40 protein-coding genes and 3 pseudogenes (2 of these 43 cut by a window edge) are annotated in these 57,671 nt (G+C 63.9%); 13 read left to right on the top strand and 30 right to left on the bottom strand.

What is annotated here, in order from left to right:
* The 13 genes from PTE30175_RS14505 to PTE30175_RS14445 all read right to left on the bottom strand — a co-directional run.
* On the bottom strand, window positions 1-555 hold the 5' portion of the coding sequence (locus PTE30175_RS14505; protein ID WP_150697767.1) for an ABC transporter ATP-binding protein. It extends 204 nt beyond the left edge of the window; only the first 555 of its 759 coding nucleotides appear in the window; the start codon lies at window positions 553-555; its stop codon lies beyond the left edge, outside the window.
* The gene (locus PTE30175_RS14500; RefSeq protein WP_150697766.1) at window positions 555-2,351 is read right to left on the bottom strand and encodes a branched-chain amino acid ABC transporter ATP-binding protein/permease; all 1,797 of its coding nucleotides are present in this window, start codon (window positions 2,349-2,351) and stop codon (window positions 555-557) included. The genes PTE30175_RS14505 and PTE30175_RS14500 overlap by 1 nt, the downstream gene beginning before the upstream one ends.
* A gap of 19 nt (window positions 2,352-2,370) precedes the next feature.
* Window positions 2,371-3,426 (bottom strand): branched-chain amino acid ABC transporter permease, encoded by a 1,056-nt coding sequence (locus PTE30175_RS14495; RefSeq protein ID WP_150697765.1) that lies wholly within the window; start codon window positions 3,424-3,426, stop codon window positions 2,371-2,373.
* A 205-nt stretch (window positions 3,427-3,631) separates the two neighbouring features.
* Window positions 3,632-4,132 (bottom strand): homoprotocatechuate degradation operon regulator HpaR, encoded by a 501-nt coding sequence (gene hpaR / locus PTE30175_RS14490; RefSeq protein ID WP_150697764.1) that lies wholly within the window; start codon window positions 4,130-4,132, stop codon window positions 3,632-3,634.
* Between the two features lie 227 nt (window positions 4,133-4,359).
* Window positions 4,360-5,505 carry an ABC transporter substrate-binding protein gene (locus PTE30175_RS14485; RefSeq protein WP_150697763.1) on the bottom strand — a complete coding sequence of 382 codons (1,146 nt, stop codon included), beginning with the start codon at window positions 5,503-5,505 and terminating at the stop codon, window positions 4,360-4,362.
* A 160-nt stretch (window positions 5,506-5,665) separates the two neighbouring features.
* Complete coding sequence (locus PTE30175_RS14480) at window positions 5,666-6,427, bottom strand: sulfite exporter TauE/SafE family protein (RefSeq protein WP_150697762.1); 762 nt, start codon at window positions 6,425-6,427, stop codon at window positions 5,666-5,668.
* A 402-nt stretch (window positions 6,428-6,829) separates the two neighbouring features.
* A complete protein-coding gene (locus PTE30175_RS14475; protein WP_150697761.1) occupies window positions 6,830-7,813 on the bottom strand; it encodes a branched-chain amino acid ABC transporter permease in 984 nt (327 codons plus the stop codon).
* Window positions 7,814-7,822: 9 nt separating this feature from the next.
* Window positions 7,823-8,707, bottom strand: coding sequence for a branched-chain amino acid ABC transporter permease (locus tag PTE30175_RS14470; RefSeq protein ID WP_150697760.1), 885 nt, complete (start codon window positions 8,705-8,707; stop codon window positions 7,823-7,825).
* 119 nt (window positions 8,708-8,826) lie between these two features.
* Window positions 8,827-10,032, bottom strand: coding sequence for an ABC transporter substrate-binding protein (locus tag PTE30175_RS14465; protein WP_460939583.1), 1,206 nt, complete (start codon window positions 10,030-10,032; stop codon window positions 8,827-8,829).
* A gap of 82 nt (window positions 10,033-10,114) precedes the next feature.
* Window positions 10,115-10,864, bottom strand: a complete 750-nt coding sequence (locus PTE30175_RS14460; protein WP_150697759.1) for an ABC transporter ATP-binding protein — start codon at window positions 10,862-10,864, stop codon at window positions 10,115-10,117.
* Window positions 10,865-10,872: 8 nt separating this feature from the next.
* Window positions 10,873-11,652, bottom strand: coding sequence for an ABC transporter ATP-binding protein (locus tag PTE30175_RS14455; protein WP_150697758.1), 780 nt, complete (start codon window positions 11,650-11,652; stop codon window positions 10,873-10,875).
* A gap of 499 nt (window positions 11,653-12,151) precedes the next feature.
* The gene (locus PTE30175_RS14450; RefSeq protein ID WP_150697757.1) at window positions 12,152-13,786 is read right to left on the bottom strand and encodes a GMC family oxidoreductase; all 1,635 of its coding nucleotides are present in this window, start codon (window positions 13,784-13,786) and stop codon (window positions 12,152-12,154) included.
* 76 nt (window positions 13,787-13,862) lie between these two features.
* Window positions 13,863-15,371: a CoA-acylating methylmalonate-semialdehyde dehydrogenase gene (locus PTE30175_RS14445; RefSeq protein WP_150697756.1), complete on the bottom strand. Its 1,509-nt coding sequence runs from the start codon at window positions 15,369-15,371 to the stop codon at window positions 13,863-13,865.
* A gap of 215 nt (window positions 15,372-15,586) precedes the next feature.
* Between PTE30175_RS14445 and fumC the strand changes: the two genes are divergently transcribed.
* Window positions 15,587-16,975: a class II fumarate hydratase gene (gene fumC, locus PTE30175_RS14440; RefSeq protein WP_150697755.1), complete on the top strand. Its 1,389-nt coding sequence runs from the start codon at window positions 15,587-15,589 to the stop codon at window positions 16,973-16,975.
* Between the two features lie 46 nt (window positions 16,976-17,021).
* Window positions 17,022-17,410: pseudogene (locus PTE30175_RS29045) on the top strand (LysR family transcriptional regulator); the annotation flags it as partial.
* A gap of 40 nt (window positions 17,411-17,450) precedes the next feature.
* Here the strand turns inward: PTE30175_RS29045 and PTE30175_RS14430 are convergent.
* Window positions 17,451-18,698: an RNA-guided endonuclease InsQ/TnpB family protein gene (locus PTE30175_RS14430; RefSeq protein ID WP_150697754.1), complete on the bottom strand. Its 1,248-nt coding sequence runs from the start codon at window positions 18,696-18,698 to the stop codon at window positions 17,451-17,453.
* Between the two features lie 38 nt (window positions 18,699-18,736).
* Here PTE30175_RS14430 and PTE30175_RS14425 point away from each other — a divergent pair.
* A pseudogene (locus tag PTE30175_RS14425) lies at window positions 18,737-19,338 on the top strand (amidohydrolase family protein); the annotation flags it as partial.
* 66 nt (window positions 19,339-19,404) lie between these two features.
* On the opposite strand, the gene PTE30175_RS14420 reads toward PTE30175_RS14425, so the two are convergent.
* The 3 genes from PTE30175_RS14420 to PTE30175_RS14410 all read right to left on the bottom strand — a co-directional run bounded on the left by PTE30175_RS14420 (window position 19,405) and on the right by PTE30175_RS14410 (window position 24,914).
* On the bottom strand, window positions 19,405-19,863 hold the full coding sequence (locus PTE30175_RS14420) for a protein kinase (RefSeq protein WP_150697753.1): 459 nt from the start codon (window positions 19,861-19,863) through the stop codon (window positions 19,405-19,407).
* Window positions 19,864-20,011: 148 nt separating this feature from the next.
* Window positions 20,012-21,040, bottom strand: a complete 1,029-nt coding sequence (gene trpS, locus PTE30175_RS14415) for a tryptophan--tRNA ligase (protein ID WP_150697752.1) — start codon at window positions 21,038-21,040, stop codon at window positions 20,012-20,014.
* Between the two features lie 259 nt (window positions 21,041-21,299).
* Window positions 21,300-24,914 (bottom strand): indolepyruvate ferredoxin oxidoreductase family protein, encoded by a 3,615-nt coding sequence (locus tag PTE30175_RS14410; protein ID WP_150697751.1) that lies wholly within the window; start codon window positions 24,912-24,914, stop codon window positions 21,300-21,302.
* Window positions 24,915-25,114: 200 nt separating this feature from the next.
* Here PTE30175_RS14410 and PTE30175_RS14405 point away from each other — a divergent pair, with 200 nt between their 5' ends.
* The 6 genes from PTE30175_RS14405 (at window position 25,115) to PTE30175_RS14380 (ending at window position 32,246) form a co-directional block, all read left to right on the top strand.
* Window positions 25,115-25,576 (top strand): Lrp/AsnC family transcriptional regulator, encoded by a 462-nt coding sequence (locus PTE30175_RS14405; protein WP_150697750.1) that lies wholly within the window; start codon window positions 25,115-25,117, stop codon window positions 25,574-25,576.
* A 323-nt stretch (window positions 25,577-25,899) separates the two neighbouring features.
* Window positions 25,900-28,200, top strand: a complete 2,301-nt coding sequence (locus tag PTE30175_RS14400; protein ID WP_420819641.1) for a TonB-dependent hemoglobin/transferrin/lactoferrin family receptor — start codon at window positions 25,900-25,902, stop codon at window positions 28,198-28,200.
* 82 nt (window positions 28,201-28,282) lie between these two features.
* A complete protein-coding gene (locus PTE30175_RS14395; RefSeq protein ID WP_150697749.1) occupies window positions 28,283-29,383 on the top strand; it encodes a hemin-degrading factor in 1,101 nt (366 codons plus the stop codon).
* 53 nt (window positions 29,384-29,436) lie between these two features.
* On the top strand, window positions 29,437-30,324 hold the full coding sequence (locus PTE30175_RS14390; protein WP_150697836.1) for a heme/hemin ABC transporter substrate-binding protein: 888 nt from the start codon (window positions 29,437-29,439) through the stop codon (window positions 30,322-30,324).
* On the top strand, window positions 30,321-31,379 hold the full coding sequence (locus PTE30175_RS14385) for a FecCD family ABC transporter permease (RefSeq protein ID WP_150697748.1): 1,059 nt from the start codon (window positions 30,321-30,323) through the stop codon (window positions 31,377-31,379). The genes PTE30175_RS14390 and PTE30175_RS14385 overlap by 4 nt, the downstream gene beginning before the upstream one ends.
* A gap of 54 nt (window positions 31,380-31,433) precedes the next feature.
* On the top strand, window positions 31,434-32,246 hold the full coding sequence (locus PTE30175_RS14380; protein WP_420819640.1) for a heme ABC transporter ATP-binding protein: 813 nt from the start codon (window positions 31,434-31,436) through the stop codon (window positions 32,244-32,246).
* On the opposite strand, the gene PTE30175_RS14375 is transcribed toward PTE30175_RS14380, so the two are convergent.
* The 6 genes from PTE30175_RS14375 to PTE30175_RS14350 form a co-directional block, all read right to left on the bottom strand.
* Window positions 32,228-33,208: a delta(1)-pyrroline-2-carboxylate reductase family protein gene (locus PTE30175_RS14375; protein ID WP_150697746.1), complete on the bottom strand. Its 981-nt coding sequence runs from the start codon at window positions 33,206-33,208 to the stop codon at window positions 32,228-32,230. The genes PTE30175_RS14380 and PTE30175_RS14375 overlap by 19 nt on opposite strands.
* 109 nt (window positions 33,209-33,317) lie before the next feature.
* Window positions 33,318-35,546 carry a penicillin-binding protein 1C gene (gene pbpC, locus PTE30175_RS14370; RefSeq protein WP_150697745.1) on the bottom strand — a complete coding sequence of 743 codons (2,229 nt, stop codon included), beginning with the start codon at window positions 35,544-35,546 and terminating at the stop codon, window positions 33,318-33,320.
* 82 nt (window positions 35,547-35,628) lie between these two features.
* A complete protein-coding gene (locus tag PTE30175_RS14365; protein WP_150697744.1) occupies window positions 35,629-36,549 on the bottom strand; it encodes a c-type cytochrome in 921 nt (306 codons plus the stop codon).
* Window positions 36,546-37,280, bottom strand: a complete 735-nt coding sequence (locus tag PTE30175_RS14360; protein WP_150697743.1) for a lysoplasmalogenase — start codon at window positions 37,278-37,280, stop codon at window positions 36,546-36,548. Before PTE30175_RS14360 ends, PTE30175_RS14365 begins: the two co-directional genes overlap by 4 nt.
* Window positions 37,281-37,351: 71 nt before the next feature.
* Entirely contained in the window at window positions 37,352-43,405 is a 6,054-nt protein-coding gene (locus tag PTE30175_RS14355; RefSeq protein ID WP_150697742.1) for an alpha-2-macroglobulin family protein, read from the bottom strand.
* A gap of 95 nt (window positions 43,406-43,500) precedes the next feature.
* The gene (locus PTE30175_RS14350) at window positions 43,501-43,992 is read right to left on the bottom strand and encodes an Lrp/AsnC family transcriptional regulator (RefSeq protein ID WP_150697741.1); all 492 of its coding nucleotides are present in this window, start codon (window positions 43,990-43,992) and stop codon (window positions 43,501-43,503) included.
* Between the two features lie 142 nt (window positions 43,993-44,134).
* Between PTE30175_RS14350 and phhA the strand changes: the two genes are divergently transcribed.
* Entirely contained in the window at window positions 44,135-44,986 is an 852-nt protein-coding gene (gene phhA, locus PTE30175_RS14345; protein WP_150697740.1) for a phenylalanine 4-monooxygenase, read from the top strand.
* Between the two features lie 150 nt (window positions 44,987-45,136).
* Window positions 45,137-45,472: pseudogene (locus PTE30175_RS14340) on the top strand (4a-hydroxytetrahydrobiopterin dehydratase); the annotation flags it as partial.
* Between the two features lie 71 nt (window positions 45,473-45,543).
* Here PTE30175_RS14340 and PTE30175_RS14335 read toward each other — a convergent pair.
* From PTE30175_RS14335 to PTE30175_RS14310, 6 genes are all read right to left on the bottom strand, one after another.
* Window positions 45,544-45,996, bottom strand: a complete 453-nt coding sequence (locus tag PTE30175_RS14335) for an SET domain-containing protein (protein ID WP_150697738.1) — start codon at window positions 45,994-45,996, stop codon at window positions 45,544-45,546.
* A gap of 168 nt (window positions 45,997-46,164) precedes the next feature.
* Entirely contained in the window at window positions 46,165-46,815 is a 651-nt protein-coding gene (locus PTE30175_RS14330) for a MarR family winged helix-turn-helix transcriptional regulator (RefSeq protein WP_150697737.1), read from the bottom strand.
* Between the two features lie 1,511 nt (window positions 46,816-48,326).
* On the bottom strand, window positions 48,327-49,442 hold the full coding sequence (locus tag PTE30175_RS14325) for a YbdK family carboxylate-amine ligase (protein ID WP_150697736.1): 1,116 nt from the start codon (window positions 49,440-49,442) through the stop codon (window positions 48,327-48,329).
* 2 nt (window positions 49,443-49,444) lie between these two features.
* Window positions 49,445-50,650, bottom strand: coding sequence for a cation:proton antiporter (locus PTE30175_RS14320; RefSeq protein WP_150697735.1), 1,206 nt, complete (start codon window positions 50,648-50,650; stop codon window positions 49,445-49,447).
* A 361-nt stretch (window positions 50,651-51,011) separates the two neighbouring features.
* A complete protein-coding gene (mnmC, locus tag PTE30175_RS14315; protein ID WP_150697734.1) occupies window positions 51,012-53,015 on the bottom strand; it encodes a bifunctional tRNA (5-methylaminomethyl-2-thiouridine)(34)-methyltransferase MnmC2/FAD-dependent 5-carboxymethylaminomethyl-2-thiouridine(34) oxidoreductase MnmC1 in 2,004 nt (667 codons plus the stop codon).
* The gene (locus PTE30175_RS14310; protein WP_150697733.1) at window positions 53,012-54,766 is read right to left on the bottom strand and encodes a ClcB-like voltage-gated chloride channel protein; all 1,755 of its coding nucleotides are present in this window, start codon (window positions 54,764-54,766) and stop codon (window positions 53,012-53,014) included. The genes mnmC and PTE30175_RS14310 overlap by 4 nt, the downstream gene beginning before the upstream one ends.
* 567 nt (window positions 54,767-55,333) lie before the next feature.
* Here PTE30175_RS14310 and PTE30175_RS14305 point away from each other — a divergent pair.
* Window positions 55,334-55,789 carry a MarR family winged helix-turn-helix transcriptional regulator gene (locus tag PTE30175_RS14305; protein WP_150697732.1) on the top strand — a complete coding sequence of 152 codons (456 nt, stop codon included), beginning with the start codon at window positions 55,334-55,336 and terminating at the stop codon, window positions 55,787-55,789.
* A gap of 47 nt (window positions 55,790-55,836) precedes the next feature.
* Here the strand turns inward: PTE30175_RS14305 and PTE30175_RS14300 are convergent, their stop codons facing one another.
* Window positions 55,837-56,784, bottom strand: coding sequence for a DedA family protein/thiosulfate sulfurtransferase GlpE (locus PTE30175_RS14300; protein WP_150697731.1), 948 nt, complete (start codon window positions 56,782-56,784; stop codon window positions 55,837-55,839).
* Between the two features lie 608 nt (window positions 56,785-57,392).
* Between PTE30175_RS14300 and PTE30175_RS14295 the strand changes: the two genes are divergently transcribed.
* Window positions 57,393-57,671, top strand: the start of a protein-coding gene (locus PTE30175_RS14295) for an MHYT domain-containing protein (RefSeq protein WP_150697730.1). Its footprint extends 522 nt past the window's final position; the window shows 279 of its 801 coding nt (coding positions 1-279); the start codon lies at window positions 57,393-57,395; its stop codon lies beyond the right edge, outside the window.

Below are 57,671 nucleotides of genomic sequence, written 5' to 3'. Positions count from 1 at the left end.
TTCTTTCACAATCAGCGGAGCAAGACCCAAACTCGGCTCATCCAGCATCAACAACTGCGGCTTCGCCATCAACGCCCGGCCCACCGCCAACATCTGGCGCTCGCCCCCCGACAACGTGCCCGCCTGTTGCACCCGGCGCTCCTTCAACCGCGGGAAAAGGCCGTACACCACCTCCATCTGATCCAGGAAATTCTTCTCCCCCGCCCGCTTGCGCCGGTACGCCCCCAACAGCAGGTTGTCCTCAACCGTCATCGTCGAGAACAGTTCCCGCTTCTCCGGCACCAGGCACATCCCGCGCGATACCCGCGCCTCGATCGTCAGCGCCGACATCTCCTGATTCAGATAGGCCACCTGCCCATGGCTCGAACCATTTTGCGGCAATGCCCCCATGATCGCGTTAAGCATGCTCGACTTGCCCGCGCCGTTCGGGCCGATCACCGTCACGATCTCACCGGCACGCACCCGCAAGTGCGCGCCATGAAGCGCCTCCACCTTGCCATAGGCGACCGACAGGTTCTTGACGTCGAGGATCGTCTCTTTCGTTGCTTCGCTCATCACTCCACTCCCCCGAGGTAGGCTTCCAGAACCGCCGGATTCTTCTGCACATCCTCCGGCAAGCCTTCCGCAATCTTGGTCCCGAATTCCATCACGACAAGGTGATCGGTCAGGTTCATCACGAAGTCCATGTCGTGCTCCACCAGCAACACGCTCATGCCCTCGTCCTTCAACTTGTTCAGCAACTCCGCCAGCGCCTGTTTTTCCTTGTAGCGCAAACCGGCCGCCGGCTCGTCCAGCAACAGCAAGGTCGGATCGCACGCCAGCGCACGTGCAATTTCCAGGATCCGCTGTTGGCCCAGCGCCAAGCTGCCCGCCTCGTCATACATGTGCGCGCCCAGACCCACCCGCTCGATCTGCTTGGCCGCTTCATGCAGCAGCATCGCTTCTTCACGTCGATCCAGACGCAACACGCTCGACCACACGCCCCCCTGCGGACGACGGCGCAAACCTCCCTTGTCACGCAAGTAAGCGCCGATCGCCACGTTCTCCAGCACCGTCATGTGCGGCATCAGTCGCACATGCTGGAAGGTCCGGCCGATGCCGCGCTTGACGATCTCGCGCGACGGCAGCCGGTCAATGCGCTCGCCCAGATACGTGATCTCGCCGCGAGTCGCTTGCAAAACGCCAGTCACCAGGTTGAAGGTCGTCGACTTGCCCGCGCCGTTCGGACCGATCAGGCCGACAATCTCGCCCGCCTTGACCCGAAACGTCACATCGTTGACCGCCACCAGACCACCGAATTCCTTGCGCGCAGCCTTCACGTCCAGCACCACGTCGCCCGCCTTCGGCTTCGGCCGATGCCCCAGCGCATCCGCGTTTTCGGGCGCACGCACCGTGCGGCGCTGAGGGAAAATCTTCTTGAAGAACGGCCACACGCCGTCGCGCGCGTACTGCAACAGCAACACCAGCAAGATGCCGAAGACGATGGTCTCGAAGTTGCCGTTGGCGCCCAGCAACATCGGCAGAATGTTCTGCAGGTAATCCTTCAGGATCGTCAGGATCGCAGCGCCCAACACCGCGCCCCATACGTGCGAAACACCCCCCACCACCGCCATGAACAAGTACTCGATACCATGGTTCAGGTTAAATGGGGTCGGATTCACGGCGCGTTGCAGGTGCGCGTACAGCCAGCCGGAGATCGCCGCCAGCACCGCTGCATAAACGAACACGACGACTTTCATCCATGCCGTGTTCACGCCCATGGCCTCCGCCATGACGCCCCCGCCCTTCAAGGCACGAATCGCACGCCCGGGGCGCGAATCGAGCAGGTTCTGCACCGACACCACCGCCAACACGACCACCACCCAGATCAGGTAGAACATCTCGCGGCCCGTGTTCAAATCCAGGCCAAAGACGTTCAGGACAGGAATGTCGTTCAGGCCGTCGTACTTGCCCAGGAACTCGAGGTTGCCGAACAGGAAGTACAGCGACAGGCCCCACGCAATCGTGCCCAGCGGCAAGAAGTGCCCCGACAGGCGCATGGTGATCGCGCCAATGACGAGGGCTGCCGCCGCGGTGATGGCGATCCCGACGATCAAGCCCACCCACGGTGAAGCACCATAGACAGTTGTCAGGTAGGCCGTTGAATACGCGCCCAAACCCACGAAGGCGGCCTGGCCGAACGAGGTCATGCCCGCGACACCGGTCAAGAGCACGAGCCCGATGGCGACGATGCTGTACAAGCCGATGTAGTTGAGCAACGTGACCCAGTATTCAGGCAGACGGACCGGCGCGGGCAGTACCGGCAACACGGCCAGCAGCACCAGGAAAATCAGGAAGTATTTGTTTTTCATTGTCGTCGTCTCCGCCCGCTCATTCCTCGTCTTCTTCCACATGCTTGCTGGTCAGCGATAGCCACAGCAGCACCGGAAGAATCAAGGTAAAGACGATGACTTCCTTGTAGGCGCTCGCCCAGAAGGACGAATACGACTCAAGCAAACCCACCAGAATGGCGCCCAGGGCCGCCACCGGATAACTCACCAGGCCGCCAATGATGGCGCCCACGAAACCCTTCAAGCCGATCAGGAAGCCGGACTCGTAATAGATGGTCGTGATCGGTGCGATCAGGATGCCGCACAGCACGCCCAGCACCGCCGCCAGCGTAAAGGCAAGGCGGCCGGCCTGTACGGTGCCAATGCCCACCAGCCGGGCGCCCAGACGGTTCACCGCCGTCGCGCGCAACGCCTTGCCGGACAGCGTGCGGTCGAAGTAGAAGTACAAGCCCGCGATCATGATGGCCGATACCGCCACCACCCACAGGCTCTGCCCCGAAACCATCACCGAGCCAAGGCTGAAGCTGGCGTCGGAGAACGGCTGCGTGCGCGAGCCCTCAGCGCCGAACATGACCAGACCCAGCCCCGTCAGCGCAAAGTGCACGCCCACGGATACGATCAGTAGCAGCAGCGTGCTGGCGTTGGCCAGCGGCTCGTAGGCCAGGCGATACAGCATGGGACCCATCGGCACGACGACCAACAGCGCCAGCGCGATCTGCACGATCATCGGCAACGTCAGCGGCACCAAGGCCTGCACGACGAAGAACACGGCCGCCGGGAAGACGAGATACTTGCCCGCCAGGATCGGCACCAGACGCCCGGCCAGCTTACGGCGCTCGGAATGACGCAACACGCCCGCCGTTTCGACGATGAAGGTGCACACGCCCATCGCCAGCAACAACCAGCTCGTCATCGGGAATTTCTGCGTCTGAACGGCCGCGAGCGTCAGCGCGCCATACGACACGAACTCGCCCTGCGGAATGAAAATGACGCGAGTGACGGAAAAGACCAGCACCAGCGCCAATGCCAGCAAGGCATAGATAGCGCCCGTGGTGATGCCGTCCTGCGCCAGAATGGCTGCAATCGAAAGATCCATGCTCCTCTCACTTCGTTTGAATACTTCTTGACCGATGCCGGCAAACGTCGCGAGAAGCCGCCAAACACCGGTTGATGCACGCCCCCACACTGGCCGGTTGGAGCGTTCCCCTTCATCTCGCCGGATCGCGACGAATTATGAATTGTAAAATTGATTACGTATTGTTAAAACTCGGGGTACTACTAGGCCGTGCAGGGCGATGCGATCATTCGACAGCCGTCCGGCGCCGGCGCGGCTTGACCGGCGCGCCGGGTGCATCTGCCACAACCTCCGGCGGCAAAGCCTCGCGCACGACATCGAGCAGGCGATAAATCTCGGCCAACGTTTCCCGGCCGACGCATGTTTCGAGATAGCGATAACGCGCCTCGACCTGCGGGCCGAGTTTCTTGACGAGCTGACGGCTTGCGGGGGTCAACGAGACCATGACCTTGCGTTGATCGGCGGCGACCCGCCGGCGCTTGATGAGGGCGGCGCCGTCCATGCGCTCGAGCATGCCCGACAGACTCGGACTCAGGATGCAGCACTCGCGTGCGATCTGGCCGATTTCCATCTCGCCGGTATCGCTGTCGTTGATGGCGCGGATCACGCGCCATTGCTGCTCGGTCAGGTCGAAGGGCTTGAGCAGCGGCCGGAAAAGGCCCATCACGGCCTCGCGGGACTGCAACAGCACCATCGAAAGATTGCGGTGTTCGAATTCACCTGTCATGAATATGCACTCGAATGGATCGCGGAAAGATCCCCCCGGATCTTTCGGGATCACGTTGAAAAGCCGCGGTCACCAGCTTCGGTTTCCACTGGACCGCCCCCCGGGCGAGCCCCTTCCGCGCTTCCGACGTGCGACGTTTGCTACCCTTCATGAAAAACGGGCGCGAACGCCCGTTCCTTCAATACGAATGGGGCATGCCTGCGTCCTATAGGCAGCCCCGGCGGCCATCAGTTCGCCAATTTCCACTTGCCGCCCACGATTTGCACCATCACGCGCGAGCGTTGATCCAGACCGTTGTGGTCCTTCGTGCTCATGTTGAAGATGCCGGCCGTGCCCGGCAGGTTCTTGATGTCTTCCAACGCCTGACGCAGGGCGGCGCGGAATTCCGGCGTGCCGGGCTGCCCCTTCTTCAAGGCAACCGGGATGGCGGTCTGCAGCAGCAAGCCGGCGTCCCATGCGTGGCCGCCGAAGGTCGAGATCGAACCGGCACCGTAGGCCTTCTCGTAAGTTGCCTTGTACGACGCAGCCGACTTCTTCACCGGGTTGCTGTCGGGCAGCTGCTCGACCACCAGCAGCGGGCCGGCCGGCAGGTACGTGCCCTCGCAGTCCTTGGCGCACACGCGCAGGAAGTCGTTGTTGGCGACGCCGTGGGTCTGATACAGCTTGCCCTTGTAGCCGCGCTCCTTCAACGAACGCTGCGGCAGCGCGGCCGGCGTGCCAGATCCGGCAACCAGCACGGCATCCGGGTTCGCCCCCATGAGCTTGAGGGTCTGGCCCGTGACGGACGTGTCCGAACGATTGAAACGTTCATCCGCCACGATCTTGATCTTCTTCAGATCCGCCGCCTTCACGAATTCGCGATGCCAGCCCTCGCCGTAAGCGTCGGAGAAACCGATGAACCCCACCGTCTTCACGCCGTTGTTGGCCATGTGCTCGGCAATCGCCGTGGCCATCAGGATGTCGTTCTGCGGCGTTTTGAAGGCCCACGTGCGCTTGGCGTCCATCGGCTCGACAATCGCGGCACCGGCAGCCATCGAGATCATCGGCGTCTGCGTTTCGGCCGCGACGTCGACCATCGCCAGCGAGTTCGGCGTCACCGTCGAACCGATCACGGCGTCGACCTTGTCTTCGCTGATCAGCTTGCGGGTGTTCTTGACGGCTGTGGTGGTGTCGGTGGTGTCGTCAAGCACGATGTACTGCACCGTCTTGCCGCCGATTTCCTTCGGCATCAGCGCGATCGTGTTTTTTTCCGGAATACCGAGCGAGGCGGCCGGGCCCGTCGCCGACAGCGACACACCGATCTTCACTTGGGCGTTGGCAGCACCCGCGAGCAGCATCGCAGCCGATGCCATGCACAGCAACTTCAGTTTCATCTGGGTCTCCTCACAAAAATTTCGAATTCTACTTATTAACCGACCGCGCAGTCGGTGAATCGACGCCCATCTTAAGGGCTTGATCCGCCGCCGTAAAGTGCGGTTTCGCCACACATTGAGACAAGCCCGTGCCGAATTTTTGTGCTATCGCAGCACAAACTCAACGCAAAAAGGCATCGTAACCGGTCTTGACGATCAGCACGGCCACGACAAAAAGGAACATGCGGCGCACGAATCCAACGCCGTGCTTCAAGGCAAGCCGACTGCCGACCTGGCTGCCCAACACGTTCATGACGGCCATGCCGATGCCGAGCTGCCACCATACATGTCCGCCCCAGCCGAAGAGCAGGAGCGCAGCAAGATTCGTTGCCACGTTGACGATCTTCGACGACGCCGACGCGTTGAGAAAATCCTGCCCGAAAAGGCGGACAAACAGGAACACCAGGAAGCTGCCGGTACCGGGACCGAAGAAACCGTCGTAGAAGCCGATGGCGGCCCCAACGAGCGTGGCCAGCAGGGTCACCCCGGGGCCGTGACGCACGGGCGCGTGAACGGTCCCGAAATCCTTCTTGTGCAGGGTGTACGCCGCGACGGACAACAAGATAAACGGCAAAAGCTTGCGCAGGGCGTCCGCAGGAAGGTGCGTGACGGCGTAGGCGCCCAACAGGGAGAAGAGGAACGCGGCGGCGGTCGCCGGCAGCAATAGCGGCCAGTGCAACTGGACGCCGCGCGAATACCGCCACGCCGCGGCAGCCGTGCCCCAGATGCCGGACATCTTGTTGGTGCCGAGCAGGAGCGGAGGGGGTGCGGTGGGGAAAACGGCGAAGAGGGCCGGCACGCCGACCAGGCCGCCGCCGCCCACCACCGCATCGACAAGGCCGGCAAGGAATGCCGCGCCTCCGAGTAGCAGCCAGTCGGTCAACGGGCCCCCCGTGGCGACAGGGTTGGCGCCTGCGCAAGCATCGTGGCGCCCTCATCGAATACGATTGCCATGGCGAAAACGGGTTCGAGAGCAAAAGCGCGAGGATAGCGCCATTCGGCGCAATATAAAAAGCGCTGTTGGAGCATTCTCCAACAGCGCTTCTTGGCGGTGCACGTTTCGTGCTTATTGTCTCCTCGTTCCTCGCCCCTATATATGCCGTGACGCGAACTAGGGTGGAGAATAAAGGAGCGCATGGTGCACCACAAGTCAGCATTTACCCCTACGTTTTAGAAAAATTCCGACAAAACCACGCCAGCGTGACGATGCGGCGCACTTTCATGGTGCAATGGACCGCAGCCCTGCGGGACGCCCCCGCGAAGCCGCAGGACCGGCGCACCGCATTTAACCGGCCGTGGAGCCGCGCAACAGCCCGCTGCGGGCCACGAGCTCACCCACGAGACCGCGCCGGAAGGCGAGCACGCAAATGATGAAGATCGCCCCGATGACGATCGTCACGGACTCGCCCAGCGTCTGGAACCACGTCACGCCCGTCATGGCGGCAAGCCAGTTGCCGATGTCGCCCAGCTTGTTTTCCAGCACGATGATCAGCACCGCGCCGACCACCGGTCCGAACAGCGTGCCGAGACCGCCCACGAGCGTCATCAGGATCACCATGCCGGACATCGTCCAGTGCACGTCCGTCAGGGTCTCGAAGCCGAGCACCACCGTCTTGGTCGAGCCCGCCAGCGCGGCCAGCGCCGCAGACAGCACGAAGGCCAGCAGCTTGAACCGGTCGACGTCGTAGCCGAGGGAAATGGCGCGCGGTTCGTTTTCCTTGATGGCCTTCAGCACCTGTCCGAACGGCGAGTGCACGACCCGCATGATGAACAGGAACGCCAGCGAGAAGATCGCCACGACGACGTAGTACAGCACGAGGTCGGCGTCGAGTGGCAAGAGACCGAAGAGACTGCCGCGCGGCACGCCCTGAAGACCGTCTTCCCCGCCGGTGAACGGCGCTTGCAGGCACAGGAAGTACAGCATCTGCGCGAGCGCCAGCGTGATCATCGCGAAGTAGATGCCCTGCCGGCGAATCGCCAGCGTGCCGATGACGAGCCCGAGCACCGCGCCGGACAACGTCCCGAACAGGATGCCGACTTCGGGCGTGAAGCCGAGATTGCGGATCGCGAAGCCGGCGACATAGCCGGCACTGCCGAAAAATGCGGCATGCCCGAAGGACAGCAGGCCGGTGAAGCCGAGCAGCAGATTGAAGGCGCACGCAAACAGCGCAAAGCACAACACCTTCATCACGAACACCGGATAAGCGCCGACAAACGGCGCCACCAGAAGGCCCACCAGCAAGAGAGAATAAAGCACCCGTCGTTGCATCGCCGCCCCTTACTTTTGCTTGCCGAACAGCCCGGCCGGGCGAATCAGCAACACGATCACCATGATCACGAACACCACGGTCGCCGACGCTTCCGGGTAGAACACCTTGGTAAAGCCTTCAATCACGCCGAGCATCAGCCCGGTGATGATGGACCCCATGATCGAGCCCATGCCGCCGATCACGACCACCGCAAAGACCGTGATGATCATCGACTGCCCCATCAGGGGCGAGATCTGGATCACCGGCGCGGCCAGCACGCCCGCGAACGCCGCCAGCGCGACACCAAAGCCGTACGTCAGCGTGATCATCAGCGGCACATTCACGCCAAACGCCTCGACCAGCTTCGGATTTTCCGTGCCGGCCCGCAGGTAGGCGCCGATCTTCGTCTTCTCAATGACGAACCACGTGGCCACGCAGATGATCAACGAGGCCGCCACCACCCACGCGCGGTAGTTCGGCAGGAACATGAAGCCGAGGTTGGTCGCGCCCGACAGGGCCTCAGGCGTATCGAACGGCTGGCCCGACACGCCGTAGACGGAACGGAACACGCCTTCGAGCACAAGCGTGATGCCGAATGTCAACAACAGGCCGTACAGGTGGTCGAGCTTGTAGATCCAGCGCAGCAGGGTGCGCTCGAGGACCACGCCGAAGGCGCCCACAATCAGCGGCGACAGAATCAGCATGACCCAGTAATTGATACCGAAGTAACTGCCGCCCATCCAGGCGAGCATGGCGCCCAACATGAACAACGCGCCGTGCGCGAAGTTGATGACGTTGAGCAAGCCGAAAATCACCGCCAGGCCGAGACTCAGCATGGCGTAGAACGAGCCGTTCACGAGCCCCAGCAGCAGTTGGCTCAACAGCGCCGAGAGGGGGATGCCTAGGAATTCCATCTAACTCGATTCTCGCGAAAGAGAGGGCGGCGAGGCCGAAGCCCCGCCGGTTCCGCCGCAAACGTCATGCGCGCACCGACGCGTGATGCGCACATGCCATGCGTCTGGCTGACTGCCTCCTACTTCTTCAGCAACGAACAGGTCGATTCGGCTACCGTCGTGAACGCCTTCTCGCCCGGAATCGTCGCAACCACGTTGTAGTAGTCCCACGGCTTCTTCGATTCCGACGCCTTTTTCACCTGCATCAGGTACATGTCGTGGATCATCGTGCCGTCGCCGCGGATGTAGCCCTTGCTGAACATGTCGTCGATCTTGATCTTCTTGAGCTCGGCCATCACCTTGTCGGCATCGGTCGTACCGGCAGCCTGAACCGCCTTCAGGTACGTCAGCGTCGCCGAGTAGTCGCCGGCCTGCAGGCTCGACGGCATCTTGCGCATCTTGTCGAAGTAGCGCTTCGCGAAGGCGCGCGATTTCTCGTCTTTGTCCCAGTACCAGCTGTCCGTCAGGTACATGCCTTCCGTGTTGGCCAGGCCCAGCGAGTGGATGTCGTTGATGAACACCAGCAGGCCGGCGATCTGCATCTTGCCCTTGATGCCGAATTCCTTGGCGGCCTTGATGGCATTGATGGTGTCGCCGCCGGCGTTGGCCAGGCCCAGCACCTGGGCGCCAGACGATTGCGCCTGCAGCAGGTACGACGAGAAGTCAGACGCCGACAAGGGGTGGCGGACCTGGCCCTTGACCGTGCCGCCGTTCGCCTTGACGACATCGGCGGTGGCCTTTTCGAGCGCGTGACCGAAGGCATAGTCAGCCGTCAGGAAGAACCACGACTTGCCGCCCGCCTTGACGACAGCCGAACCGGTACCGCGCGCCAGGGCGACCGTGTCGTAGGCGTAGTGGACCCCGTAAGGTTGGCACTGGTCATTGGTCAGCGCGTCGGACCCGGCGCCGATGTTGATGTAGACCTTCTTCTTCTCGGCCGAAACCTTGTTCATGGCCAGCGCGGTACCCGAATTGGTGCCGCCGAGCAGCACGTCGACGCCGCTGCGGTCGAACCATTCGCGCGCCTTCGAGGCGGCGACGTCGGCCTTGTTCTGGTGGTCGGCCGTCACCAGCTCGACCGGCTTGCCGAGCACCTTGCCGCCAAAATCGGCGATGGCCATCTTGATGGCTTCCGCACCGCCCTGCCCGTCGATATCGGTATAGAGACCCGACATATCGGTGATGAAACCGATCTTCACGCTATTGCCGTCGGCGTGCGCCTGACCGGCCATGGCCGCAAATCCCATCGCAGCCACCAAGGCCAGCGCTTTCATCCGCATTTTCATCCGTAGTCTCCTTCGTTGATTTATTGCTTACGACTTGAACGGTCATGCCGAACCGATTGCGAAACCTTCCGAATCGATCGTCTTATACGCCCAACAATTCGTGCAGGACCGGCATCTTGGTCTCCAACTCGGGGGCGCCGAAGCGCTCCACGATCTTGCCGTGTTCCATCACGTAGAACCGGTCGGCCAGCGGCGCGGCGAAACGGAAATTCTGCTCGACCATCACGATCGTGTAACCGCGCGCCTTGAGCGCCAGGATCATGCGCGCGAGTGTCTGCACGATGACTGGCGCGAGGCCTTCCGAGATTTCGTCGAGCAGCAGCAGGTTCGCGCCGGTGCGCAGGATCCGCGCGACGGCCAGCATCTGCTGCTCCCCGCCCGACAGCCGCGTGCCCTGGCTGAAGCGGCGCTCCTTGAGGTTGGGGAACATCGTGTAGATTTCGTCGAGCGACATGCCCGCGACGTTGCCGGTCGCCTTTGCGCCGGGCGTACCGACGTACGGCGGCAGCATCAGGTTCTCCTCGCACGACAGGTTCGCGAAAATGCCGCGCTCCTCCGGGCAGTAGCCGACGCCGTGATGCGCGACTTTGTAGGTCGGCAGATGCATGGTCTCTTCGCCGGCGATGCGGATGGAGCCTTTGCGTTGACCGGTCAGGCCCATGATCGCGCGCAGGGTTGTGGTGCGCCCGGCGCCGTTGCGCCCGAGCAACGTCACGACTTCGCCGCGGCCGACGGTCAGGTCGACCCCGTGCAGGATGTGCGACTCGCCGTACCAGGCCTGCAGACCTTCGATTTCGAGCGCCGGAACGCCGGCTCCGCCATTACCGTACATTGCCGTCCTCACCCGTGTGCCCCTTGCAACTCGCTGTCGGCAGTGCCCATATAGGCTTCCATGACCTGCGGATTCTTCGATACTTCGGCGTACGTGCCTTCTGCCAGCACCTCGCCGCGCTGCAATACCGTGATGGTATCCGAGATGCCGGCGATCACGTTCATATTGTGTTCGACCATCAGGACCGTGCGGCCGACCGACACCTTCTTGATAAGCGCAGTCACGCGATCGACATCTTCGTGGCCCATGCCTTGTGTCGGCTCGTCCAGAAGCATCAATTCGGGCTCCATGGCAAGTGTCGTCGCAATTTCAAGCGCGCGCTTGCGGCCATAGGGAAGCTCGACGGTCAGCGTGTGCGCGAACTCGGTCAACCCGACTTCGGCGAGCAGCGTCATCGCGCGGCCGTTGAGCGTATTGAGCGAGGCGCTGCTTCGCCAGAAGTGGAAGGCGGTGCCAAGATTGCGCTGCAAACCGATACGGACGTTCTCCAGCACTGTGAGGTGTGGAAACACGGCCGAGATCTGAAACGAACGTATGATGCCGCGCCGCGCGATCTGCGCGGGGGCCTCACGCGTGATTTCCTCGCCATTGAAGACGATCGAACCGGCTGTCGGCTCGAGAAATTTCGTTAGCAGATTGAAGCAAGTTGTCTTGCCGGCGCCATTGGGGCCGATGAGGGCGTGGATGGTGCCACGCGTGACTCGCAGGTCGACCTTGTTGACGGCGGTGAAGCCGCGGAACTCCTTCGTGAGGCCGCGGGTTTCCAGAATGATGTCGTTGGCTGCCATGTCTCCTGCCACAATCCTCGTTATCGGGGTCCGCTGACGGCGCTCCCCATGGCGCCGCAAAGACCCCCGTATGTGACAACCGCACGGCCATGATCCAGGGAATGCGTTACCCTGCCATGCGTCCTGCTACGGCGCCGGATTTTTGATTCGGCCGCGGTAGAGCCCGTGGTGAACAGGCCCCAGGGAAGCTCTATTGTGTTCGGATTGCTGCAACGCGATCATTGGGATTTGCACTAGGGACAACACGCAGGAAATGCGCGTCCCGATTGGCTGTGTAAATCGTTTGCTTAAAACGGCAGGGTTTTCCGGGCCCCTTGTGCCATAAGGGATTTGCCGCAGTCGCAAAACGCACCCTCGCCACATTGGCAGGCAAGTCGGATACTTTGGTGTGCCGCACTTTGCCGCCATTAGGTAATACTACGTAAGCTCCGCACAACTTTCCGGAAATCTGGAAAGCCGCGCGGACGCAGTGAAACCGGTAACGTTCCTTACGCGAAGCTTACGCGCGCCCCTTGCGCGACGCCTTGATCAACTCGCTTGCCCGCTCCGCGATCATGATCGTCGGGGAGTTCGTATTGCCGGAAGTGATCATCGGCATGACGGAGGCGTCGATCACGCGCAAGCCTTCGATGCCGCGCACGCGCAACTCGCTGTCGACCACCGTCATGGGGTCGTTCGCCCGCCCCATCTTGCAAGTGCCCACGGGATGGAAGATCGTCGTGCCGATATCGCCCGCCGCGTGCGCCAGGTCTTCATCCGTCTGATACGCCGGACCCGGCAGATACTCGCGCGGCTCGTATCGCGCGAATGCCGGCGCACCGAGGATGCGCCGCGTCAGCCGGATCGAATCGGCCGCCACTTGCCGGTCCTCGTTCGTCGATAAATATCGGGGGGCGATCGCGGGTCCGTCACGCATATCGGGCGCAACCAGATGCACGCTGCCACGCGACGTCGGCCGCAGATTGCAGACCGACGCCGTGAACGCGTTGAACTTGTGCAGCGGCTCGCCGAATTTCTCGAGCGACAACGGCTGCACGTGATACTCCAGGTTCGGCCGCGCCACGTCGTCGCGGCTTCTCGCGAACGCCCCGAGCTGCGACGGCGCCATGCTCATCGGCCCGCGCTGCGTCAACGCATATTGCAAGCCGATCTTGAGCTTGCCGAACAGACTATGCACCGACCGGTTCAAGGTCGGCACGCCGCGCAATTTATACACCGTGCGCAACTGCAAATGATCCTGCAGGTTCTCGCCCACGCCGGGCACATCGGCCACGACATCGATGCCGAACTTCTGCAGCAACGCACCGCTGCCGATACCCGAGACTTCGAGCAGATGCGGCGAACTCACCGCGCCCGCCGACAGCAACACTTCGGCACGCGCATGCGCCTGATAATCCGCACCAGCGCCGCGATAAGCGACACCAACGCAGCGTTTGCCCTCGAACAGCAGCTTCGACACGTTCGCGCCGGTAATGATCGTCAGGTTCGGGCGCTGCGACGCCGGGCGCAGGAAGCCCTTGGCCGCGCTCCAACGTACCCCGCGCCGTTGATTCACTTCGAAATAGCCGACGCCGAAGTTGTCGCCGCGATTGAAGTCTTCGCTCTTCGGAATCCCGACCTGCCCGGCCGCGTCGATGAACGTATCGAGCACGCGCCACGACAACCGCTGCTTCTCCACGCGCCATTCACCGCCGCTGCCATGAAAATCCGTGCCGCCGAGATAGTGATCTTCGCTGCGCTTGAACAATGGGAGCACGCGATCCCAACGCCAACCGTCGTCCCCAGTGGCCTCGGCCCAGCCGTCGTAGTCCTCGCGCTGGCCGCGCATGTAGATCATGCCGTTGATCGATGAACTTCCGCCCAGCACGCGCCCACGCGGATACGCGAGCGAGCGGCCATTCAGCCCCGCCTCGCTTTGCGTGCGATACAGCCAGTCGGTGCGCGGATTGCCGATGCAATACAGATAGCCGACAGGGATATGAATCCAGTGGTAGTCGTCCTTGCCGCCAGCCTCGAGCAACAGCACGTTGACGTCCGGATCCTGCGTCAGCCGGTTGGCGAGCACGCAGCCCGCCGAGCCCGCACCGACGATGATGTAATCGAAAATGTCCTGCTGGGGGTGTGGCTTCGACATGCCCGCCTTTCTCCGTGACGAATGTGCACCAGATGCGCTGTGTGACGTGGACCGCGCCCATGCCCGGCAGGTTCCATTACTTCGCGACCGGCATCGTAAATTCCGCGCCCTTGGCAATACTGTCCGGCCAGCGCTGCATCACACTCTTGTAGCGCGTGTAGAAACGGACGCCCTCTTCTCCATAGGCGTGATGGTCGCCGAACAGCGAATGCTTCCATCCGCCGAACGACTGCCATGCCATCGGCACCGGAATCGGCACGTTGATGCCGACCATGCCGATCTTCACCTGACGCGAGAACGCACGCGCCACGCCGCCGTCGCTGGTAAAGCACGATACGCCGTTGCCGTACTCGTGCGCATTGACCAGTTCGATCGCCGCCGCCAGGTCGCGCACGCGCACGATCGACAGTACCGGCCCGAAGATCTCCTCACGGTAGATTTTCATGTCAGGCGTCACGTCGTCGAACAGTGTGCCGCCGAGGAAAAACCCCTTCGCGTGTCCGTCGACGGTCAAGCCGCGGCCATCGACCAGCAGCTTCGCGCCGGCGGCTTCGCCATCGGCAATATACCCCTCGACCTTCGCCTTGTGCGCCCCCGTCACGAGCGGGCCCATTTCGGACGCATCGTCCGCGCCCGGACCCACGCGCAACGCCTTCACGCGGGGAACCAGCCTCTCGACCAGGGCATCCGCCACATGGCCTACAGCCACCGCAACCGAAATCGCCATGCAACGTTCGCCCGCCGATCCGTATGCTGCGCCAATCAGTGCGTCGACGGCCTGCTCCAGATCCGCATCGGGCATGACCACGAGATGGTTCTTCGCGCCGCCCAGCGCCTGCACGCGCTTGCCGCGCTTCGTGCCCTCGGTATAGATGTATTGCGCAATCGGCGTCGAGCCGACGAACGATAACGCCCCGACATCCGGATGTGCGAGCAGTGCGTCGACGGCTACCTTGTCGCCTTGCACAACGTTGAACACGCCGTCCGGCAACCCGGACTCGCGCAGCAATTCCGCGATCAGCAAACTGGCGGACGGATCCCGCTCCGAGGGCTTCAATATGAAGGTATTGCCGCACGCGAGCGCGACCGGAAACATCCACATCGGCACCATGCACGGAAAGTTGAACGGCGTGATGCCCGCGCAGACGCCGACCGGCTGACGCAGATGCCAATTGTCAATGCCGCCGCCGATGTTGTCGCTGTGTTTGCCCATGAGCAGTTGCGGCGCACCGCACGCGAACTCCACCACTTCGATGCCGCGCGTAACCTCGCCCCGGGCATCGGAGAACACTTTGCCGTGCTCGCGCGTGATGATGCGGGCGAGATCGTCGTGGTGACGGTCCAGCAATTCCTTGAACTTGAACAGGATGCGCGCACGCTTGAGCGGCGCGGTCTCGGCCCACGCCGGCAGCGCATGACGCGCCGCCGCAACGGCCGCATCGACATCAGCCGCGCTGGCCAATGCCACACGGGCGCTGACAACGCCTTCGGCCGGATCGAAAACGTCGCCGAAACGGTCGCTCCGGCCCGCCGCCAGCCGTCCGCCAATGAAATGTTCAACCACCGGAATATCAGCGTTGCTCATGGCATCCTCTCGGCTTGTGTCCTTGAATGATGTGGCCCGTTGGCGGCTCCCCTGCCCCGGCGCGCGCCTCAAGCGTATCTTTTCATTCTATCCACGGATCGGCACGCACGCCGGATTGGCCCGAGACATGCGGGATAACCCTGAATCGACGCACGTATCGGCAAACCTTTGCGGGTGTGCCCACTACAATCGAAGTTCTCTTCCAGGAGTCGATCATGGCCGTCAGAATCGAACGCGATACCTTTGGCGAAATTGCGGTGCCCGCCGACCGTCTTTGGGGTGCGCAAACCCAGCGCTCGCTCGAGAACTTCAAGATTTCCACCGAAAAAATGCCGCACGAGCTCGTGCGCGCGCTTGCACGCGTCAAGCGCGCCTCGGCGGAGGTCAATCGCGCGCTCGGCGCGCTTGACCCGAAGAAGGCGGAAGCCATCATCGCCGCCGCGGACGAGGTCATCGCCGGCCGGCATGATGGCGAGTTCCCGCTGGCCGTCTGGCAAACGGGCTCCGGCACGCAGTCGAACATGAACATGAACGAGGTACTTGCCAACCGCGCGAGCGAAATCCTCGGCGGCCAGCGCGGCGAAGAACGGCTCGTTCACCCCAACGACGACGTCAACAAGGGGCAATCGTCGAACGACGTGTTCCCGACCGCGATGAGCGTGGCGGCGGTCGACGCCCTCGTCAATCATCTGACGCCCGCCATCGGCCAGCTTCGCGACACGCTCGCCGCGAAGTCACGCGCGTTTGACGATATCGTCAAAATCGGCCGCACACATCTGCAGGACGCCACGCCGCTCACCCTCGGCCAGGAAATCTCCGGCTGGGTTGCGCAACTCGAGCACGGCCTCGAGCACGTCGACGCCGCACTGCCGCACCTGGCCGAACTGGCGCTCGGCGGCACCGCCGTCGGCACCGGCCTGAATGCGCATCCCGAATACGCTGTGCGCGTGGCGGAAACGCTCGCGCGCGATACGGGCCTGCCGTTCGTGACCGCGCCGAACAAGTTCGAGGCGCTCGCCGCCAACGACGCACTGGTGCACGCCCACGGCACGCTCAAGACCCTCGCCGCCAGCCTCATGAAGATTGCAAACGACGTGCGCTGGCTCGCCAGCGGCCCGCGCTGCGGCATCGGCGAGCTGTCCATCCCGGAGAACGAACCCGGCAGCTCGATCATGCCCGGCAAGGTCAATCCGACGCAATGCGAGGCCGTCACGATGTTGTGTTGCCAGGTGCTCGGCAACGACGTCGCGATCAATGTCGGCGGCTCGATGGGCAACTTCGAGTTGAACGTCTTCAAACCGCTGCTGATTCACAACTTCCTGCAAAGCGTGCGTGTGCTGGCCGACGGCGCCGTGAGCTTCAACGACCATTGCGCCACCGGCATCGAGCCCAATCGCGCGCGCATTGCGTCGCTGCTCGACGAATCGCTGATGCTCGTGACCGCGCTCAATCCGCATATCGGCTACGACAAGGCCGCGCAGATCGCGAAGAAGGCGCACAAGGAGGGCACAACGCTCAAGGCCGCCGCGCTCGCGCTCGGTCACGTCAGCTCGGAACAGTTCGATGAGTGGGTGCGGCCGGAGCAAATGGTCGGCAAGCGCTGATATGCTGTCGGCATTCGTTCCCGTCCCGCCACACTGACCTGTCCGGATGCCGATCTCTCCCCTGCCGCCGCTGCACTGCCTTGTCGCGTTCGACGCCGCCGTGCGTCACGCGAGCTTCACCCGGGCCGCGGCAGAACTCAATCTCACGCAAAGCGCGGTGAGCCGCCAGATCGCGCAGCTCGAGGAATTTCTCGGGCGCGCGCTGTTTACGCGCGAACACCGTGTGCTGCGGCTGACCGTCCCCGGGCAGCCTACGCCGAGCAAATCCAGAGATTGCTGACGGAATGTTCAGAGGCGACGGCCGACTTGATGAAGCGGCGCACCGAACTGGAGTTGACGGTGGCGTGTTCGTCGGGCGTGGCGGTGTTGTGGATGACACCGCAACTGATGCGCTTTCGCGCCGATCATCCCGAGGTCCGCATCCGCGTCATCTTGACATCCTCGCCGGCCTGAAGGCCGACGATTCCTAAGGCGCTCAAGCGCGGCCTTGAGCCACACTTGAGTCGCTTCGCTGGGTTCCTGCTGCTGGCGGCATTACCGCACCGCTCACTTTGCCCCGAAGGAAATCCCCTTGGGGGACACAGGCTAACCGGGCGTGTCCCGCCCTTAACACATTGATCGCGCCGACCAGATCGGCGTTGTCCTCGAAACCGCACACCACACACGCGAACCTGGCTTGCGTCTGCCGGTTGGCCGCCGACACATGGCCGCAGCACAGGCAGGTGCGGCTTGTGTTCTGCGGCGGTACGGCAACGAGATGCCCGCCTCGCCACTGGAGCTTGTAATCCAGTTGGCGACGGAACTCGAACCAGCCCTGATCGAGGATGGACTTGTTCAGGCCGGACTTGGCGCGAACGTCGCTGCCCGGTACCTCTGTTGTGCCTGCCGCCGACCTGGACAGGTTGCGTACCTGCAAATCCTCAACGAACACGAGCGCGTGGTTTTGGCTGATCGCGGTGGAGGTCTTGTGCAGGTAATCGCGGCGGACGTGGCCGATTCGGGCGTGAAGTCGCTGGACGCGTGCTTTCGCCTTCTTCCAGTTGTTGCTGAACTTGGTCTTGCGGCTCATCGCCCGCTGCGCACGGCGCAAGGCAGTCTCGTGCCGCTTAAAGCAGTTGAGCGGGGCGTAGAACGTGCCGTCCGAGAGCGTGGCGAATCGGACGATTCCCATGTCGATGCCGACCGCCCCGCCTTGCGAGACGGGCTGCTCGACGTCCCGCTCGGTCTGGATAGACACGGACCACACGCCGCAGGACTGGTTGACGGTGACGTTCTTCACCGTCCCCAGCACATCCCGGCTTTGCCGCAAGCGCAGCCAGCCGAGCTTGGGCAGAAAGAGACGGCTGTTGGCCTGATCGAGCTTGATTTGCTTGGGGTCTGGGTAGCGGAAGCTATCGCTCCGGCCCTTCTTCTTGAAGCGCGGGAAGTCGGCCCGCTTGGCGAAGAAGTTGCTGTAGGCCCGCTCCAAGTCCTTGAGCGTTTGTTGCAACGGATGGGCCGGCGCATCGGCCAGCCATGCCGTGTCCGCGCTGTTGCGCCACTCGGTGAGCCGTTTGCACAACCCGGCATAGCCGAGCTTCTTCTCGTCTCGCTCGTAGCGCTCCTTTTGCAGCGCCAACGCCCGGTTGAACACGAAACGGCACGCCCCGGCAAAGCGGCGCATCTGGCGCTGCTGTTCGCCGCTCGGCATCAGTGCGTATTTGAAAGCTTGAAGACGCTGCATGCCTCAATCATACTTGCATCATCCTGTGGTGGCCCACCGATTTCCGTCCGCGCAGCGACATTCTCGAGCCGTGTTCGTGCGCGTTCCGTGCCGGCGCGATCGGCCGCGTGGTCGACGGCGTCGACAATATGCGCCTCGCCATGCGTGAAGAGATCAAGAAGGGGGCGACGCAGATCAAGCTGATGGCATCTGGCGGCGTGACCTCGCCGGTCGATCCGATCGCCAATACGCAGTACTCCGAAGATGAAATCCGCGTGGCCGTGGCCGAAGCGGAGGCCGTCAACACGTATGTGATGGCCCACGCTTACACGCCGCGGGCGATCGCGCGCGGTGCGTTGCGGCGTGCGGACCATCGAGCACGGCAATCTCTGCGATGCCGAGACGGCGAAGCTGATGGCAGAGACAGGGGCGTATGTGGTGCCGACACTGGTGACGTACGACGCGCTGGCCAAGGACGGCGCATCGCTGGGCCTGCCTACTGAATCGCGCCGGCGATCTCGGCGTGATTCGTGCGGGTGCGCTCGCCGACGTTTTGGTCGTCGACGGCAACCCTCTGGAATCGATCGGCGTGCTGACCGGCCAGGGGGAAAACATCGTATGGGTCTTCAAGGACTGCCAGATCGCCAAGGCCCCGCAGTAACCGCCTCATGGCACAACGCCGCGACCGTCACCGGTTCCCGGCGTTGTGCCTCCGCGAACCACGGCGTCAGTCGGATGATTCCGGCTGCGCCGACGAATGATGGCTGGTAATCAGCCATTTTCCGACACTCGGTTCCCACTGGTACGTGAAGGTATAGCGCGCCGCCACTTTGGCGCCATCGTCAAACTTGAAGGTATAGAGACCGGTATCGAGGACGGTGTTGCAGCCGATGAGGATCGAGCGCATATCGATCGTGCCCACGGGCTTTTTCGCCAGGAAGTGCTTGAAGTAGTCGGCCTTGCTCTCCGGCGTGAGGCGCGGCGCATTTGACAACGTGGGAAGCAACATCGATTGATGCGCGTAGTTCGCCACGACGCGTTCCGGGTCGCCAGTCTTGAGCGAGTCGTTCCAGCGGTCGAAGAGCGCTTCGGCTTGCTTCTCTTCAATTTGACGGCACGTCTCGTATTGCGCAAACGCGGGGGCGGCAGCGGTCAGGCCAAGCACTGCGGACAACAGTAGTTTCATCGGAGGTTCCAGACAAGAAAGCACGGGGGCCCGATGGCGACGCGCCATCGGACACACGCATAGGCCACTTGTCGTGCTGCGTAGTTTCCCGATTCCGGAAATTTGGGCCATTTCCCTTAGCGTCTGCCTCGACGCCGCCCAACACCGCTTATCGGCCGCCCCACCCCGGCGTGACGAACACCGAGCGCACGTCATCGAGCGTTTTCGCAACGGTCTCGCGCGCACGCTCCGTGCCTGCACGCAGCATGTCCCATACGAAATCCGGGTTCGCGGCGTACTGTTCGCGGCGCTCGCGCATCGGGCGCAGCAGTTCCTGCAAACGCTCTTCCAGGCGCGCCTTGACCTTCGAGTCGGCGAGACCGCCGCGCACATAGTGGTCCTTCATCTCCTGCAAGCCCGCCCTGTCTTCGTCGAACGCGTCGAGATAGGCGAAGGCGACGTTGCCTTCCAGATGGCCGGGATCGTCCACGCGCAAATGCAGCGGATCGGTGTAGCACTTCTTGACGGCGGCGCGGATCTCATCCGGCGTGGCACACAGATTGATGGCGTTGCCGAGCGACTTGCTCATCTTGGCGCGGCCGTCGATGCCCGGCAGACGGCCGATCGGCGGCACTAGCGCATGGGCCTCGACGAGGATTTCGCGATCGGCCAGGCGATTCAGGCGGCGCACGATTTCGTTCGTCTGTTCGATCATCGGCAACTGGTCGTCGCCGACCGGCACGAGGTTGGCGCGAAACGCGGTGATGTCCGCCGCCTGGCTGACGGGGTACGTCAGGAAACCGGCAGGGATGTCGCGCTCGAAGTTGCGCAGGCGAATCTCTTCCTTGACCGTCGGATTGCGCTCCAGCCGCGCGACCGTCACGAGGTTCAGGTAATAGAACGTGAGTTCGGTCAGCTCCGGCAGCCACGTCTGCACACAGATCGTCGTGACATCCGGATCGATGCCGACGGCCAGATAGTCGAGCGCGACTTCCGAGACGTTGCGATGGACCTTGCCGCGATCGTCGGTGTTGTCGGTGAGCGCCTGCGCGTCGGCCACCAGGATCGTTTGCTGGTACTCGTGCTGATGCGCCACGCGGTTCTTGAGACTGCCCACATAGTGGCCCAGGTGCAACGGGCCCGTCGGGCGGTCGCCCGTGAGGATCACCTTGCGGGCAGGCGCCTTCGAAACACTCATTTTCCTCTCCGTAATCAGGCTTGAATCGACATGCTTGCGGCCGGATTCCATCCCGTTCCCGAGTCCTTCGGGCGGGCGGCCGGCCGCAGTAACCCCCGAATGGTAGCGCGATCGATGGGGGTTCGTCTGAAAATGGCCGTCCGCGCCCACCGTCCGGCCAAAGAAAAGCCGCTCAGGCGCGAACGCCTGGAGCGGCTCGTTGTGACGGCCGGCGTGCCCGACGAGGCCTGCAGCGCCCCTTGACGCCGCCTGGACGGCCTTACCGCGACGTCACCACCGGAATGCCCTTCAACGTCTTGCCGGCGTGCTGTGCGTGCGCCAGGGCTTGCGCCACGGCGTCGCCGGTGGCCGGCGTGATGCCCAGACGCTTGGCTATGCCCGCCTCCATGCGCTTGACCATGGCCAGATTCGACAGCTTCACATGACCGTAGCCGCGAATCTTGGCCGATGCTTCGGCCAGCGCCGTGACGTCGGCGAGCGTGTCGGCCGAGAGGCCTTCCAGCGCACGCGTGACGGTCGTCTCGTAGTCGCGCACGAGCTGGCGTTCCATCTTGCGTTCCAGCGAATAACCGAAGATATCGAGCGCACCGCCACGCAAGCCGCGCAGCTTCGCCATGCCGCGCAGCACCGGCCACAGCCACGGGCCGATCGTGACCTTCTTCGGCACGCCGCCATCCTTACCCTTGGCGATCAGCGGCGGGGCCATATGGAACTCGATGCGGAAATCGCGTCCGGCCTTTCCGTCGAATTCCTTGCCGAGCGATTCGGTAAACGCCGCATCGCTGTACAGGCGAGCGACTTCGTATTCGTCCTTGTAGGCCATCAGGCGCGCAAACTGCTTGGCGACGGCAATCGACAGCTTGCCCGGCGCGCCGGCCACGCGGGTTTCTGCATCGGCGACCTTCTGCACGAATGCGCGATAGCTTTCGGAATACGCGGCGCTCTGGTACTGCGTGAGCAACGCGCTGCGATGCGCGACGATCGATTCGAGCGTCTCGTCAATGTCGGCGTGTCCGGCAGCCGTGGCAGCAGACAAGGCGGCAGAATCGCCCGCCGCCAGGCGCCCGATCGCCAGCGCCAGCTGGTTCATCGGCACGGCCACGTTATTGAGTTCGATCGCGCGTTGCAGGGCGGGCAGCGACACCGGCACGAGGCCAAGCTGCCACGCGAAGCCGAGCATCACGATGTTCGCGCCCATCGTGTCGCCCAGGAAGCGTTGCGCGAGTGCCTGGGCGTCGCAGGCGTCGAGCTTTTCATTGCCGGCGGCGTGACGCATCTTCGCCAGGAGTGCATCGGCATGCAGTTGCGCATCCGGATTCTGCACGAACGTCGCATTCGGGATCGCGTGCGTGTTGACGACCACGCGCGTGCGGTCGCGGCGTACCGTTTGCAAGGCGTCGGCGGACGCGCCGACCACCATGTCGCAAGCGAGCAGCACGTCGGCTTGTTGCGTGTCGATGCGGACCTGGTTGAGCAGTTCCGGACGGCTCGCAAAGCGCACGAACGACAGCACCGCCCCGCCCTTCTGCGCAAAGCCCATGAAATCGAGCACGGAGGCGCTCTTGCCTTCAAGGTGCGCGGCCATCGTGATCAGCGCGCCGATCGTGACAACGCCCGTGCCGCCCACGCCCGTCACCATGATGTCGAACGGTGCGTCGTCCATGCGCGCGGCAGGCAACGGCAGCGCCTTGACACGCGCGTCGAGCGCCGCCATGTCGAACGCCACGCCGACGGCCTTCTTCAGCTGCGCGCCCTTGACCGAAACGAAACTCGGGCAAAAGCCGTTCACGCAGGAGAAGTCCTTGTTGCACGACGATTGATCGATATGACGCTTGCGGCCGAGCGGTGTTTCCACCGGTTCGACGGACAGGCAGTTCGACGCCACGCCGCAATCGCCGCAGCCTTCGCAGACGGCTTCATTGATGAACAGACGGCGGTCAGGATTCGGGAATTCGTTCTTTTTGCGGCGGCGGCGTTTCTCCGCGGCGCAGGTCTGATCGTAGATCAGGACCGTGGCGCCCGGAATCTCGCGCAACTCGCGCTGCACGGCATCGAGTTCGCTGCGGTGGTGGAACGTCGTGCCCCTCGGGAACTCGCCTTCGTGGCCCAGGTACTTCTCGGGTTCGTCGCTGACGACCACCAGCTTTGCAATGCCTTCCGCTTCGACCTGACGCGCGATCTGCGGCACCGAGATGCTGCCGTCGACGGGTTGCCCCCCGGTCATGGCGACGGCATCGTTGTAAAGGATCTTGTAAGTGATGTTGGCCTTCGAAGCCACGGCCTGACGGATCGCGAGAATGCCCGAGTGGAAATAGGTGCCGTCGCCGAGGTTCTGGAAGACGTGCGGGCGCTTGGTGAAGTGATAGTGCGCTGCCCAGTCGACACCTTCGCCGCCCATCTGGATCAGGCCGGTGGTGTCGCGTTCCATCCATGACGCCATGAAGTGGCAGCCGATGCCGGCTTGTGCGATCGAGCCTTCCGGCACTTTCGTCGACGTATTGTGCGGGCAGCCCGAGCAGAAGTACGGCACGCGGCGCACGCCGTCGGCTTCGTTCGAGAGGATCTCGTGCGCAACCAGATCGACCACGCGGTCGCAGCGGTTCAGCGCCGGGCGATGCGTCGCGAGCCATTGGGCAAAAACGGGCAGCACGCGCGACGGGCGCAACTCGCCGAGGGACGAGAGCAGCGCGCGGCCTTCCTTGTCGGTCTTGCCGAGGATGCGCGGACGCGGGCTGTCTTCACGGTTGTACAGGTACTGCTTGAGTTGTTGCTCAACGACCGGGCCCTTTTCTTCGATGACGAGCACTTCCCTGAGCCCGCGCACGAAGGTGTCGATGCGCGACATTTCTAGCGGGAAGGACAGGCCAACCTTGTAGATGCGCACACCGGCCGCGGCGAGATCGTCGATGCTCAGGCCCAGGCGGCGCAGCGATTCCATCAGGTCGAGATGGGCCTTGCCGCAGGTGATGATGCCGATGTCGGCGTCGGGGGTCGGCGCGATCCATTTGTCGACGCTGTTCACGCGGGCGAACGCGCGCACGGCGTCGAGCTTGGCGGCCAGGCGCGACTCCAGCGCGAGGCTCGGCAGATCGGGCCAGCGGTTGTGCAGGCCATCGGCCGGTACCTGGAAGTCGAGCGGTTCAGCCCAGTCCGTCTTGATGCGATCGAGATCGACGGTGCCGCGCGATTCGACCGTCTCCGAAATCGCCTTGAGACCGGCCCATGCGCCGGAGAAACGCGACAGGGCATACCCGTACAGACCGAATTCAACGAGCTCCGCGATGTCGGCCGGATTAAGCACCGGCATGCTCCACGACATCATCGTGAAATCGCTCTGATGGGGCATGGACGACGAGACGCAGCCATGGTCATCGCCCGCGACGACGACGACGCCCCCGTGGCGCGAGGCGCCGTAGGCGTTGCCATGCTTGAGCGCATCCCCCGCGCGATCGACGCCGGGGCCCTTGCCGTACCACATGCCGAACACGCCATCGACGGTCTTGTCGGCGTCCGCCTCGACACGCTGCGTGCCCATCACGGCGGTGCCGCCAAGTTCTTCGTTGATGGCCGGCAGGAACTTGACCGGAGCGGCGTCGAGGAGCTTGCCGGCCTTCCAGAGCTGCTGATCGACACCGCCCAGCGGCGAGCCGCGATAGCCGGAAACGAAACCGGCGGTATTGAGGCCGCGTTGCTTGTCGAGCGCGCGCTGCATGAGCAGGATGCGCACGAGCGCCTGCGTGCCGGTCAGGAAGATCTGCCCGTCGGTGGCGGTCAAGGCATCAGACAACTTGTAGTCGGGATGGGCGAGCGAAGCGGCCGGGGTGGCGGCCGAAGGGGTTACATCGGCCGATGCGGCGCGCAGGGGGGCGTTCATGCGGAAATCTCCTCGTCCCGGCGGCCATCGGACGGGCCGCGTCTTGGGGTGTTCTGGTGGCGGAACGGGCACGCGGGGGCGCGCCGGTCCGGCTTTCTCATTCCAGAAGTGTATGGGCGCAGGTGAGAAAGATTTTTACTATTTCACTCCATTTGACGCACAATAAGAAATGAACATTTTCCATATTGGCGATTTTCGAAATGAATGCCCTCGATAATTTTGCACGGCAGATTCTGCGTCTGCTTCAGCTCGATTCCCGCCGTTCGGCGCAGGAATTGTCTGAAAACGTCGGCTTGTCGGCGACGCCGTGTTGGCGGCGCATCAAGGAGATGGAGCAAAGCGGCGTGATCCAGCGCTATACCGTGCTGCTGGACCGGGAAAAGCTGGGGCTGCACGTGTGCGCGCTGGCGCATGTACAGCTCACGCGCCACACGGAAGGCGGCACGGAAGCGTTCGAGCGCGAGATCCGCACCTGCCCGGAAGTCACCGAGTGCTACAGCACAACAGGCGAGGCGGACTACATTCTCAAGATCGTGGCGCCGGACATCAAGGCGTATGACGCATTCCTCCACCAACACATCTTCCGCCTGCCTGCGGTTGCCAACGTGAAAACCAGCGTCGTGCTGCGCGAGATCAAGTTCGATACGAGTTTGCCGGTGTAACTTTCAAGTCTTCGCCTATTGACCTTCCGAAACACACCGCTACAATGCGAATGATTCTCATTAATCGCCATCATTCGCACTGAGTTGCCGGGGTGGCGTGACATTTTCGCCAGCCGCGCCCACTCGCCTTTGCCGTGACCTACGGCTTCCTTCGCGATTGCCTTCAGCGCTGCCAGCCAGCAACGGGGTATTTGCTCTGGGAGCCAGAAGTGAATCAGTCGCACGACGGCGGGGGCCGTCAACATGCATTGAACGGGCCGCCGGCCCAACCAGTTCGTCACACGCCGCGCCGTTGTGATGCCCATCAATCGTCGCCGCGCCGCCTGCCGGCCTTGACACCCATTCGCGCTGCATTCGCCGCCGCGCTTGCCCTCGGCGGATGGCCGGCCGCCCATGCGCAGACCGCACCGGCCACGCAGGAAACGCCGGCCGCACCGCCCATGGAACGCGCACCGGAAGCGCGCACGCACACGTTGGCCTCGCTGCAGGTGCCGGAGGCCAATCTGAAGGAGGTCACGGTGACCGCCACGCGTACGCCAACCGAGGCATCGCGCACGCCGGCATCGATCTCCGTCATCACCGACCAGGATCTCGAGGAACAACAGGCGCAGAACATCAAGGACGCCCTGCGCTACGAGCCCGGCGTCACCGTACGGCGCGGTCCTTATCGTCCTGCGAGCGCCGCAAGCGGCGGCGGCAAGGACGGCAACTCCAGCATCAACATCCGCGGTCTCGAAGGAAACCGCATCCTGCTCGTCGAAGACGGCATCCGCATGCCCTCGGCATTTTCGTTCGGCCCGCTCGAAGCCGGCCGCGGCGATTACGTCAGCATGGACATGCTCAAGCGCATCGAAATCCTGCGCGGTCCCGCGTCATCGCTGTATGGCAGTGATGGCCTGACCGGCGTCGTCAACTTCCTGACAAAAGACCCGCAGGACCTGCTCGACGTCTTCGGCCGCCCAACCTACTTCTCGCTGCGCCCGTACTACAACTCGGCCGACCGCAGCTTCGGCACGACTGCACAGGCAGCCTGGGGTGGCGAGCGTTTCCAGGGCATGCTGACCATCGACGGCAATCGCGGTCACGAGCTCGACGGCAAGGGCTCGAACGACACCGCCGGCATGGCGCGCACGACCGCCAACCCGCAGAACACCAACGGCGACTCGGTGCTCGGCAAGCTCGTGTTCAAGGCCACGCCGACCTCCACGTTCAAGCTGACCGCCGAAACCGTGCGCCGACGCACTGACACGAATGTGTTGTCCGCCGTGAATCCGCCGACCACGATCAGTCTCATCGGCAGCGACCGGCTCGAACGCAACCGCCTCAGCCTCGACTACGATTTCGACGACGCCAGTCAGGCGTATATACAAGACGTTCACGCGTTGATCTATTTCCAGAACGCGACCAACGACCAATACTCGTTCGAGCAGCGGGGACGCGCGGCAGATCGCTGGCGTGACAACAAATACAAGGAGCGCGTGGTCGGCGGTGCGGTGCAAGCCGAGAGCAACTTCGCCACCGGGCCGCTCACGCACAAGCTGGTGTACGGTGCCGACGCCAGCGTCAGTCACACCACGAACTGGCGCGACGGCATCTTCCCGCCCCCCGGCGAATCGTTCCCGAACAAGGCGTTTCCAGATACGGACTACACCCTGTTCGGCGCTTTCCTCCAGGATGAAATCCGCTACGGCGCGCTGTCCGTCACGCCGGGGCTGCGGTATGACGCCTACCGCCTGTCACCGAAGTCGAACGACCCGCTGTTTCGCGGCACACCCACGTCGTCGAACGATTCCGCCCTGTCGCCCCGGTTGGCGGTCATGTACGAAATCGCACCCGCGTTGATTCCGTATGCCCAGTATGCGCGCGGCTTCCGTACGCCGACGCCGGATCAAGTCAATAACGGCTTCGCCAACCCGATTTTCGGTTACAAGAGCATCGGCAATCCGAACCTGAAGCCCGAAACGAGCGACACGGTCGAGCTTGGCCTGCGCGGCAGGCTGGCCACCACGCTGGGTCCGGTCAACTACAGCGCTGCAGTATTCGCCGGCCGCTATCGCAACTTCATTTCGCAGCAGGTCATCGGCGGCACCGGCAGGCCGGCGAACCCGCTGATCTTCCAGTTCGTGAACTTTTCGCGCGCCAATATCCACGGCTTCGAGGGCCGCGCCGCCTGGAACCTGTTGGGCGGCATTACGCTGCGCACCGCGTTCGCGCTCGCGGACGGCACGACCACTGACACAGGCAAGCCGGGGCAGCCGCTGAACACGATCAACCCGTTCTCTGCCGTTGTCGGGGTGCGCTATGAGCCGAATACGACCTGGTTCGCGCAAGCGGACATGCTGTTCCAGGCCGCCAAGTCGCAAAACGATGTCACCGACACGTGTTCATCGGGCAACACGCGAAACGTGAAGTGCTGGGCAGCGCCTTCGTCCGTCGTGCTGGATTTGACGGGCGGCTATCACATCAACAAGTACGCCACGCTCTACGCGGGCGTCTACAACGTGTTCGACCGCAAGTACTGGAACTGGTCGGACGTACGCGGCCTGGCCGACAGTTCCACGATCAAGGACGCCTATTCCGCCCCGGGCCGCAGCGTCGCGGCCAGTTTGAAACTGCAGTACTGAATCGCCAATCAGGCCGTGTGATTTCGCCGCCGCGCCCTTGCGGGCCGGTGGCGCGCCGCCAATCTTTCACCAAGGATCCGTCATGATGAACCCTCAAACCGCCGCGGCCTCCGCCCAGACCGCCGTTCCGGTGCCGCCGCCCGTCGCCAGGCTGCGCGCCGACTTCCTCAAACTGAAGATGGACAAGAACCTGCGCGACCGGGATGCCGCCGCCGCGCTCGGCGTTTCCGAAGCGGAGACGGTCGCAGCGTTCGTGGGCGAAAACGTTGTGCGGCTTCGCGGCGATTTCATCGAACTCGTCGAGGCGCTGCCGGCGCTCGGCGCCGTGATGGCCCTCACGCGCAATGGCGCCGCCGTGCACGAAAAAGACGGCCGATACGAAAAGCTCAGCCATAGCGGCACAATGGGGCTCGGCCTGGGCGCCGATCTCGATCTGCGCATTTTTTATCATCACTGGGCCCACGGCTACGCCGTGACGACGCCGACCGACAAGGGTCCGCGCCGCTCGCTCCAGTTCTTCGACAAGACCGGCCACGCCGTGCACAAGGTCTTTCTGCGCGATCACAGCGACGAGGCCGCCTATCACGCGCTCGTCGAACAATTCCGTGCAGAGGATCAAACGCCCGGACAGTCCGTCGCGGAGGCTGCCCCCATCGCCGCAGAAACGCCTGACTGCGACATTGACGCCGAGGCCTTGCGCCGCGACTGGCTCGCCATGACCGACACGCATCAGTTCTTCGAATTGCTCAAGCGCCACGGCGTGAACCGGGCACAGGCCTTGCGGCTGGCGCCGGCCGATCACGCGACGCCCATGCCAGTCGCCAGCGTGCGCGCCCTGCTCGACGACGTCGCCGCGCGCGGCGTGCCGATCATGGTGTTCGTCGGCAATGCCGGCATGATTCAGATCCACACCGGCGCTGTCAAAAACATCCGCGTGATGGGCCCGTGGCTCAATGTGCTCGATCCCGGCTTCAATCTGCACTTGCGCGAAGACCTTGTCGCGGCCGCATGGCACGTTCGCAAGCCGACGTCGGACGGTCAGGTTTCGTCGCTCGAATTGCTCGACGCGGACGGCATGGTGATCGCCATGTTCTTCGGAAAACGCAAGCCGGGGGTGGCCGAGCGTGAGGACTGGCGCGAAGCGCTCGCGCGTCTGAGTCCTTTGGGCGAGGCTGCAAAGTGAAAGCGCATAGGCCCCTCCTCGCCCGGGCACCGTCGGCCGACAGCGAGGCCCGCCTGAGCCGGCGCGTGTTGCTTGGCGGCGGCGCCGGGCTGGCCTTGGCCGCGTGCCTGCCCACATGGGCTGCGCCTGGCCCATCGACGGGATGTGCCGCGGCCGGCCCGCGCCGCGTGATCGCTGCCGGTGGCGCGCTGACCGAAATCGTCTACGCGCTCGGCGCGCAGGAATGTCTCGTCGCCAACGATTTGACGAGCCAGTATCCGCCGTCCGCCGCGCGACTCCCGAAAATCGGCTACGTGCGCACGTTGTCCGCCGAAGGGGTGCTGTCGCTGCTTCCCGATCTGCTGCTGGCCGGCGCGGAAGCCGGGCCGCCGAACGTCCTGGCACAGATCGCTGCGGCAGGCGTCGCGGTCACGCGGTTCATGCACGGCTACACCACCGATCTCGTGCTGGCGAGTATCCTCCGCGTCGCCCAGGCCTTGCGGATGCCGTCCGAAGGCAAACGGGTTGCTACGCAGTTCGCGCACGACTGGCAAGGGGTCCGCGCCGATGTCTCGCAACGTTATGGCGCTGCGCTGCGCCCGCGTGTGCTGTTCATCCTCGGGCACACGGGCAATCAAATGATGGTCGCCGGACAGGACACCGCCGCCGATGCCATGCTCGGTTTTGCCGGCGCGGACAATGCCTTGCGCGGCTTTACCGGCTACCGGCCATTGACGGCCGAGGGCGCGATCGCGGCGCGCCCGGATGTCGTGCTCACAACGCATACCGGCACGGGCACGACCGACGCCGCCGCCAAACTGCTCGCGCAACCGGGGTTGGCGAACACACCGGCAGGCCGCTATCGTCGCATCGTATTGTTCGACGCCCTGTATCTTCTCGGCTTCGGGCCGCGTCTGCCTCAGGCGGTCGCGGAACTGGCGCGCAAGGTGCACGCCGCATGAACCCGAACCCGCGCCGGCGGCCACTGCACTGGATTGTCCTGTCCGTGCTGTCGGCGCTGCTCGCGATCGCCGTAGCGGGGGCATTGTGCGGGGGCGCGTACCGTATCGCGCCGGCGCAGGCGCTGACCCTCTTGTTCACCGGCCCGGGTAACGATCCCGCGTCGCGGCAGGCATACGACGTCATGGTGCAAATCCGTTTGCCGCGTGTTGTGCTTGGCATGCTCGTTGGCGCTGGCTTCGGCGCCGCCGGCAGCGCGTTGCAGTCTCTGTTCCGCAATCCGCTGGCCGATCCGGGATTGATCGGCGTCGCGAGTGGCGCGGCGCTCGGCGCGGCAGGTGTCATCGTCCTTGGCGCCGCCCTGTTGCCGGCGGCGCTGGCCGCCTCGCTCGGGGTATGGGTGCTTCCTGCCGCTGCGTTCGCCGGGGCATTGGCCGTGACGGCGCTCGTCTACCGGCTCGCGTCAGGGCGTGGCCGCCTCGCGCTGCCGTTGCTGCTGCTTGCCGGCATCGCCATCAATGCGGCCGCTGGCGCGCTGATCGGTTTGCTCACCTATGTCGCAAACGACACACAACTTCGCACCCTCACCTTCTGGACGCTCGGCAGCCTCGGCGGCGCGCAATGGCCAATGTTGGCGGTGATCGTCTGGCCAGTGGTGCTGGGCGTCGGCGTGCTCGGCGGCTACACGCGTTCGCTCAACACGCTGCTGCTCGGCGAGGCTGAAGCGATGCACCTCGGCGTCGCGGTGCAAGCCGTCAAACGCCACGTGATGATCGCCTGCGCGCTGTGTGTCGGCGCGCTGGTGGCGTCGACCGGCATGATCGGCTTCATCGGTCTGGTCGCGCCGCACGTCGTGCGATTGGTAACGGGCCCGAATCCGCGCGTCGTCCTGCCCGCAGCGGCGCTCTTTGGCGCCGTGCTGACGGTGGGCGCAGACCTCGTCGCACGCACCCTCGTCGCCCCCGCCGAATTGCCGCTCGGCATCCTGACCGCGCTGCTTGGCGCGCCGTTCTTCCTGATGCTGCTGTGGCGCAGGCGCGGCCAATTCGGACTTTGAGGCGAACACCGGTGAACCTTCCTCCTTTGTCTTGCCCGCCGCGGATCTCCCATGCTGAGCGCCCATGACCTCACGATCGTGCACGGCGCCAAGCGCGTGCTCAACGGTCTCTCGATCGACATCCGTCCCGGCGAATTGCTGACCCTGCTGGGCCGCAACGGCGCCGGCAAAAGCACGCTGATGAAAGCGCTCGCGGGCGAACTCGCGTCATTGCGTTCGATCGGCCACGGCAGCGTCACGCTCAACGGCGTGCCGTTGCCGGCCATCAAGGCCGCCCCGCTGGCGCTGCTGCGCGCGGTGCTGCCGCAGACGGCGGCGCTGGCATTTCCGTTTACCGCACGGGAGATCGTGATGATGGGACGTCATCCGCATCAACAGGCGCGCCGCCGGGACGCCAGCCACGAAGCGGTCGTCATGGCGGCGCTCTGGCGAGCCGATGCGGCAGCCTTCGCCGATCGCGACGTCACGACGTTGTCAGGCGGCGAATGGGCGCGGGTGCAGTTTGCGCGCGTGCTGGCCCAGCTGTGGCCCGATGAAAACCGCCGTGCGCCGTCGGTCCCCCGTTACCTGCTGCTCGACGAACCCACTGCGGCGCTCGATCTCGCGCATCAGCATCGCCTGCTGGCGCTGACGCGGCAATTGGCGCGCGAATGGGGCATCGGCGTGTTGGCGATCGTGCACGACGTCAACCTCGCAGCGCGTCATGCCGACGCGATGGCGTTGCTGGTGCACGGACGCATCCTGGCGCGCGGCGCACCGGCCGAAATCATGGAGGCATCGCTGATCGAAGCCGCGCTCGGCCTGCCCGTGCGGATTATCCGCCCGGACACGGCCACCGGCGGCGCGCCCTACGCGGTGCCGATCTGAGGATCCCGCGCGAGGCTTGCCCGTGCGCACAGCACGGCCGCAAGGTCCCACAACGCATAACCGACGCTCTTGAACAACACCGGTCCGCTCGACCGGAACCGGTCGGGTGTGAGGATCGCGTCCATGAGCGGCACGGCGCGTCCCCAGTCGATGCCCGCATGCAGCAGGTCGCCGGCTTCATGCTTCACGTCCCACGTATCAACGACGAGCGTGCCGCGCACGGCGGCGTCGCGGCACAGCTGCGGCGGCAATTCGCGCATGTCCGGACGGAACGCGCCGACGCCTGCCACGAAGACATCATCGCGCCAGCGCATCCGGTCGCTGTCGGGCAGCACCGGATCGGTGCTCGTCGTCGCCGTAACGATAATGCTGACGCTGCCGAGCGCCGGTTCGAGCGTCTCGACAACCGACGCCTCGGCGCCGAGCGTGGCGGCATGATCCGCCAACGCCTGTGCGCGGTCATGGCTGCGCGAATAGATCAGGAAATGACGGCTGCCGAGGCCGGCGACGAACGCTTCAAGATGCGAACGCGCTTGTACGCCCGCACCGACGATGAGCACGGTGCCTTGCGGACGCGGCGCGAACTTCTTTGCGGCCAGCAACGTGACCGCAGCGGTGCGGCGTCCCGTGACGGTCGGCCCGTCGAGCAGCATCAGCCGTTCGCCGTTGTGCGGGTCGAACACGAGGACTTCGCCCATGATCGACGGCTTGCACAGGCTCCTGTTTTCGGGATGCACGGTGATGTGTTTCGTCATCGCCACATCGCGATTGGTCGCAGTCATGATGAGCAGGATGCCGGTGCGCTTTCCCTTGCGCTCGCCAACCTCGACGAGCGGGAAATGCAGCCGCTCAGGCGCACGGGCAGTCCCCGAACGCATTTCCATCAGTATCGACTCGATGGCTTCCGACAACTGTGGATACGGTAGCGCTAGCGCGGTCTGCCGCGCATCCAGCGTGATCATTACCTGTCTCCTGTTACCGTGCTTTCATGGCACAGCGTGCAGCACTGCACGTTGATTCCAGTGTAGCGCGTGCGGCAAAACGCCGTCGACTCCATCAAAATATTTCTGCTCAGCGGCCCGCATTGCGCATGCGCGCACCATCACGCAGCGTCGCCCCGCGTACTTCGAAGCGCACGGTGTCTCGCACCGCGCCCTTCGCGTCGACAAGTTCGAGCGTGTGACGGCCCGGCCACGGCAACCAGGCGATGCGCGCGCTCGCGCCGAGCCGCTGACCGTCGAGCCGCCACCAGGCCCCCGCTGGCCATGCGGCGGCCACGCGGAACCAGACCCGTTGGCGCTCCGGCGGAATGTCGGGATCCAGCGCGATGATCGTGCCGTCGGCGGGCCCCGCAATGCGCCACATCGGCCCGGACGGCGCTGCAGTCGACATGGCGGCGAGCGCGAACTCACTTTGCGCCGTGCCGTCCAGGAACCATTCTTCGCGCGCGGGTTCGACATCGCCTGAATAATGAATCGCCTGACGCACGACGCCGGACGGCGCGACAGGCGCGGGACTCTGCGTGTGGCGATGCAGCACTTCCATGATGCGGTGCCAGATCGGCGCTGCACCCGTGACGCCTGAGACGTCCCACATCGGCGCGCCGTCGGCATTGCCCACCCAGACGCCCACGGTGTAACGCCGCGAGAATCCGATCGCCCAGTTGTCGCGCATGTCTTTGCTGGTGCCGGTTTTTACGGCGCTCCAGAAACGCGTGGTCAACGGGCTGTCGAGACCGAAGGTGCGCGTGCGCGCATGACGGTCCGCAAGCATGTCCGCAACGATGAAGCTGACTTGCGGCGTGAAAACCTGCTTGGCGGCGATGTCGTGGGCCTCGGCGGCCTCGGCAGCACTGCTGCCATGCCGCGCGCTGGCGGGGGGCGTCAACCTTTCGCGTATGGGGCTGGCGCGCCCCCCATCGGCCAACGCGCGAAAGGCGTTCGTCAGCGACAGCAAGGTGACATCGGCGCTGCCCAGCGCGAGACTGTAGCCGTAGTAGTCGCCGCTTTCCGTCAGCGGCAGGCCCAGGGCGACGAGCGTCTGCGCAAAGCGTCGCGGGCTGACCATCACGAGCGTGCGCACGGCTGGCACATTCAACGACGACGCCAACGCCGTGCGGGCGCTGATCCATCCCTTGAATTGCCGATCGTAGTTTTGCGGGATGTAGAGACCGCCGCCGGTCGGCAGATCGAGCGGCGCATCGTCGAGCAACGAGCCGGCCGTCAGGCGCTTTTCGGCGATGGCCTGCGCGTACAGGAACGGCTTGAGCGTGGAGCCGGCCTGCCGCAAAGACGTTACGCCATCGACCTGCGCCGCCGCCGACAATTCGCCGGAAGAACCCACCCATGCCAGTACTTCGCCGGTAGCGTTGTCCAGTACGACAACCGCGCCGTCCTGCACATTGCGGCGGCGGCCCGGCACGTTCATTTCGCGCAGCGTTTGCGTGAGCGTCGCCACGGCCATGCGCTGCACACCGGCGTCGAGCGTGCTGACGATCGACGTGCCCGGCGGCGGATGCCCAGCCGAGAACACTCGCCGCGCGTAATGCGGCGCGAGGTTCACCGCGTCACGCATCACGACGTTGGCTGGCCGCGCAAAGACCAGTTGCGCGTAACCGTCGAGACCGTCGCATTCACGCGGCTCGCCCATCTCGCGCAGGATGCCGCACGCGCGCTGGGCGACACGCGACGCAGACGCGTTTGGCGCCCGCAACAACGCCGCGGCCAGCGCCGACTCCCGGGCATCGAGGCCGACGGGCAACTTGCCGAAGAGCGTTTGCGACACGGCCGACAGACCCACGAGCTCCCCGCGAAAGGGCACGAGATTCAGATACGCTTCGAGAATTTCATCCTTGCGCCAACGGCGTTCGAGCCACAGCGCGGTGGCCGCCTGGCCGATCTTTTGTGTGACGGACCGGTTGCGCGTATTCGGCCGGAGATCGTCGTCGAGCAAGCCGGCGAGTTGCATCGTGAGCGTGGACGCGCCGCGCGTTCGCGAATGCCACAGGTTGCCCCAGGCCGCGGCCGCCACGCCACGCCAATCGACGCCGCTGTGCGCGTAGAAGCGTTTGTCCTCGGAGAGCACGAGCGCCTGACGGAACGCCGGGGATACGGCCTCGAGCGTAACCCAGTCGCCGCGCCGCGCGCTCGGGTCGGCACGCAGGCGTTGGAGCGCTGCGCCATGACGATCGAGCAGGATCCAATCCGATGCCCGCCAATCCTCGCGCACCTCGTTGAACGACGGCACGGCGTGCGCCGCGGGCGCGAGGATCATCAGCGAGGCCGCGATGACGAACGCCATGCCGGCACGCCAGCCCGCCGACAACGGGCCGGAACGTGACGATGACGTCGACGAAGACGGCCGAAGTTCCGTCAGTCCGGTGCTACTTCGCATTCGGCGGCGGCGCCTTGCGGCCCGACATGTGGTGCAGATACGCGAGCAGATCGGTCAATTCCGTGTCGGACACTGTCGCCCGGTCAATGGCCGGCATGCGTGAATTCGGCCACCAGCGAAGCGACTGCGGATTCCGGATCAGCGCCGCCAGGCGCCTCTCGCCCAGATACTCCACCGGGCTGCTCGGCGTGTTCAGATCGGGTCCCAAGTGCGCATCGCCCGCGCCGTTAAGCGAATGACACGAAAAGCAGGCGCGTTCGAAGACTGCCGCCCCGCGCATGATCGCACTGCCGGGCGGTGTGTTGGCCGCCGGCCGCAACACAGGGAAACGTTCGCGTGGCGACGGCGTGATCTCGATGCGCCCGATGCTGTACGTCCAATGGCTTTCGTTCACGCCGCCGCGCGCGGGTCCCGGCGGCGTGCGCCAGACAAGTCGGAACGGCCCGATCGCATCGCCCTTGAGCGGCGGCCACGGCGCGTTCTCCGGCGCGACGGCGAGATACGCCTGCGGCTGCCGCGGCAGGTGTCCCAGCAACAATGTGAGCGGGATGTGGGAGACGTAACCGTCGGTGGCGACGACGGTCGCCGTCGCGCCTTGTGCGGCCGCTTTTGCCGCATCGGGCATCATGGCCGTCAGCCAGTCGGCAAACGGTATCGCGTGCATTCGCATCGGGCGCTTGTAGTTGTCGTCATCGACCACGATTTCCTGCATGCGCGTATCGGCAAGCAGCGCAGCGCGCGTTGCCGTGGATGTGCGCTCGCCCACGCGCAGCGACAGCGCATCGGCGACGTTGGATACCGCGTCCGAGGCGGACGCCCCGGACGCTTGTGCGGCGACCGGGAACGGTGTCGCGCCCGTGGCCAATGCAACGGCGAGGCAGAGTGCGCCGCCGGACAGAAGTTGCCTCATGTCGCGTCTCTCCACGGTTGGGCCATGACGCGCGTTTCGCGACGCGCGAGGATGCCGGCGCACAGCAGCAATTGCGCCAGCGCGTACAGGATCCAGATCGCATACGCCTGCCCGGCGACCGTGCCGACGAAGCGCGACGCCCCGATCAGGGCATCCGACACCGTGAACAACAACGCGCCCACGGCCGCCCAGTCACCCGCCAGACGGGCAAGCAAAGCGGACGAAGCCATCATGGCCAGGACAATGACGTAACACGCGACCGGCACCGCCAAATCACCCAGACGCGGCCAATACAGCGCGTAGGCGCCAGCGGCGGCAATCCATACGAGGATGAGCGCAGCGCGCCGCCAGATGGCCAACGCGGGCCACGGCTGCCGTCTGGGCCAGAACACCGCGCAGTACGCAAGATGGGCGAGCAGGAATGCGCCAAGCCCCGCCACGAAGCCGGAAGACAACTGCGGCAATGCGAGCAGCACGTCGCCCGCGCCGGACAGGATCAGCGCCGCGCACAGCCATGGCCGCTCGCGGCCGACGCGATGATAGAGCGCCGCGAACAACAGCAATGCGCACATCAATGCCTTCGCGACCGCTTGATCGGGATACGGCGCTTGCCGCAGCGATATCCCGTAGGCCGCGGCGGCAATCACGGCCAACCACCAGAACCGCTGTGACTCGCGCGGCAATGCGGCGGCCGGCAACAGCGCCGCCAGACGATCCTTCGATGACGTCATGCCTTATTCCCCTTCAGTCGCACACGCGCGCAGCGGACCCGCCGTCATGCGATGTGCGGTCATGATTCGCCTCACCGATTGGCGGCGGGCGCCACGCGTACCGGCGTATTCGGCGACTCGCCGTACATTGCCGGCTCGTACATCGCTTCGACGCGCGTCGGCGGCACCGCGAACGTGCCGACATTGTTCAGACGAACGGTGTACTCGATGCGGTGCTGCCCCTTCGGCAGGTAATCAAAGTATGCGCGATAGGCGTCCGTGGCACGTTCCTCGAAAGCCGGCACGGCCCTGCTGCCGTCCTCACTGTTCTCGCCCCGCGTCGCGATCACCGAGTCGCGTCCGAGCCCGCCGCCGAGCACCGTAGCGCCGCCCGGCAATGGATCGCTGACGACGACCCACCGCATATCGGCCTGCGCGTCGATATCGAGGCGTACCCGCAGTACCGCGCCCCGCATGAACCCCTGGGCCGTGCGTTCGGTGGCGTCCTGCGGCTCGACGGTTTTCGTCACGCGATATCCGGCGGTGATCGGCGCCTTCAGCGGCACTGCTGCCATGCTCTCGATCGTCGCCCATGGCCTGCCGGCGCCAGCCTGCTCCAGACGCACCAGATCGCGTCCCGGCGCGCTTGCGGACTGCGGCGGCCACGGCAACGACACGGGCGGCGGATTTGCGCCGGCCTTGAGCGTGTCCCAGTCGATCGACTGCACGTGGCCGACCGTCTGATTGTCGCGCAGCCACTGCACCGCGGTATGGCCCGCCGGCGATTGCGCCTCAAAGCGAACGGAGAACTTCGACACCGCCAACGAACCCCAGAGGTTTGCCGTAGTTGTCGACCATGCCCCTCTATGCTGCATGCCGAGCAGTCCGATCAGCAATCGCGGCATGTCGTCCTTCCAGGCGGCGTTGTCATTCATCGTCAGCGCCAGCCGTGCGGCATTGACCTCCGGCCCGACCATCAACCACCACAGGGCGTCCTCGCGTTCCGTCGAGAACACGACGCGTGTGCCTTGATACGACAGCCGTGCCCGCAGGATCTGGTCGGCCTGCGCGATGCGCTCGGCGCGTTGCGGAACATCGGGCAGGCGTTGCAGGATGTTGTACCAGTCCAGCACCGCCGAGGTCGGCCACTGATTGGGCGTAACGGTCAGCGCACCGAGCATGCGGGCGTTGGCCCGGCCATAGCGCGACAATGCCTCGATGGCCGACAGCTTGCGCAGCGCCAGATCGTCGCGCGGCGCCCAGAACCGGCGGGACAGACGCCCTTCGACGAACGCAGACAGACCGTCGAGCATGCGCGTTTGCGCGTCGTCCGGAATCACGTAGGCCGGATCGAGGCCGCGTGCCTCGGCGCTGACCGATAGCAGATACGCGGTCAGCGTGTCACTGCCCTGCGCGCCGAAGCCGTCTTGCGGCGGAAAGTACGTGGCGAGGCCGTCGTCGTCCAGATACGACGGCAGCAACCCCATGACGCGCCGCCATTGTGCGATGTCGCGCAATCCCAGCGCCTTGGACGTCAGCTGTTCCAGGCAGGCATACGGATACGCGGCGAACCAGCGCTGCACGCCCGGCATGCCCTGCGCCAGCCTCGGCTGCAGGCTGACGCGCACCCCGCCACGCAACTTGCCGGTACTGTCTGCGACGCTGCCCGCCGGCGGCGCCATCGGCATCGACAGGCTGCCTTCCACCTGGGTCAGCACGGCTTGCTGCACGGTCGCGGGCAAGGCCGGCGCGATCTGCTGGCTGACCTTGAGCGCGTCGCTCGCCGCCGGTGCGCCGGCGGTGGCCGGCGCCTGGGCGTTCACCTCCCAGATGAGGGACTGCGCGCGGGTATCGGCCAACCCCGGCGGGGCGACCACCGGCCACATCACCTCACGCGCTTCGCCCGCCGGCACGTCGACGGTCTGCGGCTGCAGCACAAGAGCTGTCGCCCGGGCCGTCAGCTGCACGCGCATGGCGTGCTTCGTCGTATTGCGCACCGTGAACTGTGCACGATAGTCGTCGCCCTCGCGCACCAGCGGCGGCAGCCCTGAAATCAGCTGCAGGTCTTGCGTCGCCCGAATCGTCGCGCTGCCGGTGCCGAACACGGCGAGGCCTCGTGCGCCGGGCAACGCAGCATCCGCCACGGCAACGATCCGGAAACTGCTCAGGGAATCGTTGAGCGGCACGTCGACCGTGGCTTCGCCCTGTGCGTCGACCGTCACGCGCGGCTGCCACAGCAGCAGCGTATCGAACAGCTCCCGCGTGGGACTCTTGCCGCCGCCCCCGCCTGCCGGCACGGCTTTGCGGCCGTAATGCCGCCGCCCGATGATCTCCATCTGCGCAGTGGACGTCGATACGCCGTAGCTGCGCCGTTGCCACATGGCATCGAGCAGATCCCAACTGGTATTGGGCGCCAGTTCGAGCAAAGCCTCGTCTACGGCAGCAACCGCCACTTCCGTGCCGGCCGGCACCGGCTCGCCGTCGGGTTGCGTCACACGCAGTTTCACCTTGGCGTGCCCGCGCACCGGATACGTCGCGGCGTCAGGCTTGACCTCAATACCCAGCCGATGCGACGCGGTATCGATGCGCAACTCGGTCACTCCAAAGCGATACGCAGGCTTGCCGAGATCGACGAGCGCCGTCGGTGCCTGATATTCCCGTCCTTCGTACCAGAAGGCACGCACCCATTCGAGCGGCTGCTTCCACCCCCATGTGAAGAACGAATACCAGGGCACGTCGTGAATGCGGCCGCGCACGGCCAGTATCGACACATAGATGTTCGGCCCCCATTCCGGCGCGATCTTCAGATCGATGCTCGGGTCCTGACCTGCGATCTCGACCGTCCGCGTCTCGACGATGCCTTCGCGTTCGATCGAGACGAGCGCCGTGGCGCGACGGAACGGCATGCGCACCTGAAGTTTCGCAGTCTCGCCAGGCTGGTAGGTGCGGCGCTCCGGAATGACGTCCATGCGGTCGGTATTGTCGCCGCCGAACCAGACTTCCCCTTGACGCGTCACCCACACCCCGGTGCTCGACGTGGTCAGGTTGCCCTTGTCGTCCAAGGCCCGCGCGATCAGTGTGACATCGCCCGCCTGGGACAGTTTTGCGTCACAGGTGAACAATCCGTGCGAATCGCTGTTGCCGCTGCACACGGTGCCGAGATCCTTCGTCTCGGTATGGTTGTCGTACGCGTAGAAGCCACCGACCATGCGTTTGCGGCTACTCGTCGTGATCCTGGCCACGGCGCGAATCTCCATCGCCACGCCGGACTTCGGACGGCCCTGCAGATCAAGCGCAACCGCCTTGACCGGCAATTTGCCGCGGATCGACACCCACGAATCAGTGCGAATGCCGGTGACAAGCGCCGCCGGCCACAAGGTCGCGCCGCCGCGAAGCGTCTGAATTTCGCCATTGGGGTCGGCAAAACTGGCTTCGAGCACCAGATCGCCCGGTTCGGTCACGCGCGGCAGATTCTTGAGCGTGAGCGTGCCGGCCCCATGCCTGTCGAGTACGAGCCGCTGCTTGTCAGCCACCAGTTTCTGATCGCTGGCCTGGGCCGCCTGATCGCCGTCGTCTTCGTCTGTCGCGCTGCCGGCATTGGCGGCGGCCGGTTTGTACGGCGCGAAGCTGTAGGCGTCGAAATCGGCAAACGAAAGCGCGCGCGGCCGCAGCAGGGCAGACACCTGCACCGGTACGTTGCCCGCCGGCCCGCCCGCTACATAATTGAGCTGCACCGACAACGGCGCTTCGGTCACGCCGACGAGCGGCAAACGCCCTGCCTCGCGCACGGCAATCGTGCCGGCCAATACCGGCAAGCGGAACGCTTCGACGCGAAAACTGCCGGTCGACAACGTCGGCTGATATTCGCGAGGCGAACGGCCGGCGTTATCCGCGTCGTCATACCGCATGGTGACGCTGTACTCGCCCAATTTGGCGCCCGGCGGAATCTGGAAGCTGCTGTCGGCCAGCCGTCCTGCCCGCCATTGCAGCGGCAAGGTATAGGTTTGTCCCGAACCTTCATGCGTAATCGTCAGCACCGCAGGTAACTGTTTGGGCAATGCCAACCCTTGCTGCGTCTGGGTGCGGATGAAATGCTTCATCGATACCGTCTCGCCGGCGCGGAACAGCATTCGATCGAATACGGTCTGCGCCCGCACCGTAGGCGCGGGATTGTCGTCCGTCGGCACATTGAACCGCCACGGTTCGATGCCGCGGTTCCATTCCGAGAAGACGAACGCCATGTCGGGATCGGCGCCGCCCGTGCGCGCCACGACAAAATACCCTGACCTCCGCGTTTTCTCGCAATACCCGGCGCGCGGCAATGCCTGTGCGATCGACGCGACGCCTTGCGCATCGGTCGAGGCTTCCGCCACGAGCCCGCCGTCGCAGTCGAGCACCTTGACCTTCGCGTTCGGGACCGGCTTTCCCTTGTCAAGTGAGGTCACCCAGACAGCGCTGTTCTCGCGGCCTTGCTTGAAATGCACCCCAAGATTGGTCACGAGCGTCGTCGTACGCACATACATCGGCACGGACTTGCCGAGCAATGCGGCCCCGAGCGAGGGCGACGCGATTTCGACAACGTAGAAGCCCGGCTTCTGGAACGGAATGCCCACCACCTCGAACGGACGGGGATCGTTCGTCTTGGGCACCGGCAGCGCCATCGGCTGCACGCCCTGCAGGCCCGCCAGCAGCGGCAGACTGCGGGTGTCGTAACGCTTCTCGCGGCCGACGGTCTGCGTGACGGCGTTGGGGCCGTAAAGGGCATCGCGCGCGGCCGGATTGTTCAGCAGCGACGGCATTTCGCGACCGATGTCGCGCAAGCTCATGGTGGTTTCGTCGAACTGACGGACCTGGCTCAGCCATTTCAGGATATCGGCATCATTGTCGACACGCAGTTGCGCGACCTTGCCGCCCTGGGCCGCCGGCCCTGCGACCGCCAGTCCCTGCACACCCAGCGCTGCCTCGACGTTGCGCAAGGTGACCGGCAGCATCGGCGGCATGCCGGGTTCTGCGAACCGCTCCACGATCCCGAACGGCGCAGCCGCAAATTTCGCGAGCGGCGGCATCGCGGCGGTGTGCGTGGCCAGCGGGAACATCCCGGCATTGGCCAACTTACGGCCGCTGTCATCCGCCAATCCGTCAGGGAGCGTAATGGTCAGCTCGGCCCGCTCCGGAAAGGGCGCGGCAAACGAGACGGCTGACACGGTGGGGTTCTTGTCGCTGTCGTCGAACGTGGGACTGCGCGACGCGGCAGACCCATTCCCCGCCCTCAACCGGATCTTCTCGGCGATGGCCCGGGCCACGGGCGCGCTGAATTCGAGACGCAATGGCCGCAGTGGCGTGCACGGCGCCTTCGCGTTCTCCCGCTCGCAAGTGAAATTGGCGGTAAACGGTTCGCGGACCTGGAATTCGAAGCGCTTGGCCATGCGATTCACGATGCCGGACGGCGTGGCCACGCCAGCCCCCCACACCAGTTGCATCTTTGCGCCCGGCGCCAGGGTCCGGTTGCATTGCACGATCGCGACGCGCGCCGCGTCCTTCTCCAACTGGAACCGCTTGAGCAGTGCGGCGCGGGGTTCGCCTTCGACAGGCGTCACGCCGATGCGCTCGCCGATGCCTTCGGTTTCGCACCAGACATTCTTGCGCAGGCTGTCCGGGTCGGCCGGACCATTGAGCTGCAGGATGAACGCCTGCGCTTCATCGATGGGCCCGTAACTCGGCCGAATGCGCGACACGAACGGCCCGCCGGTGTTAAACGCATAAGCGGTGCGCCCCGTCAGCGTCTTCCCGGACACCGCTGTCAGCGGACGATGCAACTGCACATCGCAGCGCACCCCTGGCGGCAAATCCTGATCGAAATCGTAGGCCCATATCTTCGGTTCGAGCCAGCGCCCCTGGCCGCGCGCGGCGGGATCGGTGCAGCGCACATCGGCCGGCGCCGTGGCGCGCGCATCGCCGGCCGGCACCATCGCCTCGTCGAACTTGACGACGAGCTGACGCACCTGCGCCACTTCGCCCTGCGGGCTAACGCTCACGACGCTCGCCGCCTGAACAGGGACGGCGGCCCACAGAAACGGCATACTCGCCAACAAAGCCGCGCGCACGAGCGGTGCGATCGGAAAGACACGATTCGTGCGACAGGGCATGGACGCCTCCCCGGATGATGGTGAGGCGATTCTAACCGAGGCCATCCGCCATTCAGATCGAATTCCCAAAGATCTGTAATGCGACGTTTCGGAGCTCAGCGGCTACCCGTCCGATTGGCGAGATAGTGCAAGGGCAGCGCACTGCTGCGCTTGAAAGCGCTCAACACGATGTTGGAGCGCACGTTCTCGACGCCCGGCACCTGCATCAATCGCTTCATCACAAAGGCGGACAATGCGTTGAGATCAGGCACGACAATGCGCAGCAGATAGTCTGCCTCGCCGACCACGGCGTAGCATTCGAGAACTTCAGGCAACAGTTCGATTTCCGCCTGGAAGCGCTCGATGATCATGTCGCCGTGATGCTGTAGCCGCAGGCTCGTAAACGCCGTGACCCCGAGCCCGAGGACTTCGGGACGCAACACGACGCGATAGCCTTCGATGACGCCGGCCGCCTCGAGCCGCTGCAAGCGCCGGCCGATCTGCGAGGCCGACAGTGCGACATGTTCGGCGAGCTGATGATGCGTGGCGCGGCCCTCCTTCTGCAGGGCCTCCAAAAGCGCCAGATCAAAGCTGTCCAATTCAAGCATGACGATTCTCCGCAATGAATCGCATTTCCATGCGAAATTTCCGCAAAACAGAAAATTGACAAGCGCATTATGCGCCCATTTCGCAGGTCGTGCGCACTACACTTTCAACCATTGCCACACGATTGATTGAGCGCTTCGCACCATGTCCACTGTCACTACCGCCATGCTCAGGGAGCAGTTCGACGCCGGTCTCACGACCCGCACCGATTTCACCATCGACCAGCCGGTCCATGCCTATGGCGCGGTCGACCACGCGGTGTGGCAACAGCTGTACGAACGCCAGGCCAAGCTGCTGCCGGGCCGCGTGTGTGACGCCTTTCTGGACGGGCTCGACGCTCTGGACATGGACGCACATCGCGTGCCAGAGTTCGCGCGCCTGAACGAAAAACTTGCGGCGACCACCGGTTGGCAGATCGTCGCGGTGCCCGGCCTGGTGCCGGACGACGTTTTCTTCAACCATCTCGCCGAGCGCCGTTTTCCGGCGACGTGGTGGATGCGCAGGCCCGACCAGCTTGACTACCTGCAGGAGCCGGACTGCTTCCACGACGTATTCGGCCACGTGCCGCTGCTGGCCAATCCGGTCTTCGGCGATTTCATGCAGGCGTACGGCATCGCCGGCCAGACGGCGCAAAAACTCGACGCTTTGCCCCTGTTGGCGCGCCTGTACTGGTACACGGTGGAATTCGGCCTGATGCGTCATGGCGACGGATTGCGAATCTACGGCGCCGGCATCGTGTCGAGCCGTGGCGAAACCGAATTTTCGCTGAGCTCGGGCAAGCCGAACCGTCTGGCGTTCGATCTGGCCCGGGTGATGCAGACGCGGTATCGCATCGACACGTTCCAGGAAACGTATTTCGTCATCGACGACTTCACGCAGCTGTTCGACGCGATGCGGGCCGATCTGCCCGCCCTGTTCGCAGAACTGGCCGGCGCACCGGGCTTTGCGGCCAGCGACGTCACTGCCGCCGACCACTGCATCGCCCTGCCGGCCTGACTGCCCTGTCTGCCGGCGGCCTTCGGGCACACGGCATCCGACGGATCCGTTCGTGCACGGAAATTGCGGCGGCGTCCTATCGGCACGCCAGTGCGCGTTGTGAAACAATAGACTCGATGCACCGCCCGTTCAGCCCGTGGCTGACGGCACGCATCGGTTTGCCACGATCAAAGGAAAGCCATGACAACACGACTCTCATCCGAGGAACGCGCCACGCTGGCCGAAGTGCTGCCCGAGTGGCATCAGGTCGTCGGCCGCGACGCGATCCAGCGCACGTTCGTCTTTCACGATTTCAATGCGGCGTTCGGCTTCATGACGCAGGTCGCGCTCAAAGCCGAGAAAATGAACCATCATCCGGAGTGGTTCAACGTATACAACCGCGTCGACATCACGCTGTCGACCCACGACGCCGAAGGCCTCACCCATCGCGACATCGAGCTCGCCACCGCCATCGATCAATTCGCCGGCGACCTCACGAGCGCCTGAAGTCCGCGCGGTTCCGCCCGGCATCCGCCGGCGCGGCGCCGCCGCTTCACTTCCCGAGTGGAGTCCGCTGTTCAGCGCTTCGGCGCGAGCAACGTGCCGCGGCACTTTTTGGCGCCGCAATGACAGGCGTATTCACGTTTGAGCTTGGCGGTATATCGGGCGTCTATGACCAGTCCATAGTCATAGAACAGCTCTTCGCCGACCACGATGTCGCGTTTGGCGTAAATGTACACGTGGTCGTCCTCCTCGCGCGCCTCGCAATTCGGATCGCAGGCGTGGTTGATCCAGCGCGCGTTATTGCCCTTGACCTTGCCGTCGATGCAACGGCCGTCTTCAAGACTGAAGTAAAACGTATGCGTGGGATGATCCGGATCGTGCGGATGACGGCGCAGGGCCTCTTTCCAGGAGATGATCTCTCCCTTGTACTCGATCACTCGCTCACCTTTCTTGAGCGGGTTGACCGCAAAAACGCCTTTGCCGTGCACGCCTGACTGGCGAACTTCGATTCTGCGCTTAGAAGCCATGAATATCGGGTGAATAGGGTTTGCCGCGCCGGCGGATCCGGCAGGCGAAAGCCCGCAGTGTACAGGCCGTTGACGAATTCGTGCAGGACAAGCGCCACAAATAAAAAAAGCGCCACCCTCAGGTGGCGCCCCCCTCTGCGTTTCGCCTGCCGGCGCTGGCGGTCTAGCTCAGCTTTTGTTGAAAATCTTCCAGACCTTGCGCTGTGTCGCCATATCGGCTTCTTCGTGTCCGGCACAGTCGAGCCGCAACCCCGAGTCGTCGTAATTGATCTTGTAATAATTGCAATGATGCTGCGCCGCCGCGCCGCGCGTGCCGCTGGCCGGCTCGAAGTGAGCACAGGACAGGCACATGCGTTGGGGCGGAACGTCGCCACGGCCTTGCATCGAGTAGATGAGCTTGACCATGGTGCGGTACAGCTGAACCCGTTCCTTGTCGCCCAGGGCGTCCGAGGCGACCGTCAGGAAATCAGGCCACTGCGACGCCCGCTTGGCGGCCGTCTTGCCGCGGGCGGTCAGTCGCAACGCGAGCGCGCGGCCGTCGTTGGCGTCGCGCCGCTTTTCGACCAATCCCTTGGTCTCCAGCGTGCTGACCGCCTCGCTGACGGTCGCGGACGTCAATGCCGCATCCGCGGCAATCTCGCCCAACCGCATGGGCACGCTGCGCGACAACAGGAGCGTGAGAATCTCGCCCTGCGTCGGCGTCAAACCAGCCAATGCCGCACCTTCCCAGGCGTGGCTCCGTAACGCGGTGCCTACCCGCAGCAAGCCTGCGGTGATGCGTTTGGGCAGCGTTTCTTCAAGAGGGGTCTGAGTAGCCATGATGTTTTGTTAGGATTTCTAATAACGATATGTCGTAAAAACAGCTTGTCAAAATACCGCTCGTATTCGGGCGTCTACAGCGTTTTCCCTTATTTTTCGACGTATTTTGCCACTCACACATCGGGAATACCCTGCCCCTCGCTGCTACGAGCCGGACACAGTCGTGTGACCGGTGCTTACGCTCGACTACGCTTTCATTGTGTGTTCTGAGTATCGATTTGGCGTATCAGTTCTTGTACTGATCTCCCAAATCCTAGACCGATAGTTTACAAAATGTTGGTGTCCTGCCGACTGCCTCGCTTGGCGGCTTCGCTACGCGAAACTTTCGCACGCCATGAGATGTGCCATGCCACTGGATTACGGCGTGCCTGGCGGACTCCCCGGCATCGGCCGACCCAATGAACGCGCGCCGATCGGCAGCCCGAAACCCCCCGTCGCGCTTGCGTCGCAGCCCAAATACCTCGGCATGCACGACAAGCGATTCCGATGGCTTCGCCGCTTCCGGACGCCCCGCGCTTTGACATTCAGCGACCGGCCGACACCCTTTCCGAAGCCGCGCGCCAATCGCGCCGTGCACGCACGCCAGACGCATTCGCGCACCAATTTCGGGTCACGAAAAACGATTCGAAAACGCGTTTGTGAAATCTTGGGGACATTTGACAACGGCATTGCCGGTGACGGGGGCCTGACTTGTCTCGAATCGCCGCCGCATGCGTTCCATACAATAAAACCAACACAAGGCGAAGCGCGGAGAGCGGCGTCGCTCATGGGTCGAGACCGGTATCGGCGGGAGGATCCGACGCAGCATTTGCCGGAATGTCCTTCGCGGGTTCCCAAAAGAATTCGGCGGTTTCCCAATGGGCTTCATGACGAAAGCGCTGCCCCGACACGCGAGCATGGAAACGGAATCGATATTTTTGAAAACGCACTAACGAGTATCAAGGCGGCAAGACAGCCGAGATTGTATCCGGGATGCCTGTGGAGAACCCGATTTATCCACAAAACCCCTTTTCCGGGGGTCTCTTGCACAAATTTTAAGCGGCTGTGGATAACTTTCTGGATAACTTGGCTGAGTTGATGTGTACGGACTTGGGATAAGTCGGGCCGGTTATCCGCACCCTCAAAATCTGTTCCGAGTTGTACTTCGTAAACCCGCTGTTTTTCCATCCAGTTCTTTTTTCGGCAACCTCCTGTTTTTACTGTGTTTACTGTGGTTATCCACAGGACAGGCGCTCCCTTGTTAACTACTACTATGTATACATACAGTAAACCTTATAAAACCTTAAAAGCTTCCTATCCGCGACGCGAAAACACGAAAAACCGCTTCGTCGAAACAGTGGAAAACACGTCCATCAAGGGGGCTTCAGCACGGAACCCGGCTGACAACCGGCGTAAAACGGAGGCACGAATACAGAAGGACCGGAAACCTGGCCCTCAGCAACGCACAGGTAATTAAAAACCCCGCCAAGGCGGGGTTTTGTAAAACCGGGGGCAGAACTACGGGGATCGCATCAAGTCGCCCAGCGCAAACACTGCTGCCGAACGGTTTCGTTCAGCGACTTCGCGTCCACTTCCACTTGCCGAAGCCATTGTGCGTCGTTGGTGCCGCCGGCTGCGATCTGACGGATCTCCTCGCAGGCCGCTTCGGCTTCCAGCGCTGCGGCATGCGGTGCGATCGTCTTCAGCGTGTCCGTAATATGCTGGGCCAACGTACAGCGTTCGCCCGTCTGCGGATCCACGTACGCGCCTTCGAGGCCAAAACGGCAAGCCTCAAAGCGGTTGAACGTGTAGACGAGGTAATCGTCCTCGCTCAGATCAAACGGGCGCTCCGTGAGCAGATACCGGGCCAGGGACTGGATATAGCAGGCAATGGCGGCCGCCCGATCGACGGTCAAGGGGGTATCCATCACCCGCACTTCGATCGTCCCAAAGCCCGGCTTCGGCCGAATATCCCAGTAGAAGTCCTTCATGCTCTCGACGACCCCTGTCTTGACCATCTTGTCAAAGTACGTCTCGAAATCGGACCACTTCAGCACGAACGGCGCGCGACCCGACAGGGGGAACGCGAAAACGGAGTTCAGGCGGGCCGACTGAAAGCCGGTATCCACCCCCTGCACGTACGGCGACGAAGCCGACAGCGCGATGAAATGGGGGATATAGCGGCTCATCGCGTGAAGCAGGTACAAGGCGCTGTCCGGATCCGGACAACCGATGTGCACGTGTTGGCCGAAGACCGTAAACTGCTTGGCCAGGTACCCGTAGAGCTCGGACAGGAAATGGAAACGCGGCGCATCGTAGATCGTGCGTTCGTTCCACCGTTGGAACGCATGGGTGCCGCCACCGCACAAGCCTACGTTCAGCTGCTCTGCGGCGGTCACCAGCACATCGCGCACGCGGCGCAGCTGCGTGACCGCATCGCTGTGCTTGTGACAGATGTCGGTTGACAGCTCGATCATGCTCTCCGTCATTTCCGGCTTGATTTCGCCCGGATGCGATTCCTTCGCGACCAGCCGCAGGACATCGGACGCGGCTTTGGTCAGGTCGTAGTCGTGACGATTGACGATCTGCATCTCGAGCTCGACCCCGAAGGTGAACGGCTCGGAAGAAACGAATTGCTCTAGTGACATGTTCAGTCCTTACGTTCGCCGGCAAGCGCCAATGCCCAGTACACCACCAGCGGGCCGACCAGTTGCAGCAGGGCGATGGCGCACATGACAACGGCGCGCAGCGCTTCGTCGAATTGCGGATAAATATCGTAGGTGTCGGCCATCAGCACGAACGCCAGGCTCGCCATCGGGCATAGCGACAAACCCAGGGCGAGCGCCTGCTTGTAACTGATACCCGCAGGCCGGGCAAAAGCCAGAACGCCGGCGACCTTCGCTACGCCTCGCACCAAGATGATCGCAAAGGCTGCCACGCCGCCCACCAGGACGTAATGCCATTGGAATGCGAGCGACGTCAGCACAAACAGCACTACGGCCAGCAGCCAGCCTGCCGTGCCGAAATACGCCGGCCACAGTTGCGGCCGCTCCTCCAGATTCTTGAAGATTACTCCGGCCAGCAGCAACGTGAGCGAATTCGGCAAACGGAGCATGTGGACGAGCGCGACCGTCAGCATGATGAGACCCAGCAGCATCACGAATGCATGGTGATCCTGACCGCCGAAGCTGCGAAACAGGAAGTTGCATGCCTTGGCCAGCAGCCACGCCAGTACGCACGAACCGACCAGCAGGTATAGCGGATGAAGCAGTGTGACCGACAGGCTCGTGTGATAGGCCTGGTGCATCCAGCCGTAGATCAGCTTGACCGCAACCACCGAATAGATGCTGTTGAGCGCCGCAAGCGCGAGCAGTCGCTCGGTCACCTGGCCCTCGGCACGCAGTTCGTTCTTGAGCTGGATGACGACGGCCGGCGATGTGGCCATGGAGATTGCAGCGATCAGCACCGCCGTAAGCGGCTCGATCGAAAAGAAACTCAGCGTCGCGAAGACCGCAACGAACGTCAGCAGGGCTTCGCCCGCGCTGGAGACGATGAGCCAGAGATTGGCCCGCATCCACTTCAGGTTCAATCGGCTGCCGAGTTCGAACAGCAGCAGGCCGAGCGCCAGATCAATCAGAAGGCGTACCGCCGCGCTCGTCTGCGCGTCCAGCATGGAGGATAAACCGAAGGTGCCGCCGACCAGACCGACCGCCGCGTAACCGATAATCCGCGGCAAGCGCAGCTTCCGGTAGCAGAGCTCTCCGAACAGGCCCGCCACCACAAGGGCGAGACCAGCGAAGAACACGGGATCGGGCGCCGGCGGCCAGCCCGGAAAAAGGGACAGTTCCGACGTCATATTGCTCTCTTTGCGTCAAGGGACGACGCATGGGTTGGTGGAGAAAACGAACCGTCGCGCGCGGGGTTGCAGGATGAAGACAATTGCGCGACGAACCCGGAGGGTTGGGTTTATTTTGCCACACTTGCACGCGAGAGCCCGTTTTGTAAGGTAAAGGCGGCGAGCGCTTGTCGAATGGCCCGGAAGGCGCTGGTTCCGGCGTTGGATGGCAGCCCGGAGCGGGCAGATCGTGGATCCGGCGGATGAGTTTCGGATGATGGACGGATGAATCAAGGATGATTCCCGGCGCGGCGTTCATCCGGCCGGCGCTGTCGCTGGTTTTATTGGCGGCGACGTATCGCCGTATCGACAGATCGCCGGCTCAGACTGGCTTGCGCCGCAGTGCGTGCATCAGATACCGCGCGGGGTCGATGGCATCTGCGAGGTCCGCGGTGACCGGCCACGGTTCACCTTCGATCTGGCTGGCGACCAGTTCCGCGCACAATGCGGCCAACACGAGGCCGCGCGATCCCAAGGCGAAGCTGCCATACAAGCCAGGCAATCGCGGCACGTCACGCAAATGACCGCCAACCAGGCGGCGCCCCAAAGCCTGCACAGCCTCCATATCCGGCACCTGGCCGGCCATCGGCATCCGGTCGGGGGCCAGACATCGGAAGGCCACGCGGCCCGTCACCTGGTCGGAGGTGAGTCCGGCGAGTCCGCCACGCTCACTCGCCACGTCACGTTGGCCCGGTAACAGGGCCGCCAACCGCGCCAGATTGGCGTCATGCTCCGCAGCGCGGATCTCCGTGCCGTCGTCGTCGAAGCCGTATGTCGCGCCCGTTACGGGGCCCGCATCGGACGCCCCGCCTGGCGCCACGTAGCCATCGCCGCAGACGGGTACCTGCAGGTTTGGCAGACTGCCGGCGCGCAGGAACGTCAACTGGCCGCGCACCGCACGGATGGGCAGGCATGTGTCGGGCAGCCACGGCGCGAGCAGCGGCCGGGTCTCGTCGGCGGTAGCCAGGACAACCACCGGCGCTTTGCCCAACAGCGCGTCATTGTGATCCAGCACTGCCCAGTCTTCACCGTCGCGCGTCAGACGAGCGGCTCGCGCGCCGAACACGGTCGAAACCCGGCCTGTCGCAACGGCCGTGGCGATTTCCGCGCGGCACAGCCGCGCTGGCGACACCGAGCCGCCCCGGGCGAACCAAAGCCCGCCGAAGGAGACCGTATCGCCGGCCAATTGCGACGCTTCGTCCGGCTCGACCCAACGGACATATTCGGGCGGATAGGCCTGCAGCGTCACCATTCGCCGTATTGCAGCGGCCTCGTCGGTGTTCGTGGCCACCTGCAGCAGCCCGTTCGCCGTGCCCGGCACGCCCCCGGGCAATGCCCGCCAATGCGACAACGCGTAGAGGAACCCCGCGCGCGTCAGCCGCGAGAGCAGATTGTCATCGGCAGACAGCTGCGGATGGAACACGCCCACCGGATTGCCGGACGCAGCGGTGCCCGGACCGTCCGCCCGATCGAATACCGTGACTTGCCAGCCGCGAACGGCCAGGCGGTTGGCCATTGCCGCCCCCGCCATGCCGGCGCCGACGACGATGGCCGCGCGCCGCGACGGGTGCGCGGCCGCAGGCGGATCGTAGCGCCGCATTTTGTAAGGCGGCGCGTAATGGCCTGCCAGCATATGGCGCTTGAAACCGAAGCCGGGCCGCCGTTCGACGACGAATCCGGCCGCGTTCAGATCGCGGCGGATCTGGCCGACGGCGGTGTATGTCGAGATCGTCGCACCGTCGCGCGCCATGCGGGCAAGCGTCTTGAAAACCGCCGGCGTCCACATTTCAGGGTTCTTTGCGGGCGAGAAGCCGTCGAGGAAGAAGGCATCCGCGCCGACGCGCAGGGCGGGCATGACGTCGAAGAAATCGCCGAAGCCGACTGTCAGCGTCAGCCCGGGGGCCGGTTCAAGCCGATGCAATCCGGGCAACGGCAACGGCCAAAGCGCGCAAAGTTGCCACGCGAGGGGCGCGAGCTCGGTCATCTCCGGCTGCGCGATCGTCGCCTCGAGCATGCGGCGCAGATCATCGGGCCGGAATGGAAATTTCTCGACGGAAACGAAGTGCAGACGCTTCGGACGCTGTTCGTCGGCCAGCCAGCTCGCCCATGTGGCGAGGAAATTGAGGCCGAGCCCGAAGCCCGTTTCGACAATGACAAATTGTTCGCGCCCGCGCCAACGCTGCGGCAGACCGTTGCCGCCGAGAAAGACGTGACGCGCCTGCCCGAGCGCGCCGTTGACGCTGTGATACACATCGCCGAAGTCGTCGGAAAACGGCGTGCCGTTATCGGCGAAGGCTGGCCGGGCCGGGACAATCGGTGCAGTCATCGGCGTGTCTTCGCCGCTTCCGCGCGCGTTTTTGTCAGGATTTCGATCAACCCGGGCAGCGACACGACCCCGAGCCAGCCGCCGTCTTCATCGGCGACCGGAATCCAGTCGCCGCCAAGCGGGCCGGCAGCGTGCAGGGCGTCGACCAGCGTCATCGCGCCGTCGAGCGGTTTGCAGGGGACGAGCAGCGCTTTCCAGTCGGCCGGCTCGCCCGTCGCTTCGCGCTGCCACCATCCCGCATTGCGCAGCAGCCCGAGCACCTTGGCGCCGCTGTCGAGCACCACCAGGTTGCGGTAACCGGTTTGCTTGAACCGTTCCGTGATGGCGGCGGCCGAAGCATCGCTCGGGATGACCGCGTTGTTGTCGACGGCGAGTGCGCGCACGCGGACGCCGTCCGTGCCGCTTGCCCCTTCGATCCAGCGCTCGGCGGCACGGTTGCGATGCAGCGATTTGGCGTAGACGGAGTCTTCGCGCAGCGCGTGCGCTGTCAGGTAAGCGGTGATGCACGCGAGCATCAGCGGCAACACGACCTGATAGCTCAACGTCATTTCGAAGATCATGAGGATCGACATGAGCGGCGCATAGGTCGTGGCCGCGAGAAACGCGCCCATGCCGACGACCGCGTAACTGCTTGCCACCGACGCCGTCTCGGGCGCGAGGGCGTTCATGCCAATGCCATAAAGGCTGCCGAGCGCAGCGCCCACGAACAAGGTTGGCGTGAACACCCCGCCGACTGCGCCGGATCCGGCCGACGACGCCGTGGCCAGCACTTTGAACAGCAGCACCATCGCCAGCGCTTGCCACGCCCAGGACGAATGCAAGATCGAATTGACCACGCTGTAGCCGTTGCCCCAAACCTGCGGCACGTGCAGCGATAGTATCCCGACCCCGAGTCCGCCGAGCGCGAGCCGCGCGAACAGCGGCACCGTCAACGATCCGAAGCCCTGCTTCGCGGTGTCGAGCAGGCGCAGGAACAACGGCGCGAGCACCCCGGCAAGCACACCGAGACCGAGGTAGAAAAACACTTCCCAGCCGGACACGAAATCGAAGCGCGGCATCTGATAGACCGCGTCGTAGCCAAGGAACTGGCGGATGACGATGTTGGCGATGACGGACGCGACGACCAACGGCCCGAGCGTGGCTGTCGTGATCGATCCATAGACGATTTCCGAGATGAACAACGCGCCGGCAATCGGCGCGTTGTACGCCGACGTGATGCCGGCGGTCGCGCCGCACGCCACCAGCAGTCGCAAACGCTCGGGCGGGAACGCGAGCACGCGGCCGACCAGCGACGCGAACATGGCGGCAAGCTGGACCATCGGTCCTTCCCGGCCGATCGAAGCCCCCGAGGCCACCGAACACAGCGACGAAAGACTTTTGACGAGCGTCTGGCGCAGGCTGATGACGCCGGAGCCGATCGCAATGGCTTCCATGTAATCGTCGGCGCCCTTCTTTGGCACCCAGCGCGTCGAGTACTGTAGGATCAGGCCGGCAACGAGACCGCCGGCGGTCGGCAGGAGCAGCCGTTGCCACCAGTTCAGGTGCTTCGCGAGCTCGACCATGCCCGCGTGATGTCCGGCGAGCAGGAATTGCAGGCCGCCAAGGGCTTCGCGAAACGCGACCGTGGCCAGCGCGCCGAGCAGGCCGACGAATCCGGCGAGCAGCAGCGTGATCTGCACGGTGTTGGGCGCGAACTGGCGCCGGACCCAAACGACGGCGGGCAACTTGGCCCAGACGGACGCTGCAGACACGGGTGATGGATTTCCGTATTGAGTTCAGCCGTCGGCGCGGCGAGGCGACGGCTTGGGGATGCGTAGTTGGGTCTCATGGTATCGGCCGTCGAGGCATTTTGAAAGCGCGATCGCCATCCGGTGAAAACACCTCACGTCTCGCGATTTTTGGTCACCAAAAATATTTCGACGTTTTGCCGCCTAAATTTTAATCGGCATCGCACGCCGTGATCCTGCCGGGAATCCAACTTTTTCTTGTTCGCCCCGGACAGGACCGGATGGCCCGAGACGTATTTTTCGAGGTCATTTTTTCCTCATGACGTGTTTTGCGGAGGGCTCGGACACGTTTTTTCAGGGTGAGACGTATTTTTTGAGCCTATTTTTTCCCCGGAAACGGCTTTTTCGGCGTGAGACGCGTTTTTTCACGCATTTTTTCGACGGCCTTTTTCCCGCCCCGACGGGAGGCCCTTTCCCGCTGCTCAAAACTTCAACTTTTCCGGTCAATCAGGGGATCTCTCCCATGGCGCATATACATTGTGTGCAATAAAATATCGCACAATAGAAATTCGAAAGGATGGATTCTCACGTATGGCGAGCAGTAAAAATTCGGCAATGAAAACCGGCACTGCGCTCGAAGCGCAACTTGGCTTTGCTTTGTATTCGGCATCCCTGGCGATGACGAAGGCGTACAAACCGTTCCTCGATCGGCTGGGGTTGACCTACCCGCAGTACCTTGCGATGCTGGTGCTGTGGGAAGCGGACGACGTGCCTGTCAGTCATCTCGGAACACGTCTCGGTCTTGACTCGGGGACCCTGACCCCCTTGCTGAAACGCCTGGAAAACATGGGCCTGCTGGCCCGCCGCCGGGGGGATGACGACGAGCGTCAGGTCTTCATCGAACTGACGCCGCGTGGGGTGAGCCTGAAACGGGAAGCGCGCCTTGTGCCTTCACAGGTGTTGCACGCGAGCGGGCAAACTGCCGATGAGCAGACCGCGCTGCGCGCGCAGTTGCTGGCCTTGCGAGATGCGTTGAACGAAGCCTGATTCCCGAGTGATGCACCAAAGATGTGCGTCACTCAGTTGTACACAATCTAATTCGCGGGTACCAGCATCTCGGCACCTTCAATCTTCTGCACGGTCAGCCCTCTGTCACGCCAGGCATCGAGACCGCCGAGAAGCGGGCGCACATCCTTGAAGCCCTGCGAACGCAGTTGTTGAGCCAGTTTTGCGGCCGAAACTTCGTTCGGGCAGGCGCAATACACGACGATTTTGCGGTCGCGCGGCACTTCCTTGAGCTGGGTGCCCAGTTTTTCGGGGTCGAGAGAGATTGCGCCGGGAATCGTGAACGGATCGACGGCGCGGCGTGAGTTCGACCGGACGTCGATGACCACCGGTGAGACCTCCTCCTTCATCCATTCCTCGAGCGTTTCGACGCCGATGCGCGCCATTCGCAGTGAGCGGAGCAGCCGGTAGCGGTTGAGCCAGCGATTGGCCAGATACAGCACGAACAACAGCAGCACCAGCCACAACGCCCCGCGGCCCAGGGTATCGAGCGCGTCGAGTACGGGATTGATGCGGCTCGCGAACATGGTGCCGAGCGTCACCGCGACGCCCGACCAGAGCAGCGCGCCGATGGCATCGAAAAGGACAAACGTGCGCCACCGCACACCGAGCGCACCGGCCATCGGCACGGCGAGCGCCGATAGTCCGGGGATGAATTTCGCGAACATCAGAATCCGGAAGCCGTGGCGCTCGAGCGCGCCTTCCGTGCGGCTAACGCAACTGTCGGGTGAAATCGACAGCCGGCACATCAGCCGAAGGATCTGGCTGCCGAAGCGGCGCCCTGCCAGGAACCAGACCGCGTCACCGATCAACGCGGCCGCCAGGGCGACGACCAGGATCGTTGGTGGCGAAAATGTGCCGGCCGACGCGGTCAGGATGAGCGTGGGGTATGCGGGAACAGGCAAGCCGAGCGCCTGCCCCAGGATATTGAGGAAGACGAGAGCCAGCCCGTAACGGGCGATCAGATCGAACAGCATGCCGGAACCTGCGCCAAGAAGGGGGACGATTCACTCATCTTAGCAATTCGGCATGACATGCGTTAGGTCCGCCAACGGGATGAACAGTTTCACCGGTGGATCAATCGATGCGTGCCCGCGAAGTCATCAGCGCGCTGCGACAACCCGGACGCTGGTGCACGACAGCCGCTTTTGCATCGATGCAAGCCGTGCCATGGCGGGTACGACGTTGCCTGAAAACGGGAACGCTTCGGCTTCTTATATAACATAGGACTACTATATTAAAGACCGATTTTTCATGTGAACACTTCATGCGCCAACAATGCAATGAGTGTTTAGAGTATTTGTTCTAATCATCCATGTTCGTTCGTCATGTTAACGATCATGCCGTGGGGCGTGGCCTCGCGCGATGCGGCGTGCCGGTGCAAGCCGGCCGTCCACTCCGTTAGGCAGCGCCAACTTCGTGTCCCTCTTGACGCCTGTCATACCGCACGCTCTACTAGCGCTGAACGCTTCGCGCGTACCCGCGCCGCTCGACGTACCCATGCATGCAAGACCCCCAACGGGCCGCGCCCGGACAACCCCGTCCGGCCGGCGGCATCGTCAGGCATAAACATCAAGGACCACTCATGCAGCCAGGCAGCGTCATTCCGCTTCAATACGGGGCATTTCTCGTCGTGCTTTCGTTCATCATCTCGGCGCTCGGCGCGTACGTGGCGCTGGTGTCGGCAGCGCATATTCGCGGCGAGGGCGGCCGCGTACATGTGGGTTATCTCGTTGTCGCGGCCATCGCGCTTGGCGGTGTCGGCATATGGGGGATGCATTTCATCGGCATGGCTGCGCAGCGTACGCCGTTCGTGGTGTCCTACAGTCTGTGGCCGACGCTGGGTAGCCTGGCATTGGCGATC

It is taken from the genome of Pandoraea terrae (assembly GCF_902459695.1).
In the GTDB taxonomy this organism is placed as follows: Bacteria; Pseudomonadota; Gammaproteobacteria; order Burkholderiales; family Burkholderiaceae; genus Pandoraea; species Pandoraea terrae.
Note: the sequence above shows the minus strand (reverse complement) of the source record. Positions and strands in the feature narration are given on the sequence as shown.

Excerpts from the sequence above, each read along its gene's own strand:
- PTE30175_RS14325 (WP_150697736.1), bottom strand. The coding sequence starts at position 49,442 with ATGTCACTAGAGCAATTCGTTTCTTCCGAGCCGTTCACCTTCGGGGTC.
- PTE30175_RS14305 (WP_150697732.1), top strand. The coding sequence starts at position 55,334 with ATGGCGAGCAGTAAAAATTCGGCAATGAAAACCGGCACTGCGCTCGAA.
- PTE30175_RS14405 (WP_150697750.1), top strand. The coding sequence starts at position 25,115 with ATGAATGCCCTCGATAATTTTGCACGGCAGATTCTGCGTCTGCTTCAG.
- PTE30175_RS14450 (WP_150697757.1), bottom strand. The coding sequence starts at position 13,786 with ATGTCGAAGCCACACCCCCAGCAGGACATTTTCGATTACATCATCGTC.
- PTE30175_RS14460 (WP_150697759.1), bottom strand. The coding sequence starts at position 10,864 with ATGTACGGTAATGGCGGAGCCGGCGTTCCGGCGCTCGAAATCGAAGGT.
- PTE30175_RS14330 (WP_150697737.1), bottom strand. The coding sequence starts at position 46,815 with ATGGCTACTCAGACCCCTCTTGAAGAAACGCTGCCCAAACGCATCACC.
- PTE30175_RS14350 (WP_150697741.1), bottom strand. The coding sequence starts at position 43,992 with ATGCTTGAATTGGACAGCTTTGATCTGGCGCTTTTGGAGGCCCTGCAG.
- hpaR (WP_150697764.1), bottom strand. The coding sequence starts at position 4,132 with ATGACAGGTGAATTCGAACACCGCAATCTTTCGATGGTGCTGTTGCAG.
- fumC (WP_150697755.1), top strand. The coding sequence starts at position 15,587 with ATGGCCGTCAGAATCGAACGCGATACCTTTGGCGAAATTGCGGTGCCC.
- PTE30175_RS14430 (WP_150697754.1), bottom strand. The coding sequence starts at position 18,698 with ATGCAGCGTCTTCAAGCTTTCAAATACGCACTGATGCCGAGCGGCGAA.
- PTE30175_RS14385 (WP_150697748.1), top strand. The coding sequence starts at position 30,321 with ATGAACCCGAACCCGCGCCGGCGGCCACTGCACTGGATTGTCCTGTCC.
- PTE30175_RS14300 (WP_150697731.1), bottom strand. The coding sequence starts at position 56,784 with ATGCTGTTCGATCTGATCGCCCGTTACGGGCTGGCTCTCGTCTTCCTC.
- PTE30175_RS14375 (WP_150697746.1), bottom strand. The coding sequence starts at position 33,208 with ATGATCACGCTGGATGCGCGGCAGACCGCGCTAGCGCTACCGTATCCA.
- pbpC (WP_150697745.1), bottom strand. The coding sequence starts at position 35,546 with ATGGCGTTCGTCATCGCGGCCTCGCTGATGATCCTCGCGCCCGCGGCG.
- PTE30175_RS14445 (WP_150697756.1), bottom strand. The coding sequence starts at position 15,371 with ATGAGCAACGCTGATATTCCGGTGGTTGAACATTTCATTGGCGGACGG.
- PTE30175_RS14320 (WP_150697735.1), bottom strand. The coding sequence starts at position 50,650 with ATGACGTCGGAACTGTCCCTTTTTCCGGGCTGGCCGCCGGCGCCCGAT.
- trpS (WP_150697752.1), bottom strand. The coding sequence starts at position 21,040 with ATGAGTGTTTCGAAGGCGCCTGCCCGCAAGGTGATCCTCACGGGCGAC.
- PTE30175_RS14355 (WP_150697742.1), bottom strand. The coding sequence starts at position 43,405 with ATGCCCTGTCGCACGAATCGTGTCTTTCCGATCGCACCGCTCGTGCGC.
- PTE30175_RS14455 (WP_150697758.1), bottom strand. The coding sequence starts at position 11,652 with ATGGCAGCCAACGACATCATTCTGGAAACCCGCGGCCTCACGAAGGAG.
- mnmC (WP_150697734.1), bottom strand. The coding sequence starts at position 53,015 with ATGACTGCACCGATTGTCCCGGCCCGGCCAGCCTTCGCCGATAACGGC.
- PTE30175_RS14365 (WP_150697744.1), bottom strand. The coding sequence starts at position 36,549 with ATGAGGCAACTTCTGTCCGGCGGCGCACTCTGCCTCGCCGTTGCATTG.
- PTE30175_RS14465 (WP_460939583.1), bottom strand. The coding sequence starts at position 10,032 with ATGAAAATGCGGATGAAAGCGCTGGCCTTGGTGGCTGCGATGGGATTT.
- PTE30175_RS14475 (WP_150697761.1), bottom strand. The coding sequence starts at position 7,813 with ATGCAACGACGGGTGCTTTATTCTCTCTTGCTGGTGGGCCTTCTGGTG.
- PTE30175_RS14335 (WP_150697738.1), bottom strand. The coding sequence starts at position 45,996 with ATGGCTTCTAAGCGCAGAATCGAAGTTCGCCAGTCAGGCGTGCACGGC.
- PTE30175_RS14500 (WP_150697766.1), bottom strand. The coding sequence starts at position 2,351 with ATGAAAAACAAATACTTCCTGATTTTCCTGGTGCTGCTGGCCGTGTTG.
- PTE30175_RS14395 (WP_150697749.1), top strand. The coding sequence starts at position 28,283 with ATGATGAACCCTCAAACCGCCGCGGCCTCCGCCCAGACCGCCGTTCCG.
- PTE30175_RS14470 (WP_150697760.1), bottom strand. The coding sequence starts at position 8,707 with ATGGAATTCCTAGGCATCCCCCTCTCGGCGCTGTTGAGCCAACTGCTG.
- PTE30175_RS14420 (WP_150697753.1), bottom strand. The coding sequence starts at position 19,863 with ATGAAACTACTGTTGTCCGCAGTGCTTGGCCTGACCGCTGCCGCCCCC.
- phhA (WP_150697740.1), top strand. The coding sequence starts at position 44,135 with ATGTCCACTGTCACTACCGCCATGCTCAGGGAGCAGTTCGACGCCGGT.
- PTE30175_RS14410 (WP_150697751.1), bottom strand. The coding sequence starts at position 24,914 with ATGAACGCCCCCCTGCGCGCCGCATCGGCCGATGTAACCCCTTCGGCC.
- PTE30175_RS14360 (WP_150697743.1), bottom strand. The coding sequence starts at position 37,280 with ATGACGTCATCGAAGGATCGTCTGGCGGCGCTGTTGCCGGCCGCCGCA.
- PTE30175_RS14485 (WP_150697763.1), bottom strand. The coding sequence starts at position 5,505 with ATGAAACTGAAGTTGCTGTGCATGGCATCGGCTGCGATGCTGCTCGCG.
- PTE30175_RS14495 (WP_150697765.1), bottom strand. The coding sequence starts at position 3,426 with ATGGATCTTTCGATTGCAGCCATTCTGGCGCAGGACGGCATCACCACG.